37 protein-coding genes are annotated in these 40,806 nt (G+C 33.3%); 21 read left to right on the top strand and 16 right to left on the bottom strand.

Going from position 1 to position 40,806, the window contains the following annotated elements; genetic code table 11:
- A partial coding sequence (locus tag ABFR62_02520; protein ID MEN8137284.1) for a hypothetical protein occupies positions 1-222 on the top strand: 222 nt, incomplete at its 5' end.
- Between the two features lie 380 nt (positions 223-602).
- Complete coding sequence (locus ABFR62_02515; GenBank protein ID MEN8137283.1) at positions 603-884, top strand: DUF493 family protein; 282 nt, start codon at positions 603-605, stop codon at positions 882-884.
- A 51-nt stretch (positions 885-935) separates the two neighbouring features.
- Here the strand turns inward: ABFR62_02515 and ABFR62_02510 are convergent, their stop codons facing one another.
- From ABFR62_02510 to ABFR62_02485, 6 genes are all read right to left on the bottom strand, one after another.
- Entirely contained in the window at positions 936-2,384 is a 1,449-nt protein-coding gene (locus tag ABFR62_02510) for a hypothetical protein (protein ID MEN8137282.1), read from the bottom strand.
- Positions 2,385-2,540: 156 nt separating this feature from the next.
- Positions 2,541-3,557, bottom strand: coding sequence for an alkaline phosphatase D family protein (locus tag ABFR62_02505; GenBank protein MEN8137281.1), 1,017 nt, complete (start codon positions 3,555-3,557; stop codon positions 2,541-2,543).
- 3 nt (positions 3,558-3,560) lie between these two features.
- Positions 3,561-4,142 carry a TIGR00730 family Rossman fold protein gene (locus ABFR62_02500; protein ID MEN8137280.1) on the bottom strand — a complete coding sequence of 194 codons (582 nt, stop codon included), beginning with the start codon at positions 4,140-4,142 and terminating at the stop codon, positions 3,561-3,563.
- A gap of 16 nt (positions 4,143-4,158) precedes the next feature.
- Positions 4,159-5,193, bottom strand: coding sequence for a DNA repair exonuclease (locus ABFR62_02495; GenBank protein ID MEN8137279.1), 1,035 nt, complete (start codon positions 5,191-5,193; stop codon positions 4,159-4,161).
- A gap of 166 nt (positions 5,194-5,359) precedes the next feature.
- Positions 5,360-5,959 carry a cytochrome b/b6 domain-containing protein gene (locus ABFR62_02490; GenBank protein ID MEN8137278.1) on the bottom strand — a complete coding sequence of 200 codons (600 nt, stop codon included), beginning with the start codon at positions 5,957-5,959 and terminating at the stop codon, positions 5,360-5,362.
- A gap of 51 nt (positions 5,960-6,010) precedes the next feature.
- Positions 6,011-7,294 carry a M64 family metallopeptidase gene (locus ABFR62_02485; protein ID MEN8137277.1) on the bottom strand — a complete coding sequence of 428 codons (1,284 nt, stop codon included), beginning with the start codon at positions 7,292-7,294 and terminating at the stop codon, positions 6,011-6,013.
- 467 nt (positions 7,295-7,761) lie between these two features.
- Between ABFR62_02485 and ABFR62_02480 the strand changes: the two genes are divergently transcribed.
- The 5 genes from ABFR62_02480 to ABFR62_02460 all read left to right on the top strand — a co-directional run bounded on the left by ABFR62_02480 (position 7,762) and on the right by ABFR62_02460 (position 11,952).
- Positions 7,762-9,147, top strand: a complete 1,386-nt coding sequence (locus ABFR62_02480) for an FAD-dependent oxidoreductase (GenBank protein ID MEN8137276.1) — start codon at positions 7,762-7,764, stop codon at positions 9,145-9,147.
- Positions 9,148-9,744: 597 nt separating this feature from the next.
- Positions 9,745-10,092 (top strand): 30S ribosomal protein S6, encoded by a 348-nt coding sequence (gene rpsF / locus ABFR62_02475; protein MEN8137275.1) that lies wholly within the window; start codon positions 9,745-9,747, stop codon positions 10,090-10,092.
- Positions 10,093-10,100: 8 nt separating this feature from the next.
- Complete coding sequence (rpsR, locus tag ABFR62_02470) at positions 10,101-10,397, top strand: 30S ribosomal protein S18 (protein ID MEN8137274.1); 297 nt, start codon at positions 10,101-10,103, stop codon at positions 10,395-10,397.
- Positions 10,398-10,411: 14 nt separating this feature from the next.
- Positions 10,412-10,861 (top strand): 50S ribosomal protein L9, encoded by a 450-nt coding sequence (gene rplI / locus ABFR62_02465; GenBank protein MEN8137273.1) that lies wholly within the window; start codon positions 10,412-10,414, stop codon positions 10,859-10,861.
- A 209-nt stretch (positions 10,862-11,070) separates the two neighbouring features.
- Positions 11,071-11,952 carry a diacylglycerol kinase family protein gene (locus ABFR62_02460; protein MEN8137272.1) on the top strand — a complete coding sequence of 294 codons (882 nt, stop codon included), beginning with the start codon at positions 11,071-11,073 and terminating at the stop codon, positions 11,950-11,952.
- A gap of 17 nt (positions 11,953-11,969) precedes the next feature.
- On the opposite strand, the gene ABFR62_02455 is transcribed toward ABFR62_02460, so the two are convergent.
- The 7 genes from ABFR62_02455 to ABFR62_02425 form a co-directional block, all read right to left on the bottom strand.
- The gene (locus tag ABFR62_02455; protein MEN8137271.1) at positions 11,970-13,091 is read right to left on the bottom strand and encodes a hypothetical protein; all 1,122 of its coding nucleotides are present in this window, start codon (positions 13,089-13,091) and stop codon (positions 11,970-11,972) included.
- A gap of 9 nt (positions 13,092-13,100) precedes the next feature.
- Positions 13,101-13,961 (bottom strand): phosphatase PAP2 family protein, encoded by an 861-nt coding sequence (locus tag ABFR62_02450; protein ID MEN8137270.1) that lies wholly within the window; start codon positions 13,959-13,961, stop codon positions 13,101-13,103.
- Positions 13,958-14,902 (bottom strand): D-2-hydroxyacid dehydrogenase, encoded by a 945-nt coding sequence (locus ABFR62_02445; protein MEN8137269.1) that lies wholly within the window; start codon positions 14,900-14,902, stop codon positions 13,958-13,960. The genes ABFR62_02450 and ABFR62_02445 overlap by 4 nt, the downstream gene beginning before the upstream one ends.
- 23 nt (positions 14,903-14,925) lie before the next feature.
- Positions 14,926-15,297: a hypothetical protein gene (locus ABFR62_02440; protein ID MEN8137268.1), complete on the bottom strand. Its 372-nt coding sequence runs from the start codon at positions 15,295-15,297 to the stop codon at positions 14,926-14,928.
- 172 nt (positions 15,298-15,469) lie between these two features.
- Complete coding sequence (locus tag ABFR62_02435) at positions 15,470-16,675, bottom strand: alanine dehydrogenase (GenBank protein ID MEN8137267.1); 1,206 nt, start codon at positions 16,673-16,675, stop codon at positions 15,470-15,472.
- Positions 16,676-17,098, bottom strand: coding sequence for a tRNA (adenosine(37)-N6)-threonylcarbamoyltransferase complex ATPase subunit type 1 TsaE (gene tsaE, locus ABFR62_02430; GenBank protein ID MEN8137266.1), 423 nt, complete (start codon positions 17,096-17,098; stop codon positions 16,676-16,678).
- A 50-nt stretch (positions 17,099-17,148) separates the two neighbouring features.
- Positions 17,149-18,699, bottom strand: a complete 1,551-nt coding sequence (locus ABFR62_02425) for a response regulator (GenBank protein ID MEN8137265.1) — start codon at positions 18,697-18,699, stop codon at positions 17,149-17,151.
- A 55-nt stretch (positions 18,700-18,754) separates the two neighbouring features.
- Here ABFR62_02425 and ABFR62_02420 point away from each other — a divergent pair, with 55 nt between their 5' ends.
- From ABFR62_02420 to ABFR62_02355, 14 genes are all read left to right on the top strand, one after another.
- Positions 18,755-19,996, top strand: a complete 1,242-nt coding sequence (locus tag ABFR62_02420) for an HD domain-containing protein (GenBank protein MEN8137264.1) — start codon at positions 18,755-18,757, stop codon at positions 19,994-19,996.
- A 397-nt stretch (positions 19,997-20,393) separates the two neighbouring features.
- Positions 20,394-21,956, top strand: a complete 1,563-nt coding sequence (locus ABFR62_02415) for a 7TM domain-containing protein (GenBank protein ID MEN8137263.1) — start codon at positions 20,394-20,396, stop codon at positions 21,954-21,956.
- The gene (locus ABFR62_02410) at positions 21,953-22,837 is read left to right on the top strand and encodes a sugar-transfer associated ATP-grasp domain-containing protein (GenBank protein ID MEN8137262.1); all 885 of its coding nucleotides are present in this window, start codon (positions 21,953-21,955) and stop codon (positions 22,835-22,837) included. The genes ABFR62_02415 and ABFR62_02410 overlap by 4 nt, the downstream gene beginning before the upstream one ends.
- A complete protein-coding gene (locus tag ABFR62_02405; GenBank protein MEN8137261.1) occupies positions 22,834-25,158 on the top strand; it encodes a tetratricopeptide repeat protein in 2,325 nt (774 codons plus the stop codon). Before ABFR62_02410 ends, ABFR62_02405 begins: the two co-directional genes overlap by 4 nt.
- Before the next feature lie 30 nt (positions 25,159-25,188).
- Positions 25,189-26,355 carry a hypothetical protein gene (locus tag ABFR62_02400; GenBank protein ID MEN8137260.1) on the top strand — a complete coding sequence of 389 codons (1,167 nt, stop codon included), beginning with the start codon at positions 25,189-25,191 and terminating at the stop codon, positions 26,353-26,355.
- Positions 26,356-26,663: 308 nt separating this feature from the next.
- Entirely contained in the window at positions 26,664-27,236 is a 573-nt protein-coding gene (locus ABFR62_02395) for a hypothetical protein (GenBank protein ID MEN8137259.1), read from the top strand.
- Positions 27,237-27,514: 278 nt separating this feature from the next.
- Positions 27,515-27,937: a SoxR reducing system RseC family protein gene (locus ABFR62_02390; protein MEN8137258.1), complete on the top strand. Its 423-nt coding sequence runs from the start codon at positions 27,515-27,517 to the stop codon at positions 27,935-27,937.
- Positions 27,938-28,057: 120 nt separating this feature from the next.
- Complete coding sequence (locus tag ABFR62_02385) at positions 28,058-29,215, top strand: RnfABCDGE type electron transport complex subunit B (protein ID MEN8137257.1); 1,158 nt, start codon at positions 28,058-28,060, stop codon at positions 29,213-29,215.
- Positions 29,216-29,219: 4 nt separating this feature from the next.
- A complete protein-coding gene (gene rsxC, locus ABFR62_02380; GenBank protein ID MEN8137256.1) occupies positions 29,220-30,566 on the top strand; it encodes an electron transport complex subunit RsxC in 1,347 nt (448 codons plus the stop codon).
- A 13-nt stretch (positions 30,567-30,579) separates the two neighbouring features.
- Positions 30,580-31,560, top strand: a complete 981-nt coding sequence (locus tag ABFR62_02375) for an RnfABCDGE type electron transport complex subunit D (protein ID MEN8137255.1) — start codon at positions 30,580-30,582, stop codon at positions 31,558-31,560.
- A gap of 3 nt (positions 31,561-31,563) precedes the next feature.
- Complete coding sequence (locus ABFR62_02370) at positions 31,564-32,154, top strand: RnfABCDGE type electron transport complex subunit G (GenBank protein ID MEN8137254.1); 591 nt, start codon at positions 31,564-31,566, stop codon at positions 32,152-32,154.
- Positions 32,147-32,779: an electron transport complex subunit E gene (locus ABFR62_02365; protein MEN8137253.1), complete on the top strand. Its 633-nt coding sequence runs from the start codon at positions 32,147-32,149 to the stop codon at positions 32,777-32,779. The genes ABFR62_02370 and ABFR62_02365 overlap by 8 nt, the downstream gene beginning before the upstream one ends.
- A gap of 3 nt (positions 32,780-32,782) precedes the next feature.
- The gene (locus tag ABFR62_02360; protein ID MEN8137252.1) at positions 32,783-33,358 is read left to right on the top strand and encodes an RnfABCDGE type electron transport complex subunit A; all 576 of its coding nucleotides are present in this window, start codon (positions 32,783-32,785) and stop codon (positions 33,356-33,358) included.
- A 602-nt stretch (positions 33,359-33,960) separates the two neighbouring features.
- Positions 33,961-35,055: a T9SS type A sorting domain-containing protein gene (locus ABFR62_02355; protein ID MEN8137251.1), complete on the top strand. Its 1,095-nt coding sequence runs from the start codon at positions 33,961-33,963 to the stop codon at positions 35,053-35,055.
- A 149-nt stretch (positions 35,056-35,204) separates the two neighbouring features.
- Here the strand turns inward: ABFR62_02355 and ABFR62_02350 are convergent, their stop codons facing one another.
- From ABFR62_02350 to ABFR62_02340, 3 genes are all read right to left on the bottom strand, one after another.
- Positions 35,205-36,542 carry a C39 family peptidase gene (locus tag ABFR62_02350; GenBank protein MEN8137250.1) on the bottom strand — a complete coding sequence of 446 codons (1,338 nt, stop codon included), beginning with the start codon at positions 36,540-36,542 and terminating at the stop codon, positions 35,205-35,207.
- 195 nt (positions 36,543-36,737) lie between these two features.
- A complete protein-coding gene (locus ABFR62_02345; protein MEN8137249.1) occupies positions 36,738-37,439 on the bottom strand; it encodes a hypothetical protein in 702 nt (233 codons plus the stop codon).
- 372 nt (positions 37,440-37,811) lie between these two features.
- A partial coding sequence (locus tag ABFR62_02340; protein ID MEN8137248.1) for a TonB-dependent receptor occupies positions 37,812-40,806 on the bottom strand: 2,995 nt, incomplete at its 5' end.

The following is a 40,806-nucleotide window of genomic DNA, read 5'->3' as shown; positions in this document are numbered from 1 at the left end:
TTAGTTGTATATGCTAACAGGGATGATGTTAAAGATGTAATAAATAATCTTATTGCTGCCTATTCTGCCTTTTTAAGTTTAGTTATTGATCAAATAATCGGGTCTATGTCAAATATAGTGGGTAAATGTTATTCTTTTAAGTACGTCATGTTGAGCGGAGTTTCCAAAGCAAAGCGGCGGAAACAGAGTCGAAACATCTATTTCTACAGAGATAATAGCTAGTGTATATTTATCGTAATAGACCTTTCGACTCCGCAAGCTCCGCTCAAGGTGACGATGTGCTTATTTCAAAAAATTGTGAATACCTCACCCACTACAAACGACATAGACCCAAATAATCTCGTCAACATCAATATTTATATTAACATAATTATACGAAAATTGATTTTATAATTTCAAAATTACCTGTGATGCTTATTGAGGAGGTCCTTTGTTAAAAGATGCTTAAAAGTTTTAAAATATTTGGAGTGGGATAAAATATAATTAAGTCCGGGTGAATAGAATTAAAATTCTGATTATTTTTGCCATCAGTTTATACTTACTGTTCAGTCAACTGAGGGGTAGTATAAAAGTTGTAAAGTTTCATTATCGATAATAATAAGATGCAAAATAAGGAAGAGTTTTATAGAAAATTAAGGGGGCAATTAGATGATACAGGTAAATGGCCCGGTGAGTATATGTATAAATTTATTGTGCCTGCTGCCGGAGATGGTTTGTCTAGAATTGAGGGAATTTTCAAAGATTATGGAGCAGTAATAACAACTCGTTCATCAAAAACAGGTAAATATAATAGTATTACAATTAGAGTAATTATGCCCTCGTCGGAATCAATTATATTAAAATACCGAGAATGTGAGTCTATAGAAGGAATTGTATCTTTATAGGAATAGAGGTCTATAACTAAAAAAATCCCGAATATTAAATTCGGGATTTTTTTAGTTAAGCTTTTCGAGTTTCTTTTTTATTAGTTCGCTGGTCGGCCAACTTGTATTTGTTTCAATAATTATTCCTTCCTTATCTATTAAAACAAAAGAGGTGCTTCTGCTGAGTAAGTATTTTTTCTTTACAATTTTATAATCAGCCATTAATTGAATGCCATTGGCATTACTGTTTTTCTTGCTTTCGTTCCATAATTCCGGATAATCAAGAAAAACACTTACGAACTCTATATTAGGATATTGTTTTTTTAATTTATTATACTCAGATGTTAAATTAAGGTTCCATGAATATCTTCCCGGACTTAACCAGAAGAAAAGGTAGATAGGTTTTCCGAAATAATCAGAAAGCATTTTTTCCTTTTGATCAAAACTTCCATCACAAATATTAAAATCCGGAGCTGGAGAGCCGGGTTGTAATTCAGTATATCTTAACAGTAAGTTGTTTATAATTTCAATTTTTGCAGAATCTGTAACATTTGAGTAAAAAGGAATTAATTCTTTTTTAATTTCTTTAACAGTTAGAGTTCTTCCCAATAGGTTATAAGCAGAATGAAATAATAAAGAGTTTTTAATTTTTTGATCAGTAAAAATATCGGATATAAAATAATTTCTAATTTGAGAATATTGAATATCGTAGTTCTCAGTATTATTAAAAAAATCTTTTTGAGGAATAACCTTTATAATGCTGTCAATAGTGAAATTTGCTAAACGATAATATAGATACTCAAGGTAATATTCATTTGAGTTTAAAGAAGAGTCATTTAAATTAACATTAGCTCTAAAGTCAAAGTAATGCTCATTTAGAGGTGTTAATGAATCTAATTTGGTCATTTTTGTATGATTAATCGGATATAGTTCCCTAACTGCATACTCTGAATATTTGAGCATATTTTTAGTATACTTCAATGCATTTGGCGAAAAGCCACTCCCTTCATAATTATAATCGCTTAGTAAGTTGTATTCGATTGTTTTTAATGAGTCAATTGCGTGTTCAAAGTCATCTATTTCCAAAGAATACAGATCTGCCATATTAATCTTGTTATCTTCAATCTGTAAAAATCTTTTAATTAGGTAATTGTTTACAGCAGCACCTACACCTGTGTATACAAGAGATTCGTCAAATTCAGAGGTATTGAGCCTTAGCATTAAGGAGTCCTCTTTTTCGAGATATACATATTGTATTTCTTTTCCATGACGGAAAGTATATAATCCTCTTTTTAAGGAGTCAAGTTCAAACAGGAAGAAATTGTCTTCATCTAATTTAGTAGATATTTTCTCAGATTCTTTTTCTTTGGAATAAAAGTATACTACCGAATCAACCGGATTTATGATATTACCGCCAAGGTATACTATATCGCCTCCTTCAGGCTTATCCGAAGAATCAATATTACATGAAGAAAGAAAGAGTAATACAAAGGGCAATATATTGAAAACTAATTTATTCAAAAGTTCAAATTTTTAATTGAAAAAAATATAAAGTACAACGGTGTAATTTCAAGATTTTCTCAACATTATTCATTACACAGATTACTTATAACTAATACAAATTTAAATTATAGTATTGGTATTATGTGTTAATACCCTGTTAAACATATACGTATTTCAATATTGTAATTTTTGTTTTATTAACACTTTGTTATTATTTCCTCTTAATTCTACATTAACATAGTTGTTTTCCAGGTTGAAATTTAAAAAAGCGTAATTACGGAGGCCGATTAATTCACTAACTCTATACGGGTTGTCTTCCCTGCCAACATTTCTGTATGAATGACTTAGCCCACTTGATGTAATGTCGTAAACAGGATATTTCATATTTTCTAATTCAATTTTAGAAATTTCACATACATGACGGTCACCACTTAAAATAAAGGTGCCTTTGGCTTTTGAGTTTGCTATGGTTTTCAAAAGCTTTTCTCTTTCATGTGGCATGTTACCCCAAGATTCGAAACCGTGTAAATTTGATAGTACCTGAATTCCGCTTACAATAATATTAAAGTTAGCATTTGAGTTGTTTAATTCGTCAGAGAGCCAATCCCATTGTTTTTCACCAAGAATAGTACCTTTTGAATCTTTATTTTCAAGATATCGTTTATTTCCTGTTGAATCGGGAGTAAGTTTTGTTCTGAAAAATCTGGCATCTAACAATATTACCTTAATTGAGGCTTTCCCATAATCATAGTTATAACTTGTGTAAACACCATCTCTAGACCTTCTGACGTCATCCTCTTTAACATCCAAAAAGTCTAAAAACATTTTCTTGCTTTCATACTTCATTGGGTACTCTTCTCCGGCATCATTTGCTCCATAATCGTGGTCGTCCCAAGTCCCAATCACCTTGCTTTGAGTCAATAGTTTTTGATAACCGGGATTTGATTTTTGGATTCGGTACTGTTCTTTCATATACTCAGGGTCTTCTGTGTCGGAATATACAGCATCTCCTCCCCAAATCCATAGTTCAGGATTTGACTGGTTTATTTCGTCCCACATTTGTTCTTTAAACATTTGGTTACTACATGAACCAAATGCATAATGGACCTCTTTAGGAGTATCATTATCACATGAGAAAATTAATAATGAAAGAAATGAAAAGGATAGTACTTTAACGTTATTAAGTCTCATTATCTAAATATTTTCAGATCTAATCCATTTAGGTACTTCAGGTGCCTGATATTTTTCCATTTTGTCAAGTAAAATATCAATATCTTCTTCAATTATTATCATATTTAGATGACTTTGTTTTAGGAAGCCTTCTTTGTACATGTTTTCTACCATTTCGCATAAACTGTCGAAATATGAATTGATGTTTAGAAAACCGATAGGATAGGTGTGAAGGCCTAACTGAGCCCAGGTAAGCATTTCAAAAACTTCATCGAAAGTACCATATCCTCCCGGCATAGCAATAGCTCCCTGACTGATTTTGAACATTTCCATTTTACGATCGTGCATAGTATCAACCCGAATTATTTCACTGCATCCATCGTGTTCAACTTCTTTACTGGATAAAAAATGTGGAATAACACCGGTTACTTTTCCGTTGTTCTTTATTACTTCATCAGCAATAAATCCCATCATGCCAACTTTTCCTCCACCGAAGACCAAATCAATATTTCGTTCGCACATCTTTCTGCCGAGTTCTTCGGCCTTTAATCTGTATATTTCCTTATTTCCTGCACTTGCACCACAGAATACTGATAAACTTTGCATTTATTTTCTTTGTTAATTATTTATATTTAGGCGTTCTGTACAAAGAAGAAAGCCCTTTGACACTCACAATTGAACTTTCACTAAAGCATTTTTTTAAAAGCTTTGTTTTTAGTTTGAGTTTGGTTTCATCATTGTCGCTAACAACTCTTATTATTGCGTTTGCTTCAATGTCTTTGGCTCTTTGTATGAGTTCTTTTTCTATTTCTTTATCGTCGGTAATATTTCTTTCAATAATTATATCGTGCATTGTACGCATAGGTAGTTTCTCGAAGGTAATTTCGGGAGATAAAAAAGATTTGTTTCTTTTGAATTCCAAAACTACAAAACCTTTTTCCTCTTTTATTTCTGAAAAAGATGTTCTTTCTGTCGATCCACTATATATGAAAGGTATTTTTTTATTTTCATCTGTAGCTATTTCCAGAACCTGATAACGGTGAATATGTCCGGAAAGTACTAAGTCATAATGCGATGGTATTTGACTTTGTCCAACTGTGTCTTTCGTGTTTTTAAAAGTAAAATCAACCGGCCCTACCTTTGAACCTTCTAAGCTTTGATGCATCAAAAGAATTTTATAATTATTGCTATCATCATCAGTTATTAATTTTGAAAGTTCACCTTCAATCGTATTTCCAATTTCCTTAAGGTATGGTAATGTGTGTATATCAAACTCCTTTCCATTAAGTTTTAAAGTAATACTGGAGGTGTAGTTTTGAAAATATAAGTTTGGGTGTTCAACAAATAAGGAGGTTGGAAGCTTTTTTTTATCGTGATTTCCCGGAATTAAAATAGTAGGGATACCAAAGTCGGCAACCTGGTATAAAGCATCGTAACATCTGTCTATAATTTTCTGACTGACATCTGCTTTATCAAATAAATCGCCTCCGTGAATAATAAGATCGGCATTAATTTTTTTTGCTCTATCTAATACTCTAGTGAAGTTATTATAGAAATCTTCACCTCTATGCGGTTTAGAAGTTGTTTTTAGCGGATAATCAAACCCAAGGTGAGTATCAGAGAAGAATACTATTTTAATATTTTTTCTTTTGTCCAAATCTATTTATTTAATATATATCAGTTAAACCTCCAAATGCTCATTAACTTTTTTGTCTTTTTCAGTTTCACTTCATTTAAAATTTATTCCGTAGCTCAGGCTATGCAATAAATTTGAAATTTGAAAAACAAAAAAATACTTCAAATTTATTTGAGCATTTGGAGATTCAATTGATATTTCCACCGTTAATCATATCTGATGTTATACCTTTTTCATCTTCATTTTCGGCTAAAACAATCCCAATAATATGAATAGGAATGAAGTATATGATGATGTTCATTATTGATACATGAATACTTTCTAACAGTTCTTTTGTGTCATGTGTCCAGCCAAGGTTTTTGTAGAAATACATTAACACTCCGGTAAGTGAAATAATGAAAATAGCAAGATATACGGCCAGATAAAGGAGTTGTATCCAGTAATTGTTTTTTTTCTTCTTTGTTAAGAAACTGAATCCATCTTTAATTACAGTTATTCCTGATTTTGTAAAAAACAAAACTACCCTGATAACGATTAAAGATGCTAAAATAAAACCAAAAACATAGTGCCAATCCCACATTTCAGAGCGAATTTGTTTTGCCAGATTCAAGGTGAGGTCTTTAGCAATTTCAAAATTATTTTCCTCTAAGAAATTTTGAATATTTTGATTTAAAAGATGTTTGTCGAGAACCGTTTTCCTCAGTACAACCGTTATAAGCAGTAAGGTTATAACTAATGAATTAATCCAATGATATATACGCATTGGAGCCGACCATTTTTTTTGCATTGTTTCAGTTTTATCTGTCAAAATTTCTTAATGTGTATTTTTAATTAATAATTATTCACTATAGAATTTCATCATTTCGATGATAGCATCATTACAAACTTCGCAAAATTCATTGGTACTGTTAGATTTCATTTTACAGTTTTGATAAGCGCGATACACTCCTTTCGATGTATATCCTCCGCCTTCATAAACTCCAATATCATTTAGGTTTTCGGGAGTGGCAATAGTAGGGATTTTTACATCTTTAGGAATTTTATTTTCCCATTTTTTTTCGAAGTCTATCAGTGTTGTTATATTAGCTTCTCTGGGTTCGATAGATTTATCGTAAAAATTACTCATTTCATCATCATAGAAATACTCATCTGCAAGCCATGCTAACCCATGACCAAATTCGTGGGTAAATACTTCTCGTGTATATTTATTATCGGATGTACATAAATTATAGAAGTTGTAAATACCTCCTCCTCCGTATTTCTCAGTATTAACAAGGATGTAAATTTGATCGTAATATGTTGTTGAAGCTATATCTCTTAAAGATTTAATGTCGGTAGTAGTTAAGTACCTTTCACTGTTGAAAGTGTAAAAGTTTGAATTCAATAAAGTATTTTTCCATACTCCTTTACCCGGAATATCGGTTCCGCTCTCTTCGGAAGGAGCCATAACTATTTTTATATTGATGCTTTCGGCATATTCCTTAAACGGAGAAACTTCGAATAAGTATGAGCTCATTCTTTTAGCATCCTGATAAAATTTACTCATTTCTGATTTGGTATAACCTTCCGGAATGATCACTATATCCAGGGCTTTATCGGGAGTTTTGTTCCCGTTAATTTGTAACACAGGAAATGAAGGAATACTTTCTCTGTGAATGAAATAATTTCCCGGATTTAAATACTCTTTATATATAGTTGTCCAATTTTGATTGAAATCAATACTCAATATTTCAATAATCACTGTGTTTTTCGGGAATGGCATAATTACACTTTCGTAAAATGATTTGTTCATATTCTTTGCCTCTTCCGTAGTTTGCCATTCCATGAATAAGGTTGAATAACCACTGCTGTAAATGGGTTTCGATGTGGCAGAATCTTTTACTACTAATTTATATTTGCCGTAATCAAACGGTGAAATTAATTTAGTTTTTGTTCCTCCCCAAAAAGGTTCATACTTAAACATTTCTGCAGATATACTTTCTTTATTATATGTTCCGGAATGGATATAATCAAATCGGAGTGACCCATTTGAGAAATATTGATCAAATTCTATGTTTTGGGCAAAAATATTAAATATAGTGAGTTGCAATAATATTGTAAGTAGGGACTTATTTATTTTCATTTGTCTATAATTTTATATTTCGGTCACCTGCCTGCGTGCTGTAGTCAGGCAGGGATGGAACTCGCAAATAGTCATTCCCCTGTTTGAGTAAACTTTGCTCATGCTCGTTTCATCAGTTTTAATCTTTGTCTGTATAGTATTAGTTTTAGATCAAAATTAAACAAATATTAATACTAAGTAGTGATTATTGGTTTAATAATTATTCCAATGTTTTGTGACAATTTACTTATAAGACAATGTTATTAGTGTAAAATTGACACTTATTGTAAATGCGTTTGTAATAATTATTAATAATTATAAGCAAATTGCTGTGACTATTTAGCATTAGACCCAAATTTGTAATTTTACTGCATTCTATTTAAGAGAATATTAGGTTAGTAATAAGCTAATTTTAATAATTGTATTAATACTTGGTGTTTTTGTAAATATCAAAATAACTAATACCGGGATAAAATAAATATAAAGGTATGAAATACTCAGGAAAACATTTTGTAGCAGTGGTTGGGGGAGCTGTAGCAGGGGCAGAAGCAGCATATAATTTGGCAGAACAAGGATATAGAGTTGTAGTTTTTGATCAAATGATGTTACCTTACGGTAAAATTGAAGATGGCTTACCTAAATGGCACTATAAGCTTAGAGAGAAAGAGATAGCTAAAATCGATGATAAAATTCTACATGAGAGCATACGTTTTGTTCCCGGGGTAAAAATAGGGCGTGACATTTCGTTTGAAGCACTTACAAATGAGTGGGGGTTTTCTGCGATATTGTTTGCTACAGGAGCATGGAAAGACAGACCGCTAGGTTTAAAAAATATTGATGATTATATTAATAAAGGTTTAGTATATCAAAACCCGTTATTATACTGGTTCAACCATTACCATGAAGCAAAATATGATGGGCCAATGTATGATATTCCTGATGGAGCTACTGTTATAGGGGGTGGATTGGCATCTATAGATGTTGTAAAACTATTTATGATTGATACTGTTCAAAAAGCTCTTGTTAAGAGAGGTATTGGTGAAAGTTTGTATGAGCTTGAAAAGAGGGGAGTTGCTGAGATTCTAGAAAAGCATAATCTCACTCTTGAGATGTTAGGCTTAAAAGGAGCAACTTTAATTTACAGACGTAGAGAAATGGATATGCCACTTTCTCCGCGTCCCAGAATTACAGAGAAAGAAATCGCCGATGCCCAGCGAATTGCTTTAAAGATAATGACAAAGTATAAGAAGAAATTCTTGTTTAAATTTGAAGAGCTTTCAGTTTTAGAGGATTTTGAAGTTGAAAATGATAATCTTTCAGCTCTAATTTTTCAGAAAATGAAAATTGAGGATGGAAAATTAGTAAATGATGGAGATAAAAAACTACGACACGAAACTACTTTTCTAACATCATCAATAGGAAGTATTCCGGAATTAATACCGGGTTTACCTACTAAAGGAGTGTTGTATGATATTGAAGATAAAAATACCTGTAGAGTTGCCGGTCATAAAAATGTATTTGCCGTTGGAAATGCTGTTACGGGGAAAGGCAATATTGTAAATTCTCTTAAACACAGTAAAGGTATTACTAAAAGTATAATTGAAGGTCACTTACTTGATAACCCTGACGACAGGGAAGAAGGCGAATTTGGGTCATACATTCATAAGTTAAATAATGTTTTGCGAAATGTAGAAAAGGGTGTTGACAGACAAATGTCTTCAATAGTTGATGAAATTGAATGTAGGGTACCACAATCGGACGAGGTAATTAGTTTAATAAATTCTAAAACAAAACAATTACAGAACAAGGTTGGTTTTGACGGCGATTATTATGCGTGGAAAGAAAAATTCAGAAAAGCCAGATTGGTTGAGTAGCTATAAAGTGTTTTATTAAATAGAAAAAACGGTGAACATTTGTATGTTCACCGTTTTTTCTGTTAATCTAACCTGCTTCAAAATTTTCAGCGTCAGGAATTAATCCAGCTAACTCTGTTGGCTTATGAATCAACATTGGAATATGTTGAGGGCAGATATAGAATTCACTCTCCTTATAGTAAAACTTTGTTACGGGAATTTCCTCATGAGTTTTACCGCACACAATACATTTCTTTGACATAATATTCTCTTTACAAAAGTTATTGTTTTCGGCAAAAATACAATTTAAGATAAAATTGTCTTAAATAAAGATGTTTTTTTTTGCGTAAAGGATTGAAGCGGCATCCTTTTTTGTATAATCACAGAGCAAAGCGGCAGTGATTATACAAAAAAGATATAGCTGAAAGCCTGACCCTGTGCTTCGGCTGACCCTCGACTTCGCTCGGGAAACGTCACGGCACAGGGTTACGCCCACAATAGTTTCTGATTTAGATTGCTAATCAAAAATAATTTACTAAATTTGCACGCTCTTAAAAGGGAAGTTATGCTTTTATTTTAAGGACATATTAAAATTTAATTAATTAATAAGTATTAGTAATGGCTAAACATTATGAAACTGTTTTCATTTTAAATCCCGTTTTGTCTGAAGATCAGGTAAAGGAAGCAGTTAAAAAGTACGAAGATTATCTTGTTGCAAATGGTGCAACAATGGTAGTTAAAGAGGATTGGGGGCTAAAGAAAATGGCTTATCCAATTCAAAACAAAAAGAGTGGTTTCTATAGTCTTTTTCAATTCACAACTGAAGATGGGTCTATCATCAACAAGTATGAGACTGAATTCCGTCGTGATGAAAGAGTAATGAGATTTCTTACAGTAGCTATGGACAAACATGCTGTTTCATGGGCTGAAAGAAGAAGAGCAAAATTGAATATCAAAGCAAACTAAGAAGAAAGATGGCTGATTTAAGTAAACAATCAAAGGCAGGAGCTTCTAACGATGTTAGATATTTAACTCCACTTGCAATTGAAACAAGCAACAAAAAGAAATTTTGTCGCTTCAGAAAAAATGGAATAAAATACGTTGATTATAAAGATCCGGATTTCTTATTGAAATTTGTTAACGAACAAGGGAAAGTTCTTCCTCGTCGTTTAACGGGAACATCTTTGAAATTCCAACGTAAAGTTGCTCAAGCTGTTAAGCGTGCTCGTCATTTAGCGATCATGCCTTACGTAGCAGATATGTTAAAATAATAAAGAAGGAGATAATGGAAATTATTTTAAAACAAGACGTACAAAACTTAGGTTTTAAAGACGACGTAGTATCTGTTAAGAATGGTTACGGTCGTAATTACTTGATACCTCAAGGTATGGCAGTTTTAGCTACTCCTTCTGAGAAAAAACAATTGGAAGAAACTCTACGTCAGCGTGCGTTTAGAGAAAAAGCAATTGTTGAGGAAGCTCAAAAAACTGCTGAAGCTTTGAAAGCTTTAGAAATGAAAATATCTGCTAAAGTAGGTGCAGGTATCAAATTATTCGGTTCTGTTACAAGCATGGATTTAGCTGCTAAGTTGGCTGAAGCCGGTTTCACAATCGATAAGAAATTCATCAAAATTGTTGGTGGTTCAGTAAAATCATTAGGTAAATATGATGCTACTATCCGTCTTCACCGCGATGTTATCGTTAACTTCGAATTTGAAGTTGTAGCACAGGCTTAAGAAATATATTTTCTTTATATATAAAATCCCTCATCATATTTTGATGGGGGATTTTTTTGTGATTATTAATGGTTATGTCAATTTATGGCCACATCAACTTCGTTGAATCTGAGGGTTTAGTGACTGTTTACTAATTACTGTCCGTGTTTATGTCCTGACCCGATTATATTGCTTATTTTTGAATTACTAACAACAATTTTCTCTTATCAATGCAAAAATCAATAGCTTTCATTTTAAACCCTGTTTCCGGTAAGGGCAGCAAGGATAATTTTCTTAAAAAGGTTACTCAAATTGAAGGATGGGAAGGATGGAGTTACGAAATTTTGTATACCGAAAGAGTAGGACATGCAACAGAATTAGCCAGAGAATATTCCAATAAAGTTGATTATATTATTGCTGTAGGCGGAGACGGAACAGTTCATGAGGTTGCAAAAGGAGTTGCCGGATCCGGAGCTGTTTTTGGCATTATTCCAATGGGGTCAGGAAATGGAGTAGCGCGACATTTGAAAATATCCATGCAAATCGATAAGGCTATAAAGGAGATTAGGTATAGTGGTATTCATAAAATAGATACTATACGTATTAATGGAGAATTTTTACTGGGAGTTGGCGGAGCAGGATTTGATGCACATATTGCACACGAATTCGATAAGGCTCCAAGCCGTGGTTTAGCTACCTATGCGAAGCTATCTTTAAAGGAATACTTTAATTACGAAGCCATAGAGTATGATTTTACCATAAACGACATAAACAGGAAAGGGAAAGCATTTTTATTCGCTATAGCAAACTCCTGTCAATGGGGAAATGATTTCTTTATATCGCCTGAATCGAGTATGAAAGGGGGGAAGGCTAAGCTTATTATTGTTGAAGAAACAGACAAAGCAAGTGCATCTCTATTGGCACCGGCTCTGCTTACAAAAAGTATTCTTAAACTTCCTTTTGTAAAATCGTATGATTTTAACACCTTAGATTTTGAACTGGATAGCTTTACATTTCATATTGATGGAGAACCAAGAACAATATCCGGTAAACAAACTGTAAAAGTTATTGAAGATGATTTGTTAGTGTGTTTACCAGGACAAAAAGTATAGATTACTTTTTATATTTATTATAAGTCGATAGAATAAAGTCTGTATTTTTTGTACACTTTACCATTAATTCTTTCTAATTCTTTCCTCATAATAACATTTTCTTCTAAAACAAGGTGAGAGTCTACCTCTTCAAGTCCTAATTCTTTTGCTGATTTAAACAGACTAACTCCAAGTAATGCATCAAGACCTCTGTTTCTATGGTCATTTGCTATAGCACCTAACAGTAAATTCATCTGTTTCGTTTTACTTTGGTGATACAAAAATGGCACGAACCCAATCGGGAATAGTTTTCCCTTTGCCAGCCTTAAGCCTTTTCCAATATCACGCATTGCAATAACAAATGCTACCAGATTGTCATTCTTATCCAGGATAATCTTAATTAGTTTGGGATGAATTACAGCAAGATATTTATTGGCAAAATCATCCATTTCATCATCGCTGAAAGGAGTAGAAGCGTAAATATCTTTATATGTTTTATTAACCAGGTTTAAAATAGGATGAATGTATTTTCTGGCCTTTAACTTATTGCTGAATTCCACAATCTTATAACCGTGTTTCAAATTTCTTTCAGCCAATTTATAATACAAAGGAGGTAGATCATTATTAAGAGAAAAATTATATACAAAAAGATCCTTATAGTTATTAAAGCCTAAATCAACGAGGTGCTTAGTCTGGTAGCGAAGATTACAGTTTGAGGCAATTACATGGGGCTTGTCATAACCTTCATATAGAAAGCCCTGCGGCTCTTTATCAGAAAAACTAAGAGGTCCAATCAATTTTTCTACGTTGAATGTCAATGCCCATTCTTTAACTGCATTTATTAACTTTTGCGTTACATCAATGTCATCGTATGTTTCGAGGAAAGCAAATCGGGCATTATTTTCTTTGTGAAAAAAGTTATAAACTTTTGGTATTATTCCCATGATTCTGCCAACAGCTTTTTCTCCCTTGAAGGCAATAAACATGATGGTTTCATTTTTTTTGAAATTTGGGTTTTTATCCTTATTGAAAAAATCCCATTCATCCATATATATTGGAGGAACCCAATTCATATGTTTTTCATGAATTTTTTCAGGGAGAAAGATAAATTGTTTTAATAATTTTTTATTAGTAACCTCCTTAATTATTATACTAGACATTGGGTAGATTTATAGATATTGTTTATGAAGTGAAATATATAATTTATTGGAGATATAATAAAATAACGGAGTGATTAAAAATGCAGCAATTACATCTAATAAATAGTGGGCTTTTATGTAAATAGTCGATATTGTTAATATGCTGATTAATAACAGGAAAGAGGTGAAGTATTGCCTTAGGTGTTTGAAGATCAGATACCCTAAAATCAAAGAAATGCCTACATGAGAACTTGGAAAAGCTCCTGTAGGGACCTCTCCAACTTCCTGGATGAACTTTATCAGATGACCAAAGGGACCTTGTGGAGTAAATTCTCCCACTGCACCTTCAAAATAAAATTGAGGTCCGACAACGGGGATAATAATGAAAAAAAAGTAAAACAGGTAAAAAGAGCTCAGAATTAAGAAAAGAACTTTAGTAAATAGTTCCGGCTTTTTGAAATAAAATAAAACCGGAGTTGAAAATATTATTAAATAATAAGAGAAATAACCAAAATTCATTAACTCGCTAAACCATAGGTTAGGTAATATTTCACTAAAAACAACAGATGGTTGTACAGAAAAGATATTAAATTCTATTTGAGCGATATAAGGGTCCAGGTTTTCGAAGAACAGATGGTTGAAATCGGCTGTTTCGTTATAGAAGTATCCTAAAAATGCTAAAGGAATCAGGTTTAGGAGTATGTTGAAATTTCTATCCCTGTAATAATCCCTTAAAGCAGCTGATAATAATAAAACGGAAAAAAATCCTACTCTAATCATCAGATGAGAGCCAGGATTTTTTATTTCATCAAAAAATGAAAAAATTAATAAGGTTGTTATGATTAAATATGAAATTGTAGAATAATCTACGATATTTAGTTTTGGCTTCAATTATTATCCTTATTTAAAAATTCTTCAATATTCTCAATAACCTTTTCAATAAGTTTATGCCTTGCTTCAGTACTGGCCCAAGCAATGTGAGGAGATAATACTATCTTCTCCTGATTGATAACATTGAAATATGGAGATTCCTTTTCTATCGGTTCATTTGTAAAAACATCAACACCGGCACCTGCAATTCTGTTCTCATTTAAAGCGCTTACTAAATCTTTTTCATTAACAATTCCACCCCGTGCTACATTTATTAAAATAGCATTTGGTTTCATTTTATTTAGTTCTCTTTTACTAATGAGGTTATTGGTTTTATCATTTAGTGGAGAATGAACAGAAATTATGTCTGATCCACTTAACAGTTTTTCCAATGAAATTTCAGGATAGCCTTCATCTCTAATTACTCCGGAAGTGGAATGGTATGATACTTCAGCACCAAATGCAGTAGCAATATTAGCCACATTTCTACCAATATTACCCATTCCGATTATTCCCCATTTTTTACCTTTTATTTCATCGAACCCATTGGCAAGGTGAGTAAAAATTGGAGATAATGCATAGTCTTTACTTTTTACGTAAGAATCGTATTTGCACAGATTGCTCAACAATCTCAAAACCATACTAAAAGTTACCTGACTTACAGAGTCTGTTGAATACCCAACAACGTTTTTTACGGTAATTCCTTTTTTATTTGCGTACTCCAGGTCTACATTATTCATCCCTGTGGCCGTAATACAAATAAGTTTCAGGTTTGGAAGCTGGTCTAATTCTTCTTTATTAAATATTACTTTGTTTGTAAGTATAATATCTGCATTAGCTGATCTTTCTACTATTTGCGAAGCTTTTGTAGATCCAAATGATGTTACAGAGCCATACTTTTCAAGTAGCTGTAGGTTGTTTACCTTTCCTAGCGTCGATGCGTCTAAAATTACGATATTCATTAAATACGTTTTATGAAAATTAATTACTTTAAGATGCTCTTTTCTACATTAATAATATTAACTAATGAATCACAATTTTCGAAAATTGCATTTATTTCACTGTTTTCGATGAAATAAGTTTTACATGAGTCAGGTTTTGTATTACTTTTTGAAAAAATAACATCACCGTTTTTTAAAAGCTTAGATATATCAGATGAATCTAATCCAATATTTTTAAGTTTATCTATTATTTCACGGTTATAGTTGATTGTTTTTCTTTGTATATTGCTTTTCACTCTTGCATCAGGAAAGTAGTTGCACGAAATATTAGTTCTATTGCCAAAAAAAATTATCACGAAAATAATTCCAATTCCTACCCCAAAAGCATACCAAATTAATCGCTTAGCGAAATCCATTTATATTATCATAGGTTTAAAGTTGTTCAAAAATAAAGTTTTATGATCAATAACATACTTTTTTCTCCGAAAAACATTTTAATATTTTGGTGTCTCAAAGTGAAATAAAAATCCTTAAAATCAACACTAAAGCCTGAAGGCTGTCATTTTTAATGATTTAACTGGTTTTTGTTTAAAACATCAATAAGTTAATATCCTTAGATGGAATTTTCAGGTGCTCACCAATAGCTGCTGAAGTTAGTATTCCGTGGTACATATAAACTCCGGTCTGTAGTCCTTTATCAAATGGAAGTACACTTTCTATACCTCCCCGGTTAGCAATGTCGAGTAAGTAAGGGGTGAAATAGTTACTGATAGATAAAGAAGCAGTTCTTGATACCCTTGAAGGGATATTTGGAACACCATAATGTATTACCCCGTGTTTTACCACAGTTGGAACATCGTGAGAAGTAAGTTCCGAAGTTTCTACAATTCCTCCCGAATCTATACTTACATCAATTATAACAGATCCATCTTTCATTAGCTGAACCATGTCTTCAGATACAATTGTGGGAGTTCTGCCTTCAGAACGTATAGCGCCAATGAGAACATCGCATCGGCGTAATGCTTTGCCTAAAATTTTTGGATGAATAGTGTTGGTGAAAATTCTTTGACCTAATGATTCCTGAATTCTCCTGAGTTTTGTTATTGAATTATCAAAAACTTTAACTGTGGCACCTAAACCAATCGCTGCTTTTGCAGCATATTCGGCTACAACACCGGCACCTATAATAACAACTTCTGTTGGAGAGACTCCGGTAACGCCACCAAGCATCAATCCCTGGCCGGCATTAATATTACTCATCAATTCGGCAGCAATATGTATAGAAGTTGTTCCGGCAATTTCAGATAAGGTTGTTAGTACTGGTATTGAACCGTGACTGTCTTTTAGGTTGTCGAGAGCAATAGCTGATATTTTCAAATTACCTAAAGCCTCGAAATATTCTTTCTTACGGGTATGAAATTGCATCGTAGATATTAAAAATGATTCAGGTTTCATCATTTTTATTTCTTCTAATGTGGGCGGTGCAATTTTTAGAACAATATTTGAAGCGAAGACTTCTTTTGTATCATATGAAATTTTTGCACCGGCATCTGAAAATTCTTTATCAGAAAAATTAGCTCCTAATCCGGCATCTGATTCTATTATAATATCATGTCCATTTGCTGTTAATACAGTTACAGCATCAGGAGTAAGGCATATTCGCTTTTCATGATATTGGGTTTCTTTTGGAATGCCAATAAATAGCTTCCCCTTTTTTCTTTCTACCTCAAGCATTTCTTCCTGAGGCAGTAGTTCTTTGTGGGAAAATGGGCTTAGTTCTGAAAAATCGTTCATCTAATTAGATTTAACCGTTATTAAACGTTCTTCTGGTGAAGCATCAATAGTTACTTCTATTATATTTGAAGGCAATAAGTTAGGGATTTTTTCGGGCCATTCAACAAAACAATAGGAATTTGAATAAAAATAATCCTCATATCCCATGTCTAAAGCCTCTGTTTCATCCTCTAAACGATAAAAATCAAAATGAAAAATTGTTCCATTTTTTTTAGAAAAATACTCATTTACCAAAGCAAATGTTGGACTGTTTGCAACATCCTCAATGCCTAATTCGTGAACAAGTGACTTTATAAGAGTTGTTTTACCGGCCCCCATAGAACCGTAAAATAAGAATATCCTTCCACCGGAAAAATCTGAAATTATCGATTTAGCAATGTTTGGCAGATCGTATGTTGATGTGCTTTTGTATTCTTTCTTCAATTTTTATTATTTTGATAAACTTAATATTCTAATTCCAAGATGGGAAGGTACTATTTTGGTTCCAGTTCTATAAAAGGAATTATCATTTCTTCTAATGAAACTCCACCGTGCTGATAAGTGTTTTTATAGTACTTAACATAATGGTTATAATTGTTAGGATAAGCAAAAAACATATCTTCTTTTGCAAAAACATAAGAACTGCTCACATTAATTTTTGGCAGGAAAACATCGTGAGGGTCTTTAATAGCCAATACATCCCGTTTTTCGTATGACAAACTTTTTCCTTGTTTATATCTTAAGTTAAGACTTGTGTTTTTGTCACCCACAAGTTTTGAAGGAGTGTTTACGTTTATCGTTCCGTGATCTGTTGTAATATAGAGTTTTAATCCGGATTTAGCGGCCAGTTTAATGATCTCAAATAAAGGAGAGTTTTTGAACCAGCTTATAGTTAACGATCTGTAGGCCTTATCGTTTGAAGCTAATTCCTTAATAACCTCCATCTCAGTTCTCGAATGCGAAAGCATGTCGACAAAGTTGTAAACTACAGCTGTAAAGTGGTTACTGGTTGATATATTTTTAAAATTTTCAACGAACTTTTTACCTGCATTTAAGCTTGATATTTTGGAATAATGAGTATTAATATTCATCCCCAACCTTTTTATTTGATCCAGTAAAAGCTCTTTCTCATACAAGTTTTTACCTCCCTCATCTGTGTCGTTTTTCCATAATTCGGGAAAGCGTTTCTCAATTTCTAATGGCATTAAACCGGCGAAAAAAGCATTTCTGGCATATTGTGTCGCTGTTGGCAGAATAGCGTAATATGCATCATCTTTAACAGTGTTGTAATATTCGTTAATGATTGGCTCCAATATTTTCCATTGGTCATAACGCAGGTTGTCAATCATTAATAATACTGATCGTTCGCCATCTTTTAACTTTGGATAAATATATTCTTTAAAGGCCATGTGCGACATAACCGGCTTATCTTCCTCGTAAAACCAATCTTCATAATTGTTTTTTACGAACTTGAAAAATAAGGAATTTGCTTCTTTTTTTTGTGTTTCAAGAATTTGAACCATTCCTTCATCCTGAATTCTTTCAAGCTCAATCTCCCAATAAAGCAATTTTTTATAGATGTTAATCCAATCTTCGTAAGTACGAACATCCATTAAATCCATAGATATTTTTCTAAATTCCTGCTGATAATTAGAAGTAGTTTTTTCTGAAACCAGTCTGGATGTATCAAGACTTTTCTTTAAGCTTAACAGAATTTGATTAGGATTAACAGGTTTTATAAGGTAGTCTGAGATTTTAGAGCCAATGGCTTCTTCCATAATTAACTCTTCCTCACTTTTAGTAATCATAACAATAGGCAGACTGGGGCGTTTTTCCTTGATTATCATCAATGTTTCAAGTCCCGTAATACCTGGCATATTTTCATCCAGAAATACAATATCGAAAGTTTCCTGGTCTATTTTATCGATAGCATCAGTACCATTTGTGCATGTATCAACATAATATCCTTTTTTTTCCAGAAAAATTATATGCGGTCTCAATAGCTCGATTTCATCATCGACCCATAATATTTTGATTTTAGCCATCTTAATTGTATGTATTAAAACATTAAATTTGTTACGAATTTAAAACTCTTTTGCTTTGCTTGCTAATAAGAAGGATAGAAATAAGTTAAAAATTATTAACGACCCGGTTTATGGCTTTATTGCCATTACTGATGAATTAATTTTTGATATAATAGAACATCGCTATTTTCAACGATTACGCCGAATTAGCCAAACAGCTCTAACATCATATGTTTATCCAGGAGCCCATCATACACGTTTTCATCATGCGATAGGTGCAATGCACCTGACCAAGAACGCTATAGAAGTATTAAGGTTCAAGGGGCATAAAATAAGTGAAGAAGAAGAATTGGCCACCTTAATTGCCATTTTACTTCACGATATGGGACATGGTCCGTATTCGCACGCATTGGAACATAGTATTGTTCCTTCAGTGACTCATGAAGAGATTTCGGTAAGGTTTATGCATAAACTGAATGAAGAATTTAATAATAGGCTGAGTTTAGCAATTCAGATTTTTGAAAATCGTTATAAAAAGAAATTCCTCCATCAATTAATTTCATCCCAACTTGATATGGATCGTATGGATTACCTCAATCGCGATTCGTTTTATAGTGGGGTAGTAGAAGGGGCTATCAATTCTAAAAGATTGATTACTATGCTTAATGTAGCTAACGATAACCTGGCTATAGATGATAAAGGTATTTATTCAGTTGAAAAATTTTTGGTTGCACGCAGACTAATGTACTGGCAGGTATATTTACATAAAACGGTGATTGTATCAGAAAAACTGTTGACAAAAGCTTTGTCGCGTGCCAGAAAACTTGCGTTAGAAGGTGTAGAGTTATTTTCAAGTAGTTCTTTAAGTTATTTTCTTAAACGAAATTGGGATGTAAATGAATTTGAACAGGAGGACCTAGAAATGTTTTCCAAATTGGACGACTATGATGTTTTTGGCGCGATAAAGGAGTGGACAAACCACAATGATAAAATATTATCAGATTTGTCAAAAAGACTTACCGATAGAAAGTTGTTGAAGATTCGCTTAGGAGATGTTCCAATAGAGTCATCTTACGTTGACAGTTTAAGGAGTAAAGTTGCAAAGGCTTTTGATATTTCTTTTGAAGAAACAGAGAATTATATTATACAGGGAAAAGTAGAAAACAATGCCTACATAAAAGATCATGATAGTATTTTTTTACTAAAAAAAGATGGAGAGGTACAGGATATTGCATTTTCTCCTGATCAGCAAAGTGTTTCGGCAATTTCTGAAGCAATGAAAAAATATTATCTGATCTATCCGCGGGAAGTAGAATAATACAAAATAAACATCAAAAACTTTTAGGTTCAGCGCAGCTAATACACATTATCTTTTCTAACAGATCATCTTGAAATTTAATTAGTATAACGTAAATACTTATTTGGGGTTTCATGTTGTTATATTTTATTGAAATCTATTAGCTATTATTATTTATACTTTGTTGGCAATAATCAAAGCCTTTTTTTCTTCTTACAAAGAAATTACGGCTTAGTAATTTTACACTACTACCTCCTTAAGGAGAATGCCTACAATGCCTGTAATACCTGGCATTGAGTTTGAAAAAAATCGATATAATCAGAGCTGTTTTGTTTAGAATTCTCCTATTTATATCATGATTTTTTTATATTCGCGCTTTCGAAAAAAAGATGATTCATATCACATAAATATCATATCCATGAACGTAGCTCGATTAATTTCATTTGCATTTATATTAATTACTATCGGTGTTATTTCTGTAAAATTTATTTCATGGGAATATACTTTTAAAAATATCTTACCTCAAAAAAAGTATGAGGTCAATATTGATATTTCTTCGAGGGGATTTAGTCAGCCTGTTAATATTTCCACTTACCTGCCAATATCAGATAACAGACAGACAATTAGTTATGAAACAAATAATAGTCCGAGTTTAAATTTTTTAGTAGAACAGACTAAATCTGGTAGAGTAGGAACATGGAATACAATGAATGGAAATGGAATGTTACCTATAAGGTATTCTTTTGAATTTATTGGAAGGGCTATAAAATATAACATTGATTCTACCCTGATTATACCTAAAACATATCCTCCAAGTTTTAACGAATACTTAAAGACAACCAAAAACATACAGGTAAAACATCCACAGATAAATCGAATTTTCCAAGAGGAAGTAGGAGATAATGATCAAATATTGGAGGTGCTTGCCAATATTCAGAGTTACACTAATTCACTTAAATCAAGACCATTTAAGGGGGTTACAGATGCTCTTACAGCAGCAAGACTGGGAGAAGCATCGTGTAATGGAAAAAGTAGACTGTTTATAGCGTTAGCTCGTTCTGCAAATATACCTTCGCGTTTGGTTGGAGGGATAATTTTGGAATCCGGCACAAAAAAAACTTCACATCAATGGGTTGAGGCTTATATAGGCAATGAATGGGTACCATTTGATCCATTGAACAACCATTTTGCATTTTTGCCACATAATTATTTATCCATGTATCGCGGTGATAAATTTCTGTTTTCACACACAAAAAACATTAATTTTGAATACAAGTTTAATGTTAAGTCAAGACTAAGTCCAAATCCATTACTTCAACAAGAATTAAAGTCACACCCTTTTAATGCATACCAGTTGTGGAAACTGTTCGAGAGTATCGGAATTCCAATCGGACTATTAAAAATCGTGTTATTACTTCCATTGGGAGCATTGATTGTGGCAATTTTCCGCAATGTAATAGGAATGCAAACATTTGGTGTTTTTCTGCCAGCATTAATAGCTGTTGCAAGTCGCGAAACCGGATTGTTTTGGGGATTAATAGCTTTTATGATAGTTATAGGAGTTGTAAGCCTGGTACATTTTCCTCTCGAAAAATGGGGCATATTATATACTCCTAAGTTGGTGATTATGCTGGTAGCAGTAGTTATACTTTTTCTTATAATATCCTATCTCTCTATTGAATTAAATATTAGTTCTCTTGCATATATAGCTCTTTTCCCTATTGTAATACTTACTATAAGTGCCGAGAGGTTCGCCAGAACAATAAGTGAGGAAGGATTTGTACAGGCCTTGTTAATTACATTACAAACGCTTATAGTGTCGTCTGTTGCATATTTCGCAATGAATTCTGACTCTATGGAGGCTTTCTTTTTAGCTTTTCCTGAGCTGTTTTTAGTCATTATAGGATTAAATCTTTTATTAGGTCAATGGATAGGAATTAGGGTTATTGAGTTTATCCGTTTTAGAGTTTTATTGAGATGAAGAAATTATTAAAAAAGATTTTGAATGCAAGTGAGTACTTGGTTGGTATTAATCAGCGGAATCTCGAATATGTATATCCAAATAATCCTCGAAAACATTTCCCATTGGCAAATGACAAGGTATTGGCCAAGTCTATTCTTGAAAAAAATGGAGTTCCTGTTCCTGTTACTTATGCGGTTGTAAATGAGTTATGGGAGATAAGTACAATATTAGAGCAAATTTTAATTCAAAAAGAGATAGTGATAAAGCCTGCTAATGGAAGTGGAGGAGGCGGAATATTAATTTTATTTCAAAAGGACGAAGGTGTTTGGACGACGCATTCGGGAGAGGTGTATAAAAAAAATAAACTTTATCATCACTTGGCTTCAATACTCTATGGGGTGTATTCAAGCGGAGATAAAGATAAAGCCATTATCGAATACTGCCTGACACCACATCCGTTTCTAACAGGAATATACGACAAAGGTATTCCTGATTTTAGGATAATTCTTCTCAAAGGTATCCCTTTGATGGCAATGCTTCGTGTACCAACCAATAAATCGGGAGGAAAAGCGAATTTACATCAGGGAGCGATAGGGATAGGTGTAGATATGGACAGAGGGATTGTTACTCAGGGTTTCTATAAAAATAAATATGTAGACTATCATCCGGATTCAGGAAATTACTTTGCAGGTAAAGTAATACCTGACTGGAGTAAAACATTAGAAATTTCTATTGAAACATCTAAATTATTCCCTCTTGACTATTTGGGAGTGGATATTATTTTAGACCGTTATTCGGGACCTATGGTTATAGAGGTAAATGCCCGTCCCGGACTTCAAATACAAAATATTAATAAAATAGGGTTGAAGGAGAGCGTAGATAAAAATATACAATTATGATAAAAAAAATATTAAATAGTTTTATTCCATTTATTATTCTGCTTATAGGTGTTTTTGTATTAATTATCTATCTTAATTCCTATGCTGAACAAATATCCGGAGCTCCGGAAGTAATAAATATAAAAGCAGGTAATGTTGTAGAATCGGAGAATATTGTGAGTTTCGAAATTGATGAATCCTCAACTACACTAAAAAGAAATTTATTAAAGAATGACTCTACTTATATAATAGCCAGAAGGCATTATAAAAATGAAAACTATGATAAGGCTTTGAAGATATTTAAGCGCCTTGAGTTGAGGGGTAATAATTCGTTGGTTAGCAATTATTTAGGATTAGTTTCTCTTAAAAAACACAAATATGGAGATGCATACAAGTATTTTAAGACTGCTACATTACTTGATTCAACATTCTTTGCCGCTTATATTAACCTTGCTGTGTCATCGTCAAAATTACGCCAGTACAGTAATGCTGAGATCGCCTATAGAAAAGCCATAACCATTAATGAGTTGAATCCTAAACCTCATTTTAACCTTGCATTATTGTTGTCAAATCTGGAAAGATGGGATGAAGCTGAAGCTGAACTAAAAAAAAGTATTGAACTTTCTTCAGGAGAAGTAAAAGCAAAGAGTTATTGTTATTACGGAATTGCAAAATTAAAGTTATTGGATACAATATCAGCAACTAAAAGCTTTAATAAATCTATTGAATATAAACCTAAATATCAACTGCCAAGGGTTTATCTGGCTATGATAAGTGAAGATAAACAGGTTAGAGAAAATGAACTTTTAAAGGTATATAGATTAAATACAAATTCTTACTATGCCAACTTTTATCTCGGGAAACTTTATTCGGAAGATAATCAAATTCCTAAAGCTGAGTATCATTTACGAAAGGCATTAGAGATAAATCCAAATGATGAAAAGATTATTGAAGAGCTTAGTGCGTTTTTAGTTAAGCAGGAGAGATATGATGAAGCTGAATTAATTATTGCCGGTTTTTCTCTTTATGAGACTTTGCCACAAACATATTTTCATGAAGCAAAACTAGCTTCTAAAAAAGGTAATATCGATGAAGCAATTAAGTTGTATGGACTGGCAATAAAAAAATCAGGTTTTGATTACCCGGAAGCAACTTTAAATCAGGCTGTTTTGTACAAAAACAAAAAAGAACTGAAAAAAGCAATTGAAAGTTATCTGTTGGCAGTTAAAATGAAACCTAATTATTCATTTGCATATTATAATCTTGCATTGTTATATACAGATATGGAAGATGTAAAAAATGCTGTTTCCAATTATAAATTAGCAATTAAATACAATTTTAAATCATTCAAAAGCTGGTACGGCCTTGCATCGATCTATGAAAAGCAACAAAAATATGACAAAGCAGTTGAAGCGTATAAGAGGGCTATTTGGGTCAAACCCGATTACCTTAAGGCTCTTTCATCTTTAGGAGTTTTATATTCAAAACTTAAGCAATTTAATAATGCTATAGGTAATTATCAGTCCCTTGTAAAAAAATATCCAAATTATGCCCGAGCTTATTATAATATGGCATTAGCTTATACTAAATCGCAACAATACCCCAAGGCTATTGAAGCCTATTTGAAAGTTATTGAGATTGATCCCGAAAATATAAAAGCTAAAATTAACATTGGAGTATTATATGCTCGTACAGGAGATATAAATATGGCTATAAAGACATTTGAAGATGCCACTGATAGAGATGTTGAAAATCCTGGATTACGTTTCAATCTGGCTCTTCAATATGAGAAGGCCGGACGATTTGACGATGCAATTTACCAATACATTAGAGCTATTCAACTTAAACGTAATTATACTAAAGCATATAACAGGCTGGTAGGACTATACCAAAACGCCAATGATACTCCAAATGCTCTAAGTACCAGGTTAAATTGGCTGAAACTGAATCCTGACGGAAAAGAGTTATACTCCGTAGGGAAGGAATTGTATAAATTGAAAGAGTATGAAAAAGCTATAAGTGCGTTTGAGTTAGCGGAAAAGAACGGTGCTAAAAAAAGTTGGACAGCTTACTGGGTAGGGATGATACAATTTGATTTAAAGGAATATGATCAGTCGATTAATTACTTTAAGAAATCATTAAAAATGGACTCTAAGCATAAATTTGCCCTTTACCGTTTGGGACAGGTTTATGAGCTTAAAAGCATAAAAGAAAAGGCCGATATTTATTATCAGCGACTGCTTAAAATAGATCCAGATTTTAAAATTGTACACAAAAAGGAAATAAATATTGTTAAAAAAGATGGTAGAGAAATTAAAACAGATGAAGAGAATAGTATTTAATACATAATAAAACTAAAAAGCTATTGATAAATGACACCCAGTATTATTAGAAATATATTATCTATTGTAATGTTAATGTCTGTGCTTTCAACAAATGTAATCGCGCAAACAAAGTATAAAACGAAGCTTTTTACATATGGAGGCTATGAGTATAACATATACAACAGTCCGGAAATATTATTTGATCGTGATATCGATGAATATATAAATAAGGATGCCCTAATATTATCAGATTATTTTATTGATTTAGGATACGATACAAAATTTAGCAAGAAGAAAAAAGGCAAGTATATATTTGAAATAGGCAGTAAGTTATGGCATAGAAGATATTTCCAATATCCAAATGTAAATCAAACAAAACTTGGAGTGAGCTCCAGATATGAAAGGTTTATTTCAAGAAACATGATTGTTGGTATGGAATATGGCTTTTCGTGGAACGACAAGTTGGGGACTACAATTTCTGGTGATGAATTGCTGCGTTCAGTAAAATATATAGGAAATACTCCGGGTATTTATTTTAAAGTAGACAATTTGAATAATTTTGATCTAAAACTAGGAAGTACTTACCAGATTAAGAAATACTATGATGATAATTCAAATACGCCATTAGATCATTCTAATCTAAGAATGCGTTTTGATATAGAGTATTCAATAAATAAAAAAAATAAAATAAGACTAACAGCTAATTTTACTGATCGAAAGTATAAATATTATACAGCTTCCGATAGCTTGGGAAGTATTAAAAGTGGTTATCCTTTAAGACATTATCAATATTATTCGATTGGTGTAAACTATTCTTTAAAGATGTTTGAAAATTTTTCGGTTAGTCCCGGATTTAATTATACAAAACGCGATGACTTATACAATGGGTATTACAGCTATACTTATTTAAGCCCAAAATTAAAAATGAAATATTCAGATAAGAGGTTGTTGGTATATTTAAATGCAGCTTATAAAAAGTATAATTATGATGTAAGATATGCATATACCATTGTCGAAAATTCTGATTTGCTTATTTATAATTACTTAAAGTATGATTTTAAAATCCAATATGAAATATTAAAAAAAGTAGACCTTTTCTTGAATATTATTTCTGATAATAGAGATTCAAATTCCGAATTGGACTATGCAGTTACCAGACGGTCTTATAGTACCTACGAAGTCCTATTTGGTGTAAATATTTCATTATTTGATTAATAAAGAAAGAAATAATGATAGTTGGGGGTAGTTTCTTAGATGTTATAAGTTTAAAGATTTACAGTTTATATTCAGGAAAGATCATGATAGTATTTTCTTACTTAAAAAGAAAGTGGAAGTTAAGGTAGGGGTGTATTTTTATGTATTGCAGTGTTTTACAGTTATGTGTGAAGTAATGAAAAAATATAATTTTAAAGACTAAAGAGAGTTGGGATAAATTATATTTGAGTATAAATTTTATTCTAACAAAATAAAGCAGTAAAATGGTCTACATTCCCCAAGAGGCAAAAGAGCAAATAGCAACACTTATGTCTAATATTGAAAATCTTGAAAATCAAAAAAAAGAATTAATTGGTCAAGTAACAGGTTTAAACAGAGAAAAAGAGAATCGTAAAACTGTTATATACAGTCTTTATGGATTTTTAGCTGTTTTAATAACTTTATTGGGTTACACTTATGTGTTTGGACCAATACTTGGAGAGTATAAGACAAAGGTTTCCAATTCAGAATATCTGTCTTCAAAGCTTGAAAAATTAAATGCAGAAAATTTAGATTACAAGGTTAAGATAGAAAACCTCAATACTCTATTGGAAGAAAATGCCAATGATAATGTTTTAGAATCAGATTTAGTATACAGAGTACAGATTGGTGCATTTCAAAAGTTTAAAATGGGGATGTACAGTCCTGATTTATCAGGAGTTCTTGAAAAGAATGACAGAGGATTTAATAAGTATTCATTAGGTGTTTTTAATCACTATAAAGAGGCTTTAAAGTTTGAAAGGGAAGTAAGAAAGATGGGAATTAGGTCAGCCTTCATGATAGCCGAATATAAAGGTGAAAGTATAAACTTAAAAGAGGCTGTTAAAATTGAGAAGAGTTAGTATTTTTTAAATTTTACAGAAAATTGTTGTTAACATCTCCTTTTGGAGGTGTTTTTTTTGTAATTATATTAAGTTCATATATCAAATATGTCCGTATTTCACTATTAGTATTTAGAATATTTCTTAATTAAGGTATAACTTATTGAAATATAACGATATGATTTTATGTTCGACTCTTTAGTATATAAACTGTTATTTATCATATCTTTGCACGCGGTTTTCAGTAAATTTGTGCCGTTTTTAGAATTTGGGAGTTTTAGAAGTTATTTTGAAGAGAAATGGGAGATTTTCAGGAGATAGATCACGAAGGTGTAATTAAGTCGATTGACGGTGAGATTGCAACTGTCGAAATTTTACAAAAAACATCATGTGCTTCATGTGAATTAACCGGAGCATGTAGTTCGTCGGAATCTAGTATTAAGGAGGTGCAGGTACCTATTAAGAATCGTAACTACAAAAAGGGTGATAAAGTAAACATTGTTTTCACTCGAAGTGAAGGATTTATAGCCTTATTTATAGGTTATCTTTTACCATTTATATTGATGGTAGCAGCAATGGTAGTTTCTTCATTTTTTACTGAAAGTGATTTAATAAAAGGACTGGTAGCCCTTGGAGTACTACCAATTTATTATGCAGGTCTGTTCTTTTTAAAGAATAATATTCGGGCGTTGTTCGAATTTAGATTTGATAATGATAAGTAAACAAGTACAAAGTATAAAGTCCAAAGTTTAAAGTGATACACTTTTTACTTTTGTCTTTTTACTTTTGTCTTTAAGATAGAGTGTAATTGTTAATTTTTATATTTCAAACTTTGCTATAATATGAGTGCTGTTTTAATTTATACAATTCTTACTGCTGTGGTTATTGCCGTAGTGTTTGCGATTGTACTTTATTTTGCATCTGTTAAATTCAAAGTAATCGAAAACCCGTTAATTGGAGAAGTAGAAGAAGTTCTTCCTTTATCGAACTGTGGAGGTTGTGGTTATCCCGGTTGTCGTCCGTTTGCTGAAGCAACAACGAAAGCCGAAAACCTAGATGATCTTTACTGTCCGGTAGGAGGTAACGAAACTATGCAGAAAGTTGCCGGAATCCTTGGGCTTGAAGTAGCCGAAAAGGAACGTGTAATTGCTGTTCTTCGTTGTAATGGTACCGAAGCTATGCGTCCTCAAACAAATGAGTTTGATGGTGCTAGTAACTGTACTGTTGCTTCTAATCTTTATTCCGGTGAAACAGGGTGTTCGTTTGGCTGTGTTGGTTTAGGAGAGTGCGTTGATGTGTGTGATTTTGATGCATTATCAATGGATCCTGTAACAGGATTACCTGTAGTTAATGAAGACAACTGTACTGCGTGTAACGCATGTGTTGAGGCTTGTCCGAAAGACTTGTTCGAGTTACGTTCGATTGGGAAGGGGAAAAGAAACCTTCGAATCTATGTTGCTTGTATGAACGAGGAAAAAGGAAATGTTGCCAAAAAAGCGTGTGAGGCTGCATGTATAGGTTGTAGTAAATGTGTTAAGGTATGTCCTGCGGATGCAATTACCGTAGAAAATTCTTTGGCTTACATCGACTACGAACTTTGTACAAGCTGTCGTAAATGTGTTTACGAATGTCCTACAGATGCTATTTTGGATATTAATTTTCCTCCAAGAAAAGCTGAAAATCCTAACAAGAAGCCCGCTAAAAAACCGGTTGTTAAAAAAGTAGAAAAAGCTGTTGAAGCTGATGAACTTGATTTAACAAAAATGGTAAAAGAAAAGGCTCCAAAACAAGCAGAGGAAGTTAAGAAAGCTCCTGCTGCTGTTAAGAAGGCTATCGATAAGAAAGAGGCTGCTCCAAAAACTGAAGCTCCAAAAGCTGAAGAGGAGAAAGCTGTAGAAAAGAAAGAATCAGCACCTGAGCAAGTTGAGCCAAAGGCCAAAAGCCAAAAGCCAGAAGCTAAGAAAGATGGTGATGATAATTTATCAACTTCAAAAGAATAATATTATGGGGTTAAAAACATTTCCAAAAGGAGGCGTTCATCCTGAAGAGAATAAATTATCAGCAAACGCCGCTATAGAAATAATAGCACCACAGGAAAAAGGATTATATGCAATTCCGGTATCTCAGCATATCGGTGCTCCTGCCAAAGTGGTTGTTAAGAAGAATCAGGAAGTGAAAGTTGGAACATTACTTGCTCAGTCGGGTGGTTTTGTTTCTGCTAATATTCACTCTTCTGTATCAGGAAAAGTAAAGAAAATTGATGTTGTAACAGATTCTTCGGGTTATAAGCGCGAAGCTGTTATTATTCAGGCTGATGGAGAGGATGCATGGGAAGAATCAATCGACCGTTCGGAAGATTTGATTTCCGAAATTAAAGCATCTGCTGACGAGATCAAGAAAAAAGTATCAGAATTTGGTATTGTAGGTCTTGGTGGAGCAACTTTCCCATCGCATGTAAAACTTGCTGTTCCTGATGGAGAAAAAGCCGAGTATTTAATGATCAATGGGGTAGAGTGTGAGCCTTACCTGACATCAGATCATAGAATGATGCTTGAAAAAGGTGAAGAAATAATGGTTGGTATCAAAATTTTGATGAATGCTTTAGGTGTTACTAAGGCTATGATCGGAATTGAGAACAACAAACCTGATGCTATCAAAAACATGGAGCAAATCGCTGCCAAATACGATGGTATTTCTGTTCACCCTCTTAAAGTTCAATATCCTCAAGGTGGTGAGAAACAATTAATCGCTGCACTTATTGGTCGTGAAGTTCCTTCCGGAAAACTTCCTATCCATGTAGGTTGTGTTGTTCAGAACGTAGGTACTGCTTTTGCAGTTTACGAAGCTGTACAAAAAAACAAGCCTATGCTTGAGCGTGTTGTTACTCTAACAGGAAAGTCTGTTTCTAATCCTGGAAACTACATGGTTCGTATGGGTACTCCAATAGAACAATTAGTTGAAAAATCAGGAGGCTTACCACAAGATACCGGTAAACTTATTTCCGGAGGACCAATGATGGGTAAAGCTATTGCTGATACTGAAGTTCCTGTTACTAAAGGTACTTCAGGAGTTCTTATCATGAAGCAGGACGAATCCAGGCGTGGTGAAATGAATGCATGTATCAGATGTGCTAAGTGTGTTAGCGTATGTCCTGCAGGATTAGAGCCATTTTTACTTATGACTCTTGGTGAAAAACGTATGTGGGATAGAGCCGAACAAGAAGATACTATGGACTGTATAGAATGTGGTTCATGTAGTTTTGTTTGTCCTTCCGATCGTCCTTTATTGGATTACATCCGTTTGGATAAGAGTAAAGTATTAGAGAATCGTAGAAAAAATTCTAGTAAATAATTTATAAGATATTATTAGTATGAAACTTACACTTTCACCTTCACCACATATTCATAGCGGAAACTCTATGACTAAAGTGATGTGGACTGTTGTAATAGCCATGATTCCGGCTTTGCTAGTTTCTGTTTACTACTTCGGATTGGGTGCATTAATGGTAACGGCAGTAGCTGTTGCAGCATCTGTATTTTTCGAGTGGGCTATAACAAAATACTTGCTAAAGCAGGATTCGACAGTAATGGACGGTTCGGCTATTATTACAGGTTTATTATTGGCGTTTAACCTGCCTTCAAACCTTCCTATTCATATCATCATTATCGGTGCATTGGTTGCAATCGGAATAGGTAAGATGTCGTTTGGAGGATTAGGTCAAAACCCATTCAACCCGGCTCTTGTAGGTCGTGTATTTCTATTGATCTCATTTCCTGTAGAGATGACTTCCTGGCCTGTGCCTGAAGTTCTTAATTTTGCTCTTGATGCTACAACTGGTGCTACACCACTTGGAGTAATGGGTGAAGGATTGAGAAATGGAGAATCGGCTGTAGAAATAATGAAACAACTTTCTCTTGGAGATATGTTTATTGGTAATATCGGAGGTTCTCTTGGAGAAGTTTCGGCTGTTGCTATTATTCTGGGAGGATTGTATATGTTGTGGAAAAAAGTTATTACATGGCATATTCCGGTATCAATGTTGGTTTCAGCTGCAGTTTTAGCAGGAATCCTTTACCTGGTTGATCCAACAAAATACGCTTGTCCCAGCTTCCACCTTTTAACAGGGGGTATGCTATTAGGAGCTGTATTTATGGCTACCGATATGGTAACTTCACCAATGAGTGCTAAAGGACAAATTTTCTTTGGTGTCGGTATCGGACTTTTAACAATAGTTATTCGTACCTGGGGAGCTTATCCTGAAGGGGTTTCTTTTGCTATTCTTCTTATGAATGGATGGACACCGCTTATCAATAGATATATGAAACCTAAAAGATTCGGTAAATAAGTTATGGCAAATAAAACAGAATCATCATTAGTAAACATGGTACTTGCCCTCGGGGGAATTGCCCTGGTAGCTTCTGCTCTTCTTGGATTTGTTTACCAAATAACAAAAGAGCCGATAGCCCTTGCAAATAAAAAGATTTTGGAAAACGCTATTAAAGTGGTTTCTCCATCAGATTTGCAGGATGCTCAGTATGGAGATAAATATATGATTGCTTCAGACAAAGATTCTCTTTCTTGTTATCCTGTGATGGATGCAGACGGGAAACTTGTTGCAACAGCTATTTCTACATATACAAAACTTGGATTCTCAGGTAGATTCGATATTATGGTTGGATTTAAGCCTGATGGAACAATTATCAATACGGCGGTTTTAAGTCATGCTGAAACTCCGGGATTGGGTGATAAAATGGATGTGAAAAAATCGGATTGGTCAGTACAGTTTAGAGATAAAAATCCAAAAGAGTTTAACTTAAAGGTAACTAAGGACGGTGGAGAAGTGGATGCAATTACTGCAGCTACAATATCTTCAAGAGCATTTTCTGATGCCGCTACCCGTGCTTACGACGCTTATATGAAAGGGGGACGTCATGAGTAAAGCATCAATTTTTACAAGAGGACTTTTAAAAGAAAACGCTGTTTTCGTAATGCTCCTTGGTTTGTGTCCGGTATTGGGTACAACTACTTCAGCGATCAACGGACTTGGTATGGGACTGGCAACAACATTTGTATTGTTGATGTCGAATATCGTTGTTTCTTTGATTAAAGGGTTTGTTCCGGATAAAGTTCGTATTCCTGCATTTATTGTGGTAATCGCATCTTTCGTAACAGTTCTTCAATTGGTAATGCAGGCATTTACACCTGGATTATTCGCAGCATTAGGACTGTTTATTCCTTTGATTGTAGTAAACTGTTTAATTCTTGGTCGTGCCGAAGCATTTGCATCTAAAAACAACACTTTAGATTCTATTCTTGATGCTCTTGGAATGGGACTTGGATTTACATTTGCTCTTACATTACTGGGAGCTGTTCGTGAGGTATTAGGTAGTGGATCATTATTCGATGTGAAATTCATGGAAGGTGACGGAATGTTGGTTTTCGTACTAGCTCCGGGAGGTTTCTTCGGGTTAGGATTCATTATTGCATTGCTTAATATTTACAAACGTAAGCAGGAAGCAAAAGCTAAACTTCAAAAGGTAGAAATTAACCCAATAAAGAAATAAGCCATGGAAATATTTATGATTGTAATATCGGCGATATTTGTAAATAACATCGTCTTAGCGAAATTCTTGGGTGTATGTCCATTCATGGGAGTTTCTACAAAACTTGAAACTTCTTTTGGTATGACAGGAGCCGTAACCTTTGTGATGGTTATTGCTACAACTGTAACATTCCTGATTCAGAATTATATCTTAGTTCCTTACGGAATAGAATTCATGCAAACTATTGTATTTATTCTTGTAATTGCATCGCTTGTGCAGTTGGTAGAGATCGTTCTTAAGAAAGTTTCTCCTGCATTGTATCAGGCACTTGGTATTTTCTTACCATTGATTACAACAAACTGTGCTGTACTTGGGGTTGCTATTTTAGCAGTTGGTACAGAAGGTTTCGGACTTATAGAGTCTGTAATTTTTGCAGCAGCAAACGCAGTAGGTTTTGGATTGGCACTTTCAACATTTGCAGGATTACGAGAGCACTTAGAGCTATCGAACGTACCAAAAGGTATGGCGGGAATTCCTATCGCTTTTGTAACAGCAGGATTGTTGGCTCTTGCATTTATGGGATTTGCAGGGATTGCTTAACAAAAGGCTATAAGCTTTAGGTAATATGCTTAAAGTTTCGATATATAACGAGGGTTTTGCTATTAGCAGAGCCCTTTTTTTTTGTCATCCTCTCACTAATATTCATAAAGGTTGTAGTGAGAGGGTGACTTTTTATTCGTCATCTTGAGCGGCGAGAAACGCAGCCGAAAGATCTGATTGCCATTACTGCAAAATTGTTTTGGGCGCCCGGGCAGGCTATGCGTTATAGTTTTTCTCTAAAAATATGTTCGGTTAAATTTGTTTGTGGGGTCTTCCTGTCGTCAGCCACACAAACAAAAACCTTACAATGTTTTTAGAAAAAAAGCTGCCACTTCTATCCTTGGCGCAGTTACTTAGATTATTTGAGTTTTATCTTTTAATAGTGCTTTTTTTGGCAAAGTACTGATGTGGTATTTGTTCTTCTGAAATAACTGTTTGAGTAAAATATTCTATTGATTAGAAAAGTTAGGAAATGTTGTTAATAATTTAATATATTAGTAAAACTTTTACACACATGCATAGTTTAATAATTCATTAAGCCATAATCCTAAATTAATAGGATTTATTTTTAATTAATAATTAACCTTTAATAAACTTAGCTTATGAGATTAAGATCTTTACTATTAGCATTATTGATTTTGACGGTTTCTACCGGAATCTATGCACAACAATCGGCATATCAGGATTTAAATTTTGTCAGTCCATCGATTTTAGACAAAACAACTGGAATATATACCTTTAGCACTGAAGAAACTTTATTTGATAATACTTCTCCTTTGGCTTCAGGTATGGGTGAACGTTCGTGTGAAGGAGTTTTACATCGAGATGGTGACGGTAATGACGTCGCTTCTGTTAAAGGCACAGATTATATGGTTATTGATGGAATTAACGATAAAGCTGTAAAAATTAATAAAAACAACTGGATTAAAATTTGGCATGGAATACCTGTAAATGGAGGTGGTTCATGGGTAAATGATTTTACGGTTGTGGTCGATGTGCGTGTTAGTAATGCGACTGGAATATATTCTCTATTCGAAGTAAATCCTGATAGTAAAAGCTCGGGTTATACATCTGAAATGGAGATTGATAACCTTAAGGTTGGTACCGTAGGGAATACTTCTTCAGGAGAGCCTGAAATTGGTTTTTCATCAAATGTGATAAATGTAGATGAATGGTACCGCGTTACCTACGCTGCTAAGCTTGGAGAGTACATAAAATTTTATGTAAATGGTGTTTTGTGGCACGAAATTCTGGGAGACTTTACCGATGGTCGACCTGCACCATACAGTGCAGATGAACATTCAGATAATGCAGCATTCAAAGTGGCTGGTAACAATGAAGTTGACAGGGATGGAGATAAAGATATTGATATGGTTTCAGTTTTCGCTTCTACTTTAAGTGATGCTGAAATTGCAGAATTAGGTTCACCACAGACTCAGCTAGGCATTGTTAGCCATGATCATAAAAGTTCTGTATTAAAAATTTCTCCTAATCCGGTTACTTCTGATATCTTAACTATTGAAGCAAAAGGGAAGTCAGAATTCAGACTTTTCAATAGCATAGGACAAATTGTAATGTCAAAAACAATTGAAGGAAAGACAGATATAAATGTTAGTGCTGTTAAACAGGGATTATACTTTGTACAGCTTCAGGATGAAAAAGGAAAAGTACGTTCTGCTAAAGTTATTATGAAGTAAAACCAGAACGAATCCAACTTATATAAAGGTCATTTCAACTTCTTGAGTTGAAATGACCTTTTTTTTTACTCGATATTATATTCTAATTATTTTGTGTATTTAAGGTATTAATTAATTAGGATTGAATACCTCAGTTGAGTATAAACAGCTTATCTCTTAATTAATCTTTTTACCACCGTAGTTTCGTTTGTTTTTAATTTTATAAAATATATCCCGGGAGTTAAGTCCTCATTTACAGGGAGAATATATTTACCATCCAGTACTTTCTCCTTTTCTAATATTTTGCCAATAAGTACTCCCTTGATATCTGCTATAGAGATACTTAATTTAGTAGTTTTTTCAATATTAACACTGATAGTAAATTTTCCTGTCACAGGGTTGGGGCTTATTTTTACGCTTTTATTTAAGTTTTCAATATCTTCAATAGCGGTTGTATTTTCATTAAAGTAAAATGTATATGCAATCCCTCCTTTGTTAAACCAGGCCTTTGAGATGTCATATTTGCTGTAAACTTTACTGTAACCGTCACTTTTTGCAGGATCATGTACTATTGGATTACCGTTTTTGTCAAATCCTGCTAACATAACAAGATGGCCACTGTATAAAGGCTGTCCAATCGACATGGCAATTCTTTTTCCTGATTTAAGAGCTTCGTATGCTTCACTCCATGTTCTGTACCTGTTTACAGTTCCTTCCAGACCATATTCATGCGCATGCTGAACAACTCTTGGCCAAACTCCGAATAAGTCCCAGTACTTATCTTTGGTTCTCAGTGCAAATTCGTAAGGATCAACATTTATATCATAGCTTTTCAGGATCATTGAAGTTGTAGAAGGAGAGCATATATCTGCTCCAATCTCATCATCAACATCATATTGATATATATGGTCGGTAGGAATAAATATTTCGTCGGGATTATCATTGTAAATATCAGTCAATGATAAATTATCGGTTGTTTTTGAATCACTTACAAAAAAACTAAGTTGTTCAATTGAGGGCGGAGCGTAGTTAGTACTGTTTCGTTTAAAAACTACTTTGAATTGAAATTCACTGATATATTCATTTAGTTTTACATAGTCTATAGCTATATTTCCTCCTGTAAATGATGTATAACCATAGCTCGACCAAATTTCCTTATCCCAATAACCTACTGTTACCCATCTTTGCCACTGATTATAAACTTTAAACCTCATCATCACTTTAAATGACGAATTTTCATTTTCAGGTGCAAAGCCGTTCCAGGAAGGCAATCCCCTGTTAAAATAATCATCAGAATTTTGAGGTTTCAGAATGAAATATCCGTCTAAAGCATCACTTGCCAGTTCCAACGAATTATTGCTGTTTTGAATAATATTTTTACTTTCCTCAATATTGGACAAAAGTTCGGAACCGTTTTTTAGAATTATTTGTTGGTCAGGATAACTTTGAGAAAAAACTGTAAATGGGACAATTATTAATAAAAATATTGTAACTATTTTAGTATTCATAGATGGTTAATTTATGAGATCTATATTGTAATAAAATCTTTGTTTAATAGTCCATAAATATATGATATCAGAATATATTAACTATTTTATCCGGAGAAAAAAAAGTGTATAGAAATGTTGAGTATTTTCTTGCTTAGATTTGAGAATGAAATAATTTGGTAGAGTAGGGTATAAAATAAGAGTAGAAATATGTTTTTAATCCAGTAACTCATCCATATTTACCGACACATATATATTCATGTCTTTATGGAACTGTAATTCATCGTTTAGTACAAGTCTGTAAACAAAATCTCCGTCTTTTAGCATCACGTTATTTTTGATTAACCCTATAGAGCTAAAATTGTTGGCTTTCGCAAATAATACTGAATGAATTTGAGGTCTTGAATTTTCTTTATCCATAGTCCAAATTTTTACTACAGACCAATTAAGGGTTTTATTCTCAGGTACCTCCAATGTAATCATCAAATCTCTTTCTAATCTGGAAATAACACCTGCCAGTTCCATTTTTTCATTTTCTAATTCGGTATAACCTGTATTAAATCGCGAAATATTTTTTCGAATAATAGATTCTACCAGCTCAGTAGTGAGCAGAGTAGTTTTGGGAATATTTTTAAGAAAATTATAGTTAGAAGAGTCAAAATATAATTCTTTGTTGTTTAAATCACCCTGACCAAAATTCTCCTCTAGATTAGCAGCGTTTTTCGTGCCAATTAGAGAATAAGAAAGTTTTGTGTAACCGTTGCTGATCGAATTTCTAGAGTTTGGAAGATAGTTGCTGATTTCAATTGAAGACAAGCTTGTTTTTGTCTCAATCAGTTCGTTTTCTTCTTTTCCCAACACACACGATACCAATGATAAAACACCAAATAAAAAAACGATATTTCTAATGCTTAGCATGTAAAAAATTATATATATATCTAAATAAGTTCTTGTAATAATTACTTAAGACGAATGTAAGAATTATCTATACGGACGTCAGTGCAAATGTAAGAAAAACATTACGTTAATACAAATGTTACTATGATAAATTACTCTTTTGAATTTAGTGGGTTATTATGAAATTTATATTCAGTAGGGATTATAGTAATCTAAACTATAAATTATGCTAAAGAGTAGTCTTTATATGTATTTATAAGCTTTTGCGCTTGCAAATATATTCTATTAATTAATTATTCAAAGTATTGTTTTTATGATATATGTCATAAAAAAAGCTGCCTTTTTGTGAAAGGCAGCTTTTGTGTTTATTTTGTGTGGTTTATAAATTTTCTATTAGAAAATATATCTTATACCAAATTGCATTTGCCAACGGCTCATTAAACTGAAATCATCAACAAAAGTTGATTTCTGCTCTACATCGAATGTGTAAGATGGGATTTGATCTGAGTCAACAGTAACACCAAGTGGTTGAGTATTTACCGGTAATTGGTATACTCCCCAATTTGAGTTAAGTAAGTTTCCAACATTCAAGATATCCCAAGTAAATTGAATAGTATTAGTTCTGCTTCCAACTTTAAAGTTGAAATCCTGCATGAATCTAAAATCAAATTTAGAATACCAAGGACTTAATATTGCATATTTTTCAGCTATATTACCTCTGTTTGCACTTAAGTATTCGTCCTGATTAATAAATGCTTCGAAAGCATCTTTTTGAGAAGCAGCTGCAACAGTATTACCTAAATAATCTGTATAATCTGAAAATTGCATATTCTGCAATTCAGTTTCAGTAGGAATATAGATAAGGTCGTTCAATGGAGACGTATCTCCGTTTAGATCTCCTGAATATGTATAAGAATATCTTCCACCTTTAGCTATATCACCTACAAGAGAGAAAGTAGATACCCATTTTTCATTCCATTCTACAGTTTTGGCTGCTACCATCACAAAGCGGTGTTTGTTACCGTACATTGAAGGAGCTAATACCGGGTTATTAGAGTTTCCACTAATAGGGTTTCTATCAAAAGCATCTCCCGAAATTTCAGCAGAAATTGAAGAAACATCTTTTGCATCAAGATAGTTATATCCTAAGCTGGTGTAAAGACCATTTTCAAATGATTTTTTAACAGTAGCAGAGAAGTTAAAACTATATCCTTCACTTACATTGTCAAATATATATGCATTAGCAACAGGTGTTCCTCCAAAACCGTCATCATAGCGTACAACATCATCACCTACGTAAACAGGTCTTGTATCGCCAACACCTTTAAGGTTTCCTGATGGAGTTCCTAACGCATAGTTACGAACCATCGCTGCATTCATATCTTTAGTATAAAGAACATCAGCTTCAACAATCCATCCTTGACCAAAGTTGTGGTCAACACCTAAGTTAGTTCTCCAAACTTGTGGGAATTCGAAATTAGGGTTTGTTACGTTAAAGTATCCTGTACCGGTATTCTGTACCTGATTTCCAATCCATACAAATGGTAAACGTCCTGTAAACAGACCTGATCCCCCACGAATTTGTGTTCTTTTATCTCCTGTAACATCCCAGTTAAATCCAAACCTAGGAGAGAATAATGGTTTTTGGTTTGGAAGTTTAGTGTTATCAAACTTGATAGGGTTTCCTTCGGGATCGAAATATGTAATATCGTCAGTATTAGGAGTAATATTTTCTGATGTGTCAAAATATAATGGCATATCAATACGTAAACCTGCTGTAAGTGTAAAGTTTTCGTTTACAGACCATTTGTCTTGTATATAAGTAGCAAACTGACCAACATTTGTATATGCCCAACTCCAGTTTGCAGCAGCATTTACATCTTTAGCGTTCTGTACGTTTGCATCAAATGCACCTGCATTTACAGCATTTATAAAATTATCTACAGCTCTTGTCCCATCCTCTTGGTCGAACCATGGACTAAAAGTACCATAGTAAGGACTACCATAAGGAATTAAGTCAGGGTTAAACCAGTTTTCGTAAGCTACAAGGTTAAAAGAGTTGGCAAATTTGAATTTTTCAAATGATACCCCAGCCGTAATTACATGGTTACCTAAATAATAGTTAAAGTTATCAGTAAACTGATATACTTCCTGATTTAGTACGTTATTGATAGAAAATGGTTCGTGACCGGCAACAATTCCGTTTGTTCCTGCCTGTAGAATATTTATTACAGGGAATGGATCAGAGAAAGGATTTCTAAAATCATGAAACTTAGTATATCCTGCCATTAATTTGTTCGATGCATTTTCCCAACGAGAGTTTAATTCTATAATTCCAGAATTAATTTGATTATTTATCTGGTATCCTGAATTCTCAAATTGAAGAGTATTTCTGTTAGGCCCTCTTTGGATAATTGCATTTGGATGAGCATTTTTATCCTGAGATGCATCAAGCCAGTTGTACTTTGCCGAAAGAGTGTGTTGGTCAGATATATTCCAGTCTATTTTCACAATACCTTTTGTGTTTTTCGTATCGTGCATATAGCCTTCATAAGCTCCGGTTTCATAGTCATATGCATTGTAAAGAGCATCGCTTACAGCATCCATATCAGCAGCTGATATTCTTGAAATATTACCTTCAACAGCTTCTCCTCTGTTAGCTTTCATTGGAGAACCTAAATCTTGTCTTTGCTCAACTTCGAAGTTTGCAAAGAAAAATAATTTGTTTTTAATTAATGGGCCTCCTACGGATAAACCTGATTGGAATTGATTTAAGTCTGCTCTGTCTATTTCTACACCGCCAACTTTATTACCAGTCATATTTTGGTTTCTGTAAAAACCGTAAACAGTTCCTTTAAATTCGTTTGTTCCTGATTTTGTTACTGCATTTACTGCTGCTCCGGTAAAACCAGCTTGAGTTACATCGTAAGGAGCAATAGCAACCTGAACTTGCTCAATTGCATCAAGCGAAATTGGTTGAGCACTTGTTTGACCTCCAGGTGTAGCAGCATCCAATCCAAATGGATTGTTAAATATAGATCCATCCAAAGAGAAACTGTTATATTGGTTATTTCTACCTCCAAAAGAGTTTCCGTCACTACTAGGAGTTAGTTTTGTTAAATCTCCTTGAGATCTTGAAATTGTTGGAATTTCTTTAATGGTTTTACTTGTAATGTTTACTGCAGAACCTGTTCTTCTTTTATCGAATACAGCATTTTTTTCTGCAACAACAACTACATCTTCCAATGCTACAGACGAATCAGTCATATTAGCATTAATAGAATAAGTTTCACCAAGTTGAAGATTTACATCTTTAACTTCAAAATTATTGTATCCGATAAATGATACAGTAATAGTATACGGTCCGCCAACCCTAACACTGGGAATT

The organism is Bacteroidota bacterium (assembly GCA_039714315.1).
In the GTDB taxonomy this organism is placed as follows: domain Bacteria; phylum Bacteroidota; class Bacteroidia; order Flavobacteriales; family JADGDT01; genus JADGDT01.
The sequence above is the reverse complement of the archived record's forward strand: the minus strand, read 5'-3'. Positions and strand labels throughout refer to the sequence as shown.

Bases quoted from the DNA above. Each gene is read 5' to 3' on its own strand.
- ABFR62_02360 (MEN8137252.1), top strand. From the start codon at position 32,783: ATGGAAATATTTATGATTGTAATATCGGCGATATTTGTAAATAACATC.
- ABFR62_02440 (MEN8137268.1), bottom strand. From the start codon at position 15,297: ATGGATTTCGCTAAGCGATTAATTTGGTATGCTTTTGGGGTAGGAATT.
- ABFR62_02370 (MEN8137254.1), top strand. From the start codon at position 31,564: ATGGCAAATAAAACAGAATCATCATTAGTAAACATGGTACTTGCCCTC.
- ABFR62_02435 (MEN8137267.1), bottom strand. From the start codon at position 16,675: ATGAACGATTTTTCAGAACTAAGCCCATTTTCCCACAAAGAACTACTG.
- ABFR62_02505 (MEN8137281.1), bottom strand. From the start codon at position 3,557: ATGAGACTTAATAACGTTAAAGTACTATCCTTTTCATTTCTTTCATTA.
- ABFR62_02390 (MEN8137258.1), top strand. From the start codon at position 27,515: ATGGGAGATTTTCAGGAGATAGATCACGAAGGTGTAATTAAGTCGATT.
- ABFR62_02385 (MEN8137257.1), top strand. From the start codon at position 28,058: ATGAGTGCTGTTTTAATTTATACAATTCTTACTGCTGTGGTTATTGCC.
- rplI (MEN8137273.1), top strand. From the start codon at position 10,412: ATGGAAATTATTTTAAAACAAGACGTACAAAACTTAGGTTTTAAAGAC.
- ABFR62_02485 (MEN8137277.1), bottom strand. From the start codon at position 7,294: ATGAAAATAAATAAGTCCCTACTTACAATATTATTGCAACTCACTATA.
- rsxC (MEN8137256.1), top strand. From the start codon at position 29,220: ATGGGGTTAAAAACATTTCCAAAAGGAGGCGTTCATCCTGAAGAGAAT.
- ABFR62_02490 (MEN8137278.1), bottom strand. From the start codon at position 5,959: ATGCAAAAAAAATGGTCGGCTCCAATGCGTATATATCATTGGATTAAT.
- ABFR62_02405 (MEN8137261.1), top strand. From the start codon at position 22,834: ATGATAAAAAAAATATTAAATAGTTTTATTCCATTTATTATTCTGCTT.
- ABFR62_02455 (MEN8137271.1), bottom strand. From the start codon at position 13,091: ATGTCTAGTATAATAATTAAGGAGGTTACTAATAAAAAATTATTAAAA.
- ABFR62_02460 (MEN8137272.1), top strand. From the start codon at position 11,071: ATGCAAAAATCAATAGCTTTCATTTTAAACCCTGTTTCCGGTAAGGGC.
- rpsF (MEN8137275.1), top strand. From the start codon at position 9,745: ATGGCTAAACATTATGAAACTGTTTTCATTTTAAATCCCGTTTTGTCT.
- ABFR62_02415 (MEN8137263.1), top strand. From the start codon at position 20,394: ATGAACGTAGCTCGATTAATTTCATTTGCATTTATATTAATTACTATC.
- ABFR62_02480 (MEN8137276.1), top strand. From the start codon at position 7,762: ATGAAATACTCAGGAAAACATTTTGTAGCAGTGGTTGGGGGAGCTGTA.
- ABFR62_02365 (MEN8137253.1), top strand. From the start codon at position 32,147: ATGAGTAAAGCATCAATTTTTACAAGAGGACTTTTAAAAGAAAACGCT.
- ABFR62_02395 (MEN8137259.1), top strand. From the start codon at position 26,664: ATGTCTAATATTGAAAATCTTGAAAATCAAAAAAAAGAATTAATTGGT.
- ABFR62_02425 (MEN8137265.1), bottom strand. From the start codon at position 18,699: ATGGCTAAAATCAAAATATTATGGGTCGATGATGAAATCGAGCTATTG.
- ABFR62_02515 (MEN8137283.1), top strand. From the start codon at position 603: ATGCAAAATAAGGAAGAGTTTTATAGAAAATTAAGGGGGCAATTAGAT.
- ABFR62_02345 (MEN8137249.1), bottom strand. From the start codon at position 37,439: ATGCTAAGCATTAGAAATATCGTTTTTTTATTTGGTGTTTTATCATTG.
- ABFR62_02410 (MEN8137262.1), top strand. From the start codon at position 21,953: ATGAAGAAATTATTAAAAAAGATTTTGAATGCAAGTGAGTACTTGGTT.
- ABFR62_02355 (MEN8137251.1), top strand. From the start codon at position 33,961: ATGAGATTAAGATCTTTACTATTAGCATTATTGATTTTGACGGTTTCT.
- ABFR62_02500 (MEN8137280.1), bottom strand. From the start codon at position 4,142: ATGCAAAGTTTATCAGTATTCTGTGGTGCAAGTGCAGGAAATAAGGAA.
- rpsR (MEN8137274.1), top strand. From the start codon at position 10,101: ATGGCTGATTTAAGTAAACAATCAAAGGCAGGAGCTTCTAACGATGTT.
- ABFR62_02445 (MEN8137269.1), bottom strand. From the start codon at position 14,902: ATGAATATCGTAATTTTAGACGCATCGACGCTAGGAAAGGTAAACAAC.
- ABFR62_02350 (MEN8137250.1), bottom strand. From the start codon at position 36,542: ATGAATACTAAAATAGTTACAATATTTTTATTAATAATTGTCCCATTT.
- ABFR62_02400 (MEN8137260.1), top strand. From the start codon at position 25,189: ATGACACCCAGTATTATTAGAAATATATTATCTATTGTAATGTTAATG.